This window comes from Pseudomonas sp. USTB-Z, assembly GCF_019691255.1.
Classification (GTDB): Bacteria; Pseudomonadota; Gammaproteobacteria; order Pseudomonadales; family Pseudomonadaceae; genus Aquipseudomonas; species Aquipseudomonas alloputida.
Genome location: NZ_JAECZP010000010.1, coordinates 168725 through 220144, shown reverse-complemented (window position 1 = coordinate 220144; position 51420 = coordinate 168725). Strand labels below are relative to the sequence as shown.

The following is a 51420-nucleotide window of genomic DNA, read 5'->3' as shown; positions in this document are numbered from 1 at the left end:
GTTCAGCCTCACCTTGTCGCCTGCTCAGGCCAACGGCGAAGCACTCGACGTACGCTTGGTGGATGCTGACGGCAACGCCTCTGCGCCGCTGCAATTCGATGCGCCGGACATTACCCCGCCCGGTGCGGTGAGCAACATTGCCGTCGGCGCTGACGGCCTGGCCCTGAGCGGTCGCGGCGAACCCGGCGCCACTGTTGAGGTGCGCGATGCCAGTGGCACCGTGATCGGCACGGGTGTTGTGGGAGCCAACGGCACCTTCCTGATCGACCTCGCCCCAGCCGCGCAGCCAGGCGAGCAATTGAGCCTGGTACAGACCGACCCAAGCGGCAACGCTTCCTCGGCACTGCAATTCGAAGTCCCGGTCACCACTGCGCCTGCCAGCCCCAGCGACCTGGTATTCGCCGAAGACGGCAGCAGCATCAGCGGTACCGCACCTGCCGGCACCCGTGTGGAAGTGCATGACGCCAATGGCACGTTGATTGGCACTGTGGTGGCGGGCCCCGACGGTAGCTTCACCGTCACCCTCGACCCGGCCCAGACCAACGGCGAACTGCTGGACGTGGTCGCCATCGATGACGGCGGCGTTTCCTCGCTGCCCGCCCAGATCACCGCACCCGACATCACCGCCCCTGCCGCCCCAACCGAACTGGCGGTGAGCGCGGACGGCAGCGTTATCACCGGCCGTGCCGAACCGGGCAGCACCGTGCGCATCGTGGCTGCCGACGGCACCGAATTGGGCACTGCCGTGGCCGGCCCGACCGGCGTGTTCAGCCTCAACCTCAATCCGCCACAAGTTGACGGCGAAGTGCTGCAGGCCACGGCGACCGATGCCGCTGGCAACACTTCCGTTGCCAGCTCGGTCACCGCGCCGGACATTGATGGCGGCGATACCACCCCGCCTGAAGCACCGACCAATCTGGTGATCGGCCTTGCCGGCAGCCAGCTCAGTGGTCGAGGCGAAGCCGGCACTACCGTGCAGGTGCGTGACGCGGCCGGCAACATCCTCGCGACCGATACCGTCGCCGCGGATGGCACCTTCACCGCCACCCTGAATCCTGCCGTGAACGACGGCAGCACCTTGCAAGTCACCCTCACCGATGCCGCCGGCAACGTATCCCAACCGGGCTCGGTCACCTCGGCCGACTTGCTGCCGCCTGCACAACCGACTGACCTGGCCTTGGCCGATGGCGTCACCTTCACCGGTCGCGGCGAGCCCGGCGCTACCGTGCAAGTGCGCGATGCTGCCGGCAACCTAATTGGCACCGGCGTCGTCGGTGCCGACGGCCTGTTCAGCCTCACCCTGTCGCCTGCCCAGGCCAATGGTGAAGCACTCGACGTGCGTCTGGTGGATGCCGCCGGCAACAGTTCGATACCGCTGGAGTTCACAGCCCCGGATATCACACCGCCCGAGGCGGTCACCGACATCCTGGTCGGCCCAGGTGGCACGGCCCTGAGTGGTCGCGGCGAACCGGGTGCCACTGTCGAAGTGCGTGATGCCAGTGGCACCGTGATCGGCACGGGTGTCGTGGGTGCCAACGGCACCTTCCTGATCGACCTCGCCCCAGCCGCACAGCCAGGCGAGCAGTTGAGCCTGGTGCAGACCGACCCAAGCGGTAATGCTTCGGTGGCTACCGAGTACGATGTACCACTGACCACCGCGCCCGACAGCCCGAGCAATCTGGCCATCAATGCTGATGGCACCACCCTCACCGGTACCGCACCGGCCGGCACCCGTGTGGAAGTGCATGACGCCAACGGCACGCTGATTGGCACTGTGGTGGCGGGCCCCGACGGCAGCTTCACCGTCACCCTCGACCCGGCCCAGGCCAATGGCGAACTGCTGGACGTGGTGGCCATTGATGACGGCGGTGTTTCCTCGCTGCCCGCCCAAATCACCGCGCCGGATATCACCGCCCCTGCCTCACCGACCGAACTGGTGATCAATGCCGACGGCAGCGTGGTCACCGGCCGTGCCGAACCGGGCAGCACCGTACGCGTGCTGGCCGCCGACGGCACCACTGTGCTGGGTAGCGTGGTAGTTGGCGCTACCGGCAGCTTCAGCATCACCCTCGACCCGCCACAGATAGACGGTGAAGTGCTGCAGGTGACGGCCACCGACGCGGCAGGCAACGCCTCCACCGCCAGTAACCTTACCGCGCCGGACATTGACGGCGGCGATACCACCCCGCCTGAAGCACCGACCAATCTGGTGATCGGCGTTGCCGGCAGCCAACTCAGTGGTCGAGGCGAAGTCGGCTCTACCGTGCAGGTACGTGACGCGGCCGGCAATATCCTCGCGACTGGCAACGTCGCTGCAGATGGCACCTTTGTCATCGCCCTGGACCCCGCCGTGAACGATGGCAGCACCTTACAAGTCACCCTCACCGACGCTGCCGGCAACGTATCCCAACCAGGCTCGGTCACCTCGGCCGACTTGCTGACGCCCGCACAACCGACTGACCTGGCCCTAGCCGATGGTGTCACCTTCACCGGTCGCGGCGAACCCGGCGCTACCGTGCAGGTACGCGATGCCGGCGGTGCTCTCATCGGTACTGGTGTCGTCGGTGCCGACGGCCTGTTCAGCCTCACCCTGTCGCCGGCCCAGACCAATGGTGAAGCACTCGACGTGCGTCTGGTGGATGCCGCCGGCAACAGCTCTGCCCCATTGCAATTCGATGCGCCGGACATCACACCGCCCGATGCGGTCACCGATATTACAGTTGGTGCTGACGGCCTGGCCCTGAGCGGTCGCGGCGAGCCAGGTGCCACTGTCGAAGTGCGTGATGCCAATGGCACCGTGATCGGCACGGGTGTCGTCGGTGCCAACGGCACCTTCCTGATCGACCTCGCCCCAGCCGCACAGCCGGGCGAGCAGTTGAGCCTGGTGCAGACCGACCCAAGAGGCAATGCTTCGGTGACTACCGAGTACGACGTACCATTGACCACCGCGCCCGACAGCCCGAGCAATCTGGCCATCGATGCTGATGGCACCACCGTTACCGGTACCGCGCCGGCTGGCACCCGTGTGGAAGTGCATGACGCCAACGGCACCCTGATTGGCAGTGCCATTGCCAACGCCGATGGCAGCTTCAGCATCGAACTGAATCCCGCACAAGCCAACGGCGAACTGCTGGACGTGGTTGCCATCGATGACGGCGGCGTTTCCTCGCTGCCCGCCCAGATCACCGCGCCCGACATCACCGCCCCTGCCGCCCCAACCGAACTGGCGGTGAGCGCGGACGGCAGCGTTATCACCGGCCGTGCCGAACCGGGCAGTACCGTGCGCATCGTGGCTGCCGACGGCACCGAATTGGGCACTGCCGTGGTCGGCCCGACCGGCGTGTTCAGCCTCAACCTCAACCCGCCACAAGTTGACGGCGAAGTGCTGCAGGCCACGGCGACCGATGCCGCTGGCAACACTTCCGTTACCAGCTCGGTCACCGCGCCGGACATCGATGGCGGCGATACCACCCCGCCTGAAGCACCGACCAATCTGGTGATCGGCCTTGCCGGCAGCCAGCTCAGTGGTCGTGGCGAAGTGGGCACTGCCGTGCAGGTGCGTGACGCGGCCGGCAACATCCTCGCGACCGGCACCGTCGCTGCAGATGGCACCTTCGTCATCGCCCTGGACCCTGCCGTGAACGACGGCAGCACCTTGCAAGTCACCCTCACCGACGCTGCCGGCAACGTATCCCAACCGGGCTCGGTCACCTCGGCCGACTTGCTGCCGCCCGCGCAACCGACTGACCTAGCCTTGGCCGATGGCGTCACCTTCACTGGTCGCGGCGAGCCCGGCGCTACCGTGCAAGTGCGCGATGCTGCCGGCAACCTGATTGGCACTGGCTTGGTCAACGAAGACGGCACCTTCAGCGTCACGCTGCTCCCCGCCCAGGTCAATGGTGAAACCCTGGACATTCGCGTGGTGGATGCCGCCGGCAACGCCTCGGCGCCACTGCAATTCGATGCGCCGGACATCACCCCACCTGAGGCAGTAACCAATATTACAGTTGGTGCTGACGGCCTGGCCCTGAGCGGTCGCGGCGAACCCGGCGCCACTGTTGAGGTGCGCGATGCCAATGGCACCGTGATCGGCACGGGTGTTGTGGGAGCCAACGGCACCTTCCTGATCGACCTCGCCCCAGCCGCGCAGCCGGGCGAGCAGTTGACCCTGGTGCAGACCGACCCAAGCGGCAACGCTTCCTCGGCACTGCAATTCGAAGTCCCGGTCACCACCGCGCCTGCCAGCCCCAGCGACCTGGTATTCGCCGAAGACGGCAGCAGCATCAGCGGTACCGCACCTGCCGGCACCCGTGTGGAAGTGCATGACGCCAACGGCACGCTGATTGGCACTGTGGTGGCGGGCCCCGACGGCAGCTTCACCGTTACCCTCGACCCGGCCCAGGCCAACGGCGAACTACTGGACGTGGTGGCCATTGATGACGGCGGTGTTTCCTCGCTGCCCGCCCAAATCATCGCACCAGATATCACCGCCCCTGCCGCACCGACCGAACTGGTGATCAATGCCGACGGCAGCGTGGTCACCGGCCGTGCCGAACCGGGCAGCACCGTACGCGTGCTGGCCGCCGACGGCACCACTGTGCTGGGTAGCGTGGTAGTTGGCGCTACCGGCAGCTTCAGCATCACCCTCGACCCGCCACAGGTAGACGGTGAAGTGCTGCAGGTGACGGCCACCGATGCGGCAGGCAACGCCTCCACCGCCATTAACGTTACCGCGCCGGACATCGATGGCGGCGATACAACGCCACCGCAGACCCCGACCAACCTGGTGATCAGTGCTGCCGGCAGCCAACTCAGCGGTCGTGGCGAAGCCGGTACCAGCGTTCAGGTACGCGATGACGCAGGCACCGTAGTTGCCACGGGCACAGTCAATCCCGATGGTACCTTCGCCATCACCTTGAACCCGGCCATCACCGATGGCAGTACCCTGCAAGTGACCCTGACCGACACTGCCGGCAATGTCTCGCAACCCGGTTCGGTCGCCGCGCCAGACCTGCTGGCCCCAGCGCAGCCAACCGAGCTGGCCTTGGTTGATGGCGTGACCTTTACCGGCCGCGGCGAGCCCGGTGCCACCGTACAGGTGCGCAATGCCACCGGCAGCCTGATCGGCACTGGCTTGGTCAACGAAGACGGCACCTTCAGCGTCACGCTGTTCCCCGCCCAGGCCAATGGTGAGGCCCTGGACATTCGCGTGGTAGACGCCGCCGGCAACAGTTCAACGCCGCTGGCGTTCACTGCACCGGACGTCACGCCGCCAGCTGCCGTCAGCAACGTCGTGGTGGGCGCCGATGGCCTGGTGCTCAGTGGCCGTGGCGAGGCCGGCGCTACCGTACAGGTACGTGATGCCAACGGCTCTGTCATAGGCACCGCCACAGTCGGCGCCAACGGAACCTTCTTTGTCGACCTCACCCCAGCCGCGCAACCGGGCGAGCAATTGAGCCTGGTGCAGACCGATGCGAGCGGCAACGCCTCTGAAGCCCTGCAATATGAAGTCCCGGCAACCACGACCCCAGCCAGCCCAAGCGACCTGGTGGCGGCTGCGAACGGCGCCAGCATCACTGGTACAGCCCCGACGGGCAGCCGTGTGGAAGTACACGATGCCAACGGCACACTGGTCGGCAGTGTGGTGGTAGGTGCCGGTGGCACCTTCACCGTCATCCTCAACCCGGCCCAGGCCAACGGCGAACTGCTGGACGTGGTGGCCATCGATGGCACCGGCGCTTCGTCCCTGCCGGTGCAAATCGCTGCGCCAGACATCACCCCGCCGGTCACCCCGAGCGAGCTAGCGATCAGTGCCAACGGCAGCGAGGTCACCGGCCGCGCCGAAGTGGGCAGCACCGTGCGTGTGCTGGCCGCCGATGGCACCACCGTGCTGGGTAGTGTGGTGGTCGACGCCACTGGCAGTTTCAGCATCACCCTCGACCCGCCGCAGGTGAGTGGTGAGGAACTCCAAGTCACCGCCACCGACGCCGCCGGCAACACCTCCACGGCGGGCGACATCACCGCGCCGGACATCGACGGTGGCGACACCACACCACCGGATGCCGCAACCAACCTGGTAGTCGGCCTGGCCGGTGCCCAGCTCAGTGGCCGCGGCGAAGCCGGGGCCAGCGTGCAGGTGCGCGATGCCCAGGGCAATGTACTGGCCAACGGCTCGGTCAACCCGGACGGCACCTTCCAGATCACCCTCGACCCACCGGTGAAAGATGGCAGCAACCTGCAAGTGGTGCTGACCGATGCCAGCGGCAATGCTTCTGCCCCGGCGTCGGTGGTTACCCCGGACTTGCAGGCCCCGGCTCAACCGACCGGTGTAGCCTTGGCCGACGGCGTGACCCTGAGCGGCAACGGCGAGCCAGGCGCGACCGTGCAGGTACGCGATACCTTGGGCAACTTGCTCGGCACTGGCCTGGTCACTGAAACCGGCAGTTTCAGCATCAGCCTGTCGCCGGCCCAGGCCAATGGCGAAATCCTCGACATCCGTCTGATCGATGCCGCCGGCAATGTCTCTTCACCCCTGCAGTTCGAGGCCCCGGACATCACCGTGCCTGCCGTAGTCAGCAACATTGTCGTCGGCGCCGACGGCCTGACCTTGGGCGGTCGCGGCGAAGCCGGTGCTACCGTCGAGGTGCGCGATGCCAATGGCACGCTGATCGGTACCGGCACAGTGACCGCGAACGGTACTTTCCTGATCGACCTCGATCCAGCTGCACTGCCGGGTGAACGCCTGAGCCTGGTACAGACCGACCCGAGCGGCAACGCCTCTGAAGCGCTGACCTACGACGTGCCACTGGTGGTCACCCCGACCAGCCCGAGCGAACTGGTCGTCGCCGCCGATGGCAGCAGCATCAGCGGTTCTGCTCCTGCTGGTAGCCGCGTGGAAGTGCATGATGCCAACGGCACGCTGGTCGGTAGCATCGTGGTGGGTGCCGAGGGCACCTTCACCGTGGTGCTCACACCGGCCCAGGCCAATGGCGAATTACTGGACGTGGTGGCGATCGACAACAACGGCACCTCGTCGTTGCCGGTGCAGGTCGCCGCACCAGACATCACCGCGCCTGTGGCGCCAAGCGATCTGGCAATCAGTGGCGACGGTACCGTTGTCAGCGGCCGCGCCGAAGCAGGCAGCACCGTCCGTGTGCTGGCCGCCGATGGCATCACTGTACTGGGCAGTGTCGTGGTGGGGGCCAGCGGTGCCTTCAGCATCGGCCTCACCCCGCCACAAGTGGCAGGCGAGCAGTTGCAGGTGACGGCCACCGATGTCGCAGGCAACGCCTCCACGGCCGGCAGCGTCACCGCACCGATCGTGGACAACGGCGGCGACACCACACCGCCGGAGCCCGCTACCGAGCTGGCCATCAGTAACGATGGCCGCACAGTCTCCGGGCGCGGCGAAGCGGGTGCCACCGTGGAGGTGCGCAACGACCAGGGACAAGTGCTGGTGAGCGGCACCGTTCAGCCCGATGGCACCTTCAATGTGCAACTGCCAACCCCGGTGGTGGATGGTTCGTCCCTGCAAGTGACCCTGACCGATGCCGCCGGCAACGTCTCTACACCTAGCCCGCTGACGGCGCCCGACCAGGTAGCACCGCTGCAACCAACCGACCTGGTGCTGAGTAATGGTGACAGCCTGGTCGGTACTGCAGAAGGGGGCGCACGGATTGAGGTCAAAGATGCCTCGGGCAACCTGATCGGTAGCGCCATTGCCGAGCCGGATGGCAGCTTCAGCCTGACCCTCGACCCGCCCCAGGCCAATGGCGAAACTTTGTCCATCACCGTGACCGATGCGGCAGGCAATACCTCGGTGCCGCTGAGTTACGTGGCCCCGGACATTACCGCACCGGCGATCGTCACTGACGTGCTGGCAGGCGATGGCAGCCTGGCCGTGTCTGGCCGTGGTGAGCCAGGGGCCACAGTCGAAGTGCGTAATGCCCAAGGCGCAGTCATCGGTACTGGCACCGTGGCGCCAAATGGCACCTTCGTGATTGACCTGGAGGCACCGTTGGCCGCAGGTGAGAACCTCGTGCTGGTGCAGACCGATGCCGCTGGCAATACCTCGGCAGGGGTCAGCGTGACCGTGGCCGATACACCGCTGCCCGAAAGCCCGAGCGGCGTGGTGGTGGCCGGTGACGGCTCCAGTGTTTCCGGTACCGCACCGGCAGATACGCAAGTGCAAGTGCGCGACGCGCAGGGCAATGTCCTGGGCAGCACCCAGGCCGGCCCGGATGGCAGCTTCACCATCGGCCTGACCCCCGCACAGGCCAACGGGGAAGCACTGGATGTCGTCGCGGTTGACGAAGCTGGCAACAGTTCGTTGCCGACCCAGATCACCGCGCCCGATATCACCCCGCCCAATGAAGCCAGTGAACTGCAACTGAGTGCCGATGGCGGCCTGCTCACCGGTCGCGGCGAACCAGGCACCACCGTGCAGGTCATCAACGCCGACGGCACTGTGCTGGGCAACGCCCAGGTCGGTGCCGACGGTGTGATCAGCGTGGTCCTGGACCCAGCGCAGACCGACGGCCAGGAACTGGACGTGGTCCTGCGCGACCCCGCTGGCAACACCTCGACCGCCACCATCGTCGCGCCCGATATCGACGGCCCGCTGCAACCCTCCGGGCTGGCCATCGATACCGCTGGCATCCACCTTACCGGCCAGGGTCAAAGCGGCTCTATCGTCACCGTGCGTGACGCCGACGGCAATGTGCTGGGCACTGCCACCGTGGGCGGCGACGGCCGTTTCGACGTCACCCTGAACGCGCCACAGCGCAATGGCGAAAGCCTGACCGTCGAAGCGACCGACAACCTGGGCAATAGCGCAGGGCCGGTGGACTTCACTGCACCCGACTCCACCCCACCGCAAGTGGTCACCAACCCGGCCATCGACGGCACCGGTACCACGATCACCGGCAACGGCGAACCGGGCGCCACCGTGACCGTGCGCGGGCCGGATGGCAGCGTGCTGGGCAGCACGGTGGTCGGCGCTGGCGGCGCTTTCGAAATCACCCTCGACACGCCGCAAACCAACGGCCAGGCACTGACCGTGGAGCAACGCGACGCGGCCGGCAACCTGTCGGCGGCAGTCGACGTGTCGGCACCGGATACCCAGGCACCCGATAGCCCCACCGGTCTGGTCCTGGCTGGCGACGGCAGCAGCCTGAGCGGCAGCGGCGAGCCGGGTGCGCAGGTGACCGTGACCGGCACTGGCGGCACAGTACTGGGCACCGCAACGGTCCAGCCCGATGGCTCCTTCCAGGTGGCCATCGACCCGCCACAGCTCAATGGCCAGACGCTGTCTGTCACTCAGGCGGACAACAGCGGCAACGGCTCGCCCGCTGGCACCGTGACCGCACCTGACTTCGAGGCACCGCTGCCGGCGCAAGGGCTGGGCCTTGATCCTACCGGCACACTGCTCAGCGGGCAGGGCGAGGCAGGCAGCACCGTAGAGGTACGTGATGCCGCAGGCAACCTGCTAGGCACCATCCCGGTGAATGCAGACGGTACGTTCGAAGTGGCACTCTCCCCGGCCCAGACCAACGGTGAAGTGCTGTCGGTGGTGCTGATCGATGGCGGCGGCAATGCCTCGCCGTCGGCCACTTTCACCGCTGACGACAGTACCGCGCCAGCTGCGCCTGCCGGCCTCACGATCACCCCGGGCGGCAGTGCCATCCAGGGTACCGGTGAAGCTGGCGCCACGGTGGAAGTGAAGCTTGCCGACGGCACGTTGGTAGGCACCGTCGTCGTGCCCGCAGGCGGCAGCTTCACGGTCCCACTATCGCCCGCCCAGTTGGACGGCCAGGCCCTGGATGTGACGCTGACCGATGCGGCCGGCAACATTTCGCAGCCCAGCCAGATCCTTGCGCCTGACATCACGCCACCGGCACTGCCCACCGACGTTGCAGTCAGCAGCGATGGCACGGCTGTGACCGGTAACGCACCTGGCGCCAGTTCGGTGACCGTGAGCGATGGGGCCGGCAATGTGATCACTGTTGCGGTCAACCCGGATGGCAGTTTCAGCGTGCCGCTGGATACACCGCAGAACAACGGCCAGACCGTAACCGTGGTAGTGACCGACGCAGCCGGCAACGACTCGGCGCCGGTCTCTGTCACCGCGCCGGACACGACCAACCCAGAACCGGCGACCGGGCTTACCGTAAGCCCGGATGGCAGCACGGTCGGCGGCACAGCCGAGCCTGGCAGCACAGTGGAAGTCCGCAACCCGGATGACACCGTGCGCGGCACTGTAACTGCAGGGCCGGACGGCACCTTCGTGATCCCGGTCGCCCCACCGCTGGCATCAGGCGAAACCGTCGATGTGGTGGTGATCGACCCTGCCGGTAACGAATCGCCTGAAATACCGCTGGCTGGCCCGACCGGTACCGAAGTGGCCACGCCTTCGGCCCTTGCCATCAGCGCCGACGGTTTCCTGCTGACCGGCCAGGGTACGGTCGGCTCGCTGATTACCGTGACCTCCGGGGGCACCACGCTGGGCAGCGCCACGGTCGGCAGCGACGGCACCTTCCGTGTGTTCTTCCAGAACGCCCAGCTCAACGCCCAGATCTTGCAGGTCAGTGCCAAGGCTACCGTCGATGGCCAGCCTTCGGTGCCGGCCATTATCGTGGCCAATGACACCACGGCACCGGACGTGCCGACGCAGGTAAACCTCAACGCCACCGGCAGTACGCTGACCGGCCAAGGCGAGGTGGGTGCAACTGTGCGCGTGACAGACCTACAAGGCACCTTGCTGGGGACTGCAACCGTCGACAGCAAAGGCCTGTTCAGCGTCAGCTTCTCGCCGGCCGTGGCCAATGGGCAGAACCTGATCGTCACCCAGGCTGATGCTGCAGGTAACGTTTCGCTCGCGGCCACCCTGCAAGCGCCTGACCTGCAGGCACCGCTGGCGGCCAGTAACCTCAGCCTCAATAGCGCAGCCACCGTGCTCAGCGGCCAGGGCGAAGCCGGTGCCAGCGTCACCGTGCGCGACGCCAGCGGCGCCATCCTGGCCACCGGCACCGTCAACCAGAGCGGCCAGTTCCAGATCACCCTGCCCAGCGCGCAGGTGACCGGTAGCCCGCTACAGGTCACCCTCAGTGATGCCGCGGGCAATGTGTCCGGCCCGGCCAGCCTGGCCACGCCAGACCACACGCCGCCAGCGGCCATCAGTAACCCGGTGCTGAGCCAGGACGGCCGGCAGCTTTCCGGCAGCGGTGAAGCGGGCGCCACGGTACAGGTACGCAACGCCGCCGGTGCCTTGCTCGGCTCCGCCACGGTGGGCGCTGACGGTCGCTTCACGGTGACATTCGACACGCCGCAAACCAACGGCCAGGTCATCGGCGTGACGCAAGTGGATGCCGCCAGCAACACCTCGCCGGCAATCAATGTGACAACCCCGGACCTGACCCCACCCGCGCCGCTGACCAACGTGGTGCTGAACAACAACGGCCTGACCCTGACCGGCCTGGGCGAAGCCGGTGCCAGGGTCACCGTTCACGGCCAGGACGGGACCATCATCGGCACCGGCCTGGTGGCGGCCAATGGCAGCTTTACCCTCACCCTGAACAGCGCCCAGCTCAACGCCCAGCACCTGAGCGTTACGCAGACCGACGCGGGCAACAACACCTCCACCGCCGTGGCGGTCACCGCGCCGGACTTCACCCCGCCTACGGCACCGACAGCACTCGCGCTGTCCGGTACCGGGCTGCAACTGACCGGTAACGCCGAAGCCGGCAGCACCGTGACCGTGCGCGATGCCAGCGGCAACGTGCTGGGCACAGCGGTAGCCGGCAGCAACGGCACCTTCCAGGTCACCCTGAACAGTGCCCAGACCAATGGCCAGATGCTGCAGGTGACCGCCACCGACGCAGCCGGCAACGTGTCGCCGGCCGCACCTTATACTGCAGCCGACACCACGCCGCCGGCCGCCGTGACCAACCTGGCTGTCTCCGCCAATGGCGCCACCCTGACAGGCGATGGCGAAGCAGGCGCAACCGTGACCGTACGGGCGCCGGACGGTACCGTGCTGGGCAACGCTACAGTGGCCGCCGACGGTCACTTCAGCGTATCCCTGTCGCCGGCAGCAATCACGGGTGAAAGCCTGAGCGTGGTCCAGGCCGATGCCGCACAGAACGTCTCCCCTGCACAGAGCGTGACGGCGCCAGGCGCGCTGGCACCGGCCACGCCGGACAACCTGATACTGGCCGCCGACGGCCTGTCGGTGACCGGCACCGCCGAGGCGGGTAGCACAATCAAAGTGTACGGCACCAACGGCGTATTGCTGGGCAGCAGCCCGGTCGCCAACGACGGCACGTTCACTGTCAATCTCGGCAGTGCGCAGGCCAATGGCGAAGTGCTGCAGGTCAGCGCAACGGGCCCCGATGGCAGCGTATCGCTACCCGCTACCCTGCAGGCACCCGACACCACGGCACCGCAACCACTGACCAACCTGGCGTTGTCCAGCGACGGCCTGGTACTCAGTGGCCGCGGTGAAGCAGGTGCCACCGTTACCGTGATTGGCGAAGGCGGTATCGACCTGGGCACTGCCGTGGTCGATGCCAATGGCAACTTCAATGTCAACCTGAACAGCGCGCAGATTAACGGCGAACAGCTCAGCGCCAGCCAGTCCGATGTGGCCGGCAACGAGTCCAACAGCGTCAGCCTGACAGCCCCTGACCGCGTCGCGCCGGATGCTGCCGGCAACCTGGCCTTCGCCGGGGGTGGCAGCTTGTTGAACGGTACCGGCGAAGCGGGTGCCGCCGTGCGTGTGCTCGCCGCCGATGGTTCGGTGCTGGGCAGCGCCACGGTGCGCGCCGACGGGACTTTCCAGGTCAACCTCGCATCGCCCCAGGCCAACGGCCAACAGGTGCAGGTGGTACTGACCGATGCGGCCGGCAACCAGTCTGCCGCCAGCGCCATCACCGCACCCGATACCACACCGCCAGCGGCACCCGGCGAACTGGCCGTTTCCGGTGATGGTGTCACCCTCACCGGCCGCGGCGAAGTGGGCGCGCGGGTGACCGTGACCAACCCGGCAGGCGAGGAAATCGGCAGCGCCACCGTCGATGCCAGTGGCCACTTCACCATCACGCTGAGCCCGGCACTGGGCAACGCCGAGCTGCTCAGCTTCACCCAGGCCGATGCGGCCGGTAACGTGTCGGCAGTGGCAACCCTGCAAACCCCCGACTTCACCCCGCCCGACCCACTCACCCAAGTGGTGATCAACGCCGACGGCAGTGTGGTCAGCGGCCTGGGCGAGGCCGGCGCCACGGTAATCGTCAGTAACGCGGCCGGTACCGTACTGGGCACGGGTATCGTACTGGCTGATGGCAGCTTCAGCGTCGAACTGTCACCCGCACAAATCAACAACCAGACACTGTCGGTACTGCAGGCCGATCCACCCGGCAACGTCAGCCTGCCGGTCAACGTGCAAGCGCCGGACCTCACGCCGCCAGCGGCAGCAACCGAGCTGCGGCTCAATGCGGCAGGTGACGAGTTGGGCGGTGTCGGCGAAGTGGGCGCCACCGTGCGCGTGTACGTCGGTATCACGCAGGTGGGTACCGGCACAGTGGGCGTCGACGGGACCTTCATCGTCGAGCTGGATGCAGCGCAGCTCGATGGCCAGGTGCTGCAGGTCACCCTGACCGATGCAGCCGGCAACATCTCGCCAATCAGTTCGGTCACGGCCGTGGACACCACACCACCGGCCACCGTGGTCGCCACCATCAACGACAGCGGTACCCAGGTGATCGGTACTGCCGAAGCCGGCACCCGCGTCACGGTGGTCAACAACAACGGCGACCTGCTGGGCCAGGTAACGGTGGAGCCGGACGGCACCTTCGTCCTTGACCTGAACCGCCCGCAAATCAACGGCGAAACGCTGACCATCATCGCCCAGGACGCCACTGGCAACCCGTCGGTACCGCTGGCAGTGACTGCGCCAGACCTGACGCCACCGGTGCAGCCGACCGACCTGCTGCTCAACGCAGCCGGTACGTCGATGACGGGTACGGCCGAAGCCGGCAGCACGATCACGGTGCGCGGCCCGAACAACAACATCGTGGGCACGGTGGAAGTGGGTGAGAACGGCCAGTTCACTGTGCCGATCAGCCCGGCACAGAACAACGGCCAGTTGCTGACGGTGGTGTCCACCGATGATGCCGGCAACGCTTCGGTGGCTGTCCCTTACCAGACCAACGACACCTCGCCACCCGACCTGGTGACCAACCTGGCGATCAACAACACCTTCAACGTGCTGACCGGCAAGGGCGAAGCCAATGCCACGGTCACCGTCAGCCTCGACGGAGACGTGATCGGTACCGGCGTGGTGGATGCCGCTGGCAACTTCCAGATAACGCTGGTGCCGGCGGCGGGCTCGCTCGCAACCCTGGAAGTGACACAGTCCGACGGCATCAATACGTCTGCGGTCGCGACCTACCTCACACCCTTGATCGCACCACCCGTGCCGCCCACCGACGTGACCTTGGGCAGCGACGGCCTGACCCTGACAGGCAGTGCACCCAGCGGTGTGGGCATTCGCGTGTACGACGCTGCAGGCAACCTGATCGGTACAGGGGTCGCAAGCCTGAACGGCTCCTTCACCCTGACGCTGGACGCAGCCCAGCTCAATGGCGAACACATTTCGGTGACAGCGGTGGCGCTGATAGGCGGCGAATCGCAGCCGACCTTCCTGCAAGCGGCCGACATCACGCCACCGACCAACCCGGTGGTCACCAGCCTGTCTGTCAATGGCCTGGTGCTGACCGGCACGGGTGAAGCCGGTGCCACGGTGACAGTGCGTGATGCCGGCAACAACGTGCTCGGCACGGCGGTGGTGAATGGCGGTGGCGTGTTCACCGTCAACCTGAACGCCGCGCAGCTCAACGGCCAGGTACTGGGCGTGAGCCAGGCTGACACTGCAGGCAATGTGTCCGGCAGCACAAGCTACACCGCCGCAGACCTGCAGCCACCTGCTGCCCCCACCAACGTCGCCATCAACGGCACCGGTACCGTGCTTACCGGTAGCGGTGAGGCGGGCGCTACCATTACCGTCCAAGGCCCGAACGGCCAGGTGGGTACCGGTGTGGTACAAGCCAACGGCACCTTCAGCATTACCTTGACCTCGCCACAGAACGACGGGCAACTGCTGGTGGTACGCCAGGCCGATTCTGCCGGCAACCTGTCCGCCAGCACCAGCCTGACTGCGCCGGACATCACCCCGCCAGCCGCCCCGCTGGCCACCATCAACGCCAACGGCACCTCGGTCAGTGGTGCTGGCCAGGTCGGCAGCACGGTCACCGTGCGCAACAGCGCCGGTACCGTACTGGGTACCGCAACGGTGGGCAGCAACGGCCTGTTCGTGGTCAGCCTGACTGCGGCGCAGATCGACAACCAGGCGCTCAGCGTCACCCTCACCGACAGCGCCGGTAACGTGTCCACAGGCACTGCACTGACCGCACCGGACCTGACCCCGCCTGCGGCTGCCGGCAACCTGCTGTTCAGTGCCGACGGCAGTACCCTCACCGGTACTGGCGAAGTGGGTGCCACCGTCACCGTACGCAGCGCCGGCGGGACCGTGCTGCAGACCGCGACGGTGCAGGCGGACGGCACCTTCACCGTGACCCTGAGCCCGCCTCAGGACAACGGCCAGATCCTTTCGGTGACCCTCAGCGACCCGCGCGGCAACGTGTCGGGCAACGTCAACGTCACTGCACCGGATGTGGATGCCAACGCGCCGGTCATCGCCAGCGACAACCTGGCCACGGCCACGGTCAACCTGGCAGCGGTCAGCGCCACGAAGACCTACACCGACAGCTTCACCACGCTGTTGTCGGGGTTCTCCAAGACCTACACCTGGACGGTGGCAACAGGCACCACGGCTGACCCTACCCTCACACTGACCACCAACAGCGTGCTGGCATTGCTCAATAACACCAGCTTCACCCTGCAGGTGAAAGACGCCAGCGGCACCTGGGTGACCATCGCCACCGGTAACACTCAGGGCCTGCTCGACCTGATCGTGTTGCCAATCGGCTTGCAGGTGGACATCGGCGTGCTGCAAGCCGGTGATTACCGACTGACCGTGGGCAGTGGCGGCATCGGTCTGATCACCGAAGTGAGCACCACGCTGGACATCGTCTCCACCAGCCTGACCCAATTCACCGGCACCGGCATTGCCACCTCTGGCAACGTCATTACCGACGTGGGTACCGATGGCGCAGTGGATGCTCGTGGCCCGGACAGCGCCGCCGTGCTGCAAGTGCTCAAAGACGGCAGCTACGTCTCGGCCGGGACTGCCACGACGGTTCAGGGTCAGTACGGCACCCTGGTGATCCGTGCGGACGGCAGCTACACCTACACGCCGAACGGCAGCCCGAACAGTGTCGGCAAGGTGGACGTGTTCAGCTACCAACTGGTGCACCCTAACGGCCTGTCCGATGCCGCCAACCTGTACGTGCGCATCGACAGCCCGCAAGCCACGGAGGTCTGGAGCGACACCAACTACGGTGCACCGGCCACGGTGGTCGACGCAGTCAACGACGTTGGTACCAGCCAGGTCACCCTGGACAACCGCGTGGACACCAGCAGCAGTACGCTGGGCTCGCTGAACCTGCCAGTGATCGGTACCCGCCAGGCCACCTACACCACCACGGTTGCCGCCAATACCACGGCCGACCTGCAGGTGGTGGTCAACTCCACCAACCTGTTGAGCCTGCTCAACGGCACCACCATCGAGCTGCTCAAGCTCAACCCGGCCACCGGCCAGTACGTGCTGGTGCAGTCGGTGCCAGGTGGTTCGCTGGTCAGCATCCTGGGCGGCGGCGCCGGGTATACCTTCGAGAACCAGGGCGCCGGTACCTACCACGTACGTGTCACCGCCGGCGGCATTGGCTTGCTCAGCTCCATCACCACCAGCCTGAACACCACCACAACGTACCTGACCGAGTTCGTGGTCAGTGGCGCGACAGCCGCCACCGGCAACCTGCTGGCTGACGACAACGTCGGTTCGGCCTTGACCGTGCTGAGCGTGCTGACAGCGGCCAACACCTACACCATCCCGGGCTACAACGGGGTAAGCGTGGCCGGCACCTACGGCACGTTGCTGGTGCATGCCGACGGCAGCTACACCTACACCCTCAACGCAGGGCTCACCTCGGCGGTGGTAGGCCAGCACGACACCTTCACCTACGAGCTAAGCCACCCGAACGGCACGACCGACACCGCAACCCTCACCATCAACGTGGACAGCGCCGCCGGCCTCACCGCCACCACATCGCTGCTGGCCGATACTGGCGACGAGTCCGCGGCACTCGCCAGCCTGGCAGCGGCCACCGATGTGATCGCCGGCACTGACGGCAACGACCACCTCGATGGCAGCCAGGGTGGCCACATCACCCTGCAGGGTGGTGCGGGTGACGACACACTGGTGGTGGTCGACCAGAACTTCGCCAGCGTCGACGGTGGCTCGGGAACCGACACCCTGCTGTGGGGCGGCGGTGATGCCAGCATTGACCTGGGCAACCTGGCCGGGCGCGTACACGACATCGAAATCCTCGACCTCAACGACACCAGTTCGGTGGCGCTCACCCTCAACCTGGCGGATGTGGTGGCCATCACCGAAACCGGTACCGACACACTGATCATCAAGGGGGACGACAAAGACTCGGTTCACATGACGGACAACTGGACGCTGGTCGGGAACCAAACTGCCGACGGCATCGACTATAACCAGTACACGGCCCAGGAGGATCCAAGCCATCACCTGTGGGTACAGAACGGTATCCATGTGGTTTGAGGCCGCTGTAAACCCGTCGGGTGAATACCCGGCGGCATGGACGACCAGCAGTAAGGGAATTATGTGAAGCGAAGCAGTCCGCTGTCACCGCTGTTGCTGGGAGCCTTCGGGCTCCTGGCCCTGAACTTCCACCCGGTTGCCCAGGCAGCCGATGATATAGACCCCCACCTGCGCCAGATCGGGCCGTCGCCGCTACGCGATGCGCCCGAAGCGGTGCCCGCCCGGCCCCCCATCGGCATGGCCCCGGTCGCCAGTGGCGAACGGCTGAGCCTTACCGACGCGGTGCTGCAGGCAGCGCAATGGCACCCGAGCATCGCTGAGGCCATCGGCAACCTTTACAAGCAGGGCGAAGGCATCAACGTCGCCCGTGCGGGGTATTACCCACAGATTTCCGGCGGTATCCGCACCGGTTATGACACCGGCTATGGCGGCGACCGCAATAGCCAGGCCCTGAACCTGTCGCTCAAGCAAATGCTCTATGACTTCGGCAAGGTCGACAGCGCCGTCAACGCGGCCCAGGCTGCCGCCGCCCGGGCCCAGGCCAATATCCTGCTGGTGGTCGACGACCTGGCCCGCGACACAGCCTATGCCTGGATCGAAACCCGCCGCTACGAGCAACTGATGACGATTGCCCGCGACCAGATTCGCGGCGTGGGCGACATTGCCGGCATGGCGCGCCAGCGCAGCGACATGGGCGCCAGCACCCGGTCCGACGTGGTGCAGGCCGAGTCCCGGGTGGAAAGCGCCCGTGCCACCCTGGAAGAGTACCAGTCGCAGTACGAGCGCTGGCGCTCGACCCTGGCGGCGCTGATGGGCCGCGTTACCCCACCGGCACTGGCCGAAGGCTCACCCGCCGAGCTGAACCAGGCCTGCAAGCGCCCTGCACAGGGTGATGACCGCCTGCCTGCCGTGCTGATGGCCCTGGCCCAGCGCGCACAGGGCCAGGCCGAGCTGGCCCAGGCCAAGGCGGAGGCCTACCCTACCCTGTCGTTGCAACCGCAGGTCAATCATTACCTGGACGACGACTACAACCGCGATAACGCACGGCTGGACCGCACCCAGGCGGGCATCTACCTGAACGTCGAAGTTCCCATCTACCAAGGGGGCTCCATCAGCGCTCGCACCCGCGCTGCCGGCCACGCGCTGACCGCCGCCGATTCCGCCGAAGACGCCGCACGCCTGCAGGCGCGTCGGGGCCTGGCCGAGGCCAAGGCGCAAACCTCCGGGCTGGGCCGCAGGCTGACCTCACTGGAGGCCCGCCAGGTCAGCATTCAGGAGGCACGCATGCTCTACGGGCGTCAGTACCTGGACCTAGGCACACGGCCACTGCTCGATCTGCTCAACGCCGAGCAGGAGATCTACCAGTCACGCTTCGAACTTGCCGGCACCCGCTCCGATCTGCTGCGCCTGGATGTCGACTGCCTGTACAACACCGGCGCCCTGCGCACGGCCTTTGGCCTTGAGGGGCGCAACCTGCAAGGTGTGGAGATCCAGCCATGAGTGATTCGATCGATGTGACCCTGCCCAACCAGGCGCCTGCGCCGGAGCAGGCCGCCGCCCACCGGCCAGACCTGGGCCCCTGGCTTGAGGTGATGTTGCAGGTGGCACACCACTACCGCCTGGACGTATCACCCCAGCGTATTCGCCTGGCCGCTGCGGAGGATGCCCGCCCGTTGAATGAAATCCTCCGCCACATGGCACGTCAGGCGGGGCTGGCATTGCGCTTCGTGCACTTCGATGCCAAGGGCCTGCGGCAATGGCGCACGCCGCTGGTGCTGGAGCTGGACGATGGGCAGCTGGCGGTGGTCGAGTCGGTGACCGAAGAGGACGACCTGGCAGTGGTGTTCGCCGGTGACCAGGGCCTGACTTCGCGTCTGCCCCGCGACACCCTGAAAGGCCGTATCAACCGCGTGGCCCTGCTGCGCCCGGCCCGGCCACTGCGCGATGTGCGCACCGACGACTACACCGCGCCTTACGACCGCCACTGGTTCGCCCGCATCGTACTGCGCGACCTGCGTCCCTATGGGCAGGTGATGGTCGCTTCACTGGTGGCCAACGTGCTGGCGCTGGCCGGCGTGCTGTTCTCGATGCAGGTGTACGACCGAGTGATACCGGCTGAATCCCTGCCCACCCTCTACGTCCTGTTTGGCGGTGTGGTGTTGGCACTGGTGTTCGACTTCAGCATGCGCCTGCTGCGGCTAAAGGTGACCGATCTGCTTGGCAAGCGCGCCGACCTGCGGGTGAGCGACCTGGTCTACGGCCATGCCCTGCGCCTGCGCAACTCGGTGCGGCCGAAGTCCACCGGCTCGTTCATCTCGCAGTTGCGCGAGCTGGAGTCGATCCGCGACCTGATCACGTCCAGCACCGCCACGGTGCTGGCCGACCTGCCGTTCTTCCTGCTGTTCCTGTTCGTGTTCTGGCTGATCGGCGGCGTACTGGTGTTCATCCCGCTGGTCGCGCTGCTGGCCATGGTGTTGCCCGGGTTGCTTGCACAACGGCGCCTGGCACGGTTGGCCAATGCCTCGATGCGTGAGTCGGCGCTGCGCAACGCCATGCTGGTGGAAAGTATCCAAGGCCTGGACGAGATCAAGGCACTGCAGGCGGAGGCACGCTTCGAACGGCAGTGGAACCAGTACAACGCGGCCTGCGCGCACACCAACCTGCGCCTGCGCACCCTCACCAACGGCCTGGTGACCTGGACGCAGAACGTGCAGGGTGCCGTGTTTGCCGTGGTCATCGTGATCGGCGCACCCATGGTCATCGCCGGCGACCTCACCACGGGTAGCCTGGTGGCGGCATCCATGCTTTCGTCGCGGATGATGGCACCGCTCGCCCAGCTGACCCATGTGCTGACCCGCTGGCAGCAGGCCAAGGTAGCGCTGCAAGGCCTGGACAAGCTGATGCAGTCGCCAGTCGACCACCCCGAAGGCGAAGCCCGCGTGCACCTGCCAGCCATTCACGGCGAGTACCGCCTGCGCCAGGCCAACTTCCGCTACAGCGAAGACTACCCGCCAGTGCTGAACATTGGCCGGCTGGACATCCAGCCGGGCGAGCGCATTGCCGTGCTGGGCCGCAACGGCGCCGGCAAATCAACCTTGCTGCAGGCGCTGGGTGGGGCCATGGACCTGGTACAGGGCGAGATCAGCCTGGACGGTATCGCCATGGCCCACCTCGACCCTGCTGACCTGCGCCGTGACGTCGGCCTGCTGCCGCAGTACGCGAGGCTGTTCCACGGCACCCTGCGGGAAAACCTCACCCTCGGCGCCGGCCAGGCCAGCGACCAGGAACTGGTGGCCGCGCTGGCCGCCACTGGCGCACTGGACTTCGTCCGCCGCCTGCCCAAGGGCATGGACCACTTGATCCTCGAAGGAGGCCTGGGCTTGTCTGGCGGCCAGCGCCAAGCCCTGGTGCTGTCGCGCCTGCTGGTACGCCAGCCGCAGGTGCTGCTGCTGGACGAGCCGACCGCGTCGCTGGACGACATGACCGAGCGCAAGCTGCTGGATAACCTGGAGCGCTTCTGTCAGGGCCGTACACTTGTGATCGCAACCCATCGACTGAGTGTTCTGCAGCGGGTCGACCGCATCCTGGTGCTGGACGCCGGGCGCATCGTCATCGATGACGCGCGCGATGCCGCGCTGGCCAAACTGCAGGGAGCCCAGGCATGAGCAACCATGAACTCCCGGCTTCCTACCTGGACGGGCAGGACGACCAGGCGGTGTTCCGCGCCGGCCGCATCATCACCCTCTGCGCACTGATGCTGGCGGCGTTCCTGGCCTGGGCGGCCTGGTTCGAGGTGACCGAGGTGTCCACCGGCACAGGCAAGGTCATCCCAAGTTCGCGAGAGCAGGTCATTCAGTCGTTCGAGGGCGGTATCGTCGCGCAGATGAGCGTGGCCGAAGGCGACCTGGTCGAGCGCGGCCAAGTGCTGGCCCAGCTCGACCCGACCAAGACGGCTTCCAGCGTGGGTGAAAGCGAGGCCAAGTACCGGGCTGCCAAAGCCAGTCAGGCTCGCCTGCAGGCAGAGGTGACCGGCAAGCCCCTGACCTTCCCGGCGAGCCTGCGCGACTCTCCTGACCTGATCGATGCCGAAACCGCGTTGTACCAGACCCGCCGCCGCGGCCTGGAACAGACCCTGGCGGGTATTCAGGACTCGTTGCAGCTGGTGCGCAGCGAGCTGAAGATCACCGAGAACCTGGCAAAGATGGGTGCCTCCAGCCGGGTTGAAGTGATCCGCCTGAACCGCCAGCGTTCCGAGCTGGAACTCAAAGCCAACGAGGCGCGCTCAGACTATCTGGTGCGCGCCCGGGAAGAACTGGCCAAGGCCAGCGCCGAAGCGGACGCCCTGTCGGAAGTGATCCGCGGACGCAGCGACTCGCTCACCCGCCTGACCCTGCGCTCGCCGGTGCGCGGCATCGTGAAGGACATCGAGGTCAACACCCTGGGTGGCGTGGTGCAGCCCGGTGGCCAGGTGATGAAGATCGTGCCGATGGACGAACGCCTGCTGATCGAAACCCGCATCGCGCCACGGGACATCGCCTTCATTCACCCCGACCAGGCGGCCAAGGTCAAGATCAGTGCCTATGACTATTCGGTCTATGGTGGGCTGGACGGCAAGGTGGTGGGCATCTCGCCGGATACCCTGCAGGACGAGGTCAAACCGGAAATCTACTACTACCGCGTGTTCATCCGCACCGAACAGGACAGCTTGCAAAACAAGGCCGGCAAGCGTTTTGCGATCGTGCCAGGGATGATTGCCACGGTGGATATCCGAACGGGCGAGAAAACCATCCTCGATTACCTGATCAAGCCGCTGAACCGGGCCAAGGAGGCCCTGCGCGAACGCTGATCCAGTTATTTACCCACATCCCTGTGCGCGCGGGCATGCCTGCGAACACCGGCGAAGCCGGTGCCATGCACCGCGACGCACGTTTCGCGGGCATACCCGCTTCCACAAGGGGCCCAAGCACTCATGAGTTCTGTGCAAATTGCCTAAAGCCCGACCAAAACAGGCCGATAACCGGATATCCCCTGCTCCCCACCGAAGGTCACCATGGCCACGCAAAATGCCCGCGCGGATTCGCTATCCCTGCTGCTGTTCACCCTGCGCAGCGGCAAGCTGATGGCAATCAACCTGCTCAAGGTCAGCGAGATCATCCCCTGCCCGCCGCTGACCAAGCTGCCCGAGTCGCACCCCCACGTAAAGGGTGTGGCAACGTTGCGCGGCCACTCGCTGTCGGTCATCGACTTGTCCCGCGCCATTGGCGAACAACCACTGGTCGACCCGCAGGGTGGCTGCCTGATCGTTACCGAGATCAGCCGCTCGCGCCAAGGCCTGCATGTACAGGCAGTCAGCCGCATCGTGCATTGCCTGAGCACCGACATCAAACCGCCGCCCTACGCCTCGGGCACCCGCTCGTTCATCACCGGTGTGACGCGCGTGGACAACACCCTGGTGCAGGTGCTGGATATCGAAAAAGTCATACACGCCATCGCCCCGCCCGTCGCCGAGCCAGCGCACGGCACCTTGAACGAAGAAGACGCCAGCCTGCTGGCCGCCGCCAACATCCTGGTGGTGGACGACAGCCAGGTGGCCCTGCAGCAGTCGGTGCACACCCTGCGCAACCTCGGTATCGAATGCCACACCGCGCGCAGCGCCAAAGACGCCATCAACGTGCTGCTGGAGCTGCAAGGCACCGCGCAGGAGATCAACATCATCGTCTCCGACATCGAAATGAGCGAAATGGACGGCTACGCCTTCACCCGCACGCTGCGTGAAACCCCCGACTTCCAGCACCTGTACGTGCTGCTGCACACCTCGCTGGACAGTGCCATGAGCAGTGAAAAGGCGACCCAGGCCGGGGCCAATGCCATCCTTACCAAGTTCTCCTCGCCAGAGCTGACCGATTGTCTGGTGGTGGCTGCGCGTACCGTGGTGTTCGCCGAGCACTGATATATTCAGCGACAAACTCCCCGGCTTGCCGCCGGGGGTGACTCGGGCATAATTCGCGCCCCTCGCAAGAAAATTGCCGGAATCGCGTATGAAGCTTCTCAGCTCTATCTTGATCAGTTGCGCCCTCTTCAGCGGTATTGCCCAGGCCTCCAGTAGCCAGGCCTGGAACGAGCAACGTCAGCAGATGCTCAAGGCTTGCCTGACCGCCAGCCAGTTCAAGGACGCCCATGCCCGCGGCAAGCCCGCCGAGTTTGATGACCAGGTCGGCATGAGTGCCCTGCTGATCGAAGGCGTCTACCCACAGAAGCACATGCAGCAGCGCACCGGCACCGAATTGTGCCTTTACGACCGCCAGCACCAGCGTGCTTTCGTCAGTGAATGGAGCCCGGAAGCCAAGTGACCGACCGCTTACGTTTCGGCTGTACCGGCTGCGGCAAATGCTGCACCGGCCACCATGTGCCACTGACGCTGGCCGAAGCGCGTCGCTGGGCGGACGATGCCGGCCAGGTGGTGGTACTGATCGAGGCCTTCGTCGTGGACGGCCCCGGCATGCCGCTGGAGCAGCGTGACCATGTGCTGCGACGCTCCCATCCAGTGCATTGTGGCGAGGGCGAGGCACGCGTCTCGGTGACCTTTGCTGCATTCAACCCCGGACGTTGCCGTAACCTCGACGCCAACGACCTCTGCACCATCTATGAGCAGCGCCCGCTGGTGTGTCGCATCTATCCGGTAGAAATCAACCCGCATATCCCGCTGCGGCCAGACAGCAAAGACTGCCCGCCTGAGGCTTGGCAACAGGGGCCGGAGCTGATTCATGGCGCGCAACTGGTCGATGTGGAACTGCAGGCACTGGTACAGGCTTCGCGCCAGGCCGACCGCGATGACATTGCCGCCAAGGTGGCGGTGTGCCAGGCATTGGGCATGACGACCAGTGCGCTCAAGGGGAATGGGTTTACCGCCTACTTGCCGGATATGGGGGCCTTTGCTGCGGCACTGGCGCAGGTACAGGGAAATGAAGCGGCACAGTGGACCTTGCATGTGCAGGATGAAGCGCTGACGGCAAGCTTGCAGGCACTGGGTTTGCGCACAACCCATCAAACCCCGGTTTATTACGCCTTTATCGGTTTCTAGCCTGACCATTTTGCACAAGGCGGCACCCTGTGCAGCTGCTCTAGCACGGGACTTTCGCCGAAAGTCCTATTGATTTTCGCAAGGATCGTTACCTTTTGCGCAACAGTGCTTATCGCACTTCGCTCTGTTTCGAGTGCACTGAAAGGACTAACTTTACCCCTGTCCTCATTAGCACTTGCACCGCAAGAAGGTAGTTTCAAATGTCCAACAGTATGGGTATTGCCAGCGTCTTCGTCCTGTCTTCCCTGTTGTTGTCGCCCCTGGCCATGGCCGAAGAATCCCCGGCTTTCGTTACCCGTAATGCAGCGTTCGCGGCGGTCCATCAAGAGGCCCGTGAGGCTGTTGCCGCAAACAAGGCAGATACCGCAAAAGACGCGAAACAGACAGCTTCCAAAGTGACCGTCGATGCCAATGCCGACAGCTGATCAAACGCTGTCGCTGTTCCTTCTTTCCCTTGGCTACGCCATGGGCACCTCCGGTGCCGATATGTTAGCCTTTTAAAGCCGCTGCCGATCAGCGGCTTTTTTTATGTGCTTTAACGCTCAGCCCGGCTGTAACGTGTACCTATAAAAAAGACGCACATTCAAATATAAAAACTGCCCCACCGTCAGACCAAAGGAGCTAGTACCGGTGCCTTCCGCGTTTCGTTTTACCCCGCTTTTCATTGCGTTGACTGCAACGATCCCTTTCGCCGCCCAGGCAGATGAAGACAAGGCTGATGGCTTCATCGAAGGTTCGTCCTTCAACCTGCATTTTCGTAATGCCTACTTCAACCGCGACAACCACAATGCCGGCGTGCGCGACACCCGCGAGTGGGGCCAGGGCGCGGTAGCGCGTTTCGAGTCGGGCTACACCCCAGGTGTGGTCGGCTTTGGCCTGGATGCTCATGCCATGCTGGGCTTGAAGCTCGACGGCGGTGGCGGCCATGCCGGCACCAGCATCCTGCCCGAACACATCAAGGACGACGGCGAACTGGGCGCTGCCCCGCATTCGTTCTCCACTGCCGGTGCTGCGGTCAAGCTCAAGGCCTTCGACACCGAACTGAAAGCCGGTGACCTGTTCCTCACCAACCCGGTGATCGCCGGCGGTGAAACGCGCATGCTGCCGCAAACTTTCCGCGGTGTAAGCCTGACCAACACCAGCATTGATGGCCTGTTGCTCGAAGGCGGCCAGGTCAGCTTCACCCACCCGTACAACCAGAGCGGCCACCGCCGCATCGACACCTACTACGGGTCACTGGACGAGCACGACAAGAGCAAGCACCTGAACTGGGCGGGCGCGTCGTGGAGCGGTACCGAAAACATCACCGCCAACCTGTACGCCGCCGAGCTGAAGGACATCTGGAACCAGTACTACGCTGACTTCGACTACACCTATGTGGTCAATGACCTGGTCAGCCTGAACCCAGGCGTGCACTTCTATCACACCCAGGACACCGGCCAGGCCCTGCTAGGCAAGATCGACAACAACACCTACAGCGTGCACTTCACCGTCAACGCAGGCTTCCACAGCGTCACTGCCGCCTACCAGCGAGTGAACGGCAACACGCCGTTCGACTACATCAACCTGGGCGACAGCGTGTACCTGGACAACTCGCGCATGTACTCGGACTTCAACGCGCCGAACGAGCGTTCGTGGAAACTGCAGTACGGCTATGACTTCGCCGGTGTCGGCGTGCCTGGTTTGTCTACCTCGCTGTCCTACTCGCGCGGCGAGGCTGACCTGACCAAGGCCACTCAGGACACCACTCACTACGACTACTACCGTGAAGATGGCAAGAACGCCATGCACTGGGAGCGTGACCTGGACGTGAAATACGTGTTCCAGGAAGGTGACCTCAAGGACCTGTCGGTGCTGGTGCGTTATGCCACCCACCGCGGCAGCCAGGGTTATGCGTCGATCGACAGCAACAGCGACAACGATGAAGTGCGGGTCATCGTCGACTACCCACTGAACGTGTTCTGATCTTTTGCTGCCAGTGTAGGAGCGGGTTCACCCGCGAAGAAGGCTTCGCCGATGTTCGCGGGTAAATCCGCTCCTACAGGGGCACACGGCAACTCGAAAAGAACAGTACACCGTGCTTCCGTCGGACAAATCTTGTCCGACAATCCCTGCTTCCCTAGAATACCGCCGCCGCGAATGGCCCTGCCCACGCAGTAGCGAGCATGCCCACCCAATCCCCGCGTTTCGCAATCTACAGGTCGCACCCCGAGCTGATCCTCAATCTGGGCAGTTGCCTTGCCGTGCTCGCCATCGTGGCCATCGTCAGCTACCTGCTTGCCCGCGAGCGCGAGAGTGTCGAGCAGTCGGCGGTGCGCTCGTCGAACAACATCGTCCAGCTGATCGAAAGCGACATTCTGCGCAACGTCGAACTCTACGACCAATCACTGCAAGGCCTGATCTGGGCCGTCGGGCGCAAGGAACTGCCGGAAGTCCCCGGCCCGATACGCCAGCGCCTGCTGTTCAATGAAGCCTTTGTCGACCGCAAGCGCGGTGACGTGCTGTGGCTGGACAAGCAAGGCAATGTCGTCGGCGACTCCACCAGCAACGTGCCACGCAAGGCCAACTTCGGCGACACCGGGGTGTTCAAGGCCCACCAGCACAATGCCAATCTCGGCTTGCTGGTGGGCCCCCCGTTCAAGGCCAAGCTTGGCGACCTGGACTGGTGTATCAGTTTCAGCCGACGTATCTCCGGCCCCAATGGCGAGTTCGCCGGGTTGGCAGCGGGTGCGCTGCGCCTGTCGTACTTCAATGAGTTGTTCCAGCGCCTGGACATTGGCCACGAAAGCAGCATCAACCTGTTCAATACCGATGGGCAGTTGCTCGTCCGCCAGCCCTACCGCGGGCAGGACCCACTGATTGGCACCTACTACACCGAACGGCCCAATTTCAAACGCATCCTCAGTGAACAGAGCGGTAGCTTCACCGCCCGCTCCCACAGCAGCGGCAAACTGCGCATGTTCACCTTCGCCCGGGTCGCGCAGTTGCCACTGATCGTGCTGGTGGCGCACTCGGCCGACGAGGTTTTCGAGTCCTGGCGCCGCACCGCCATTCTGGTCAGCGTCGCCACCGGCGGTCTGTGCGTGGGCATTCTGTGGCTGACGTTGCTGCTTGGCCGCGAACTGCGCCGCCGCCACGAAGCCGAAGAAAACCTGGCGATGCTCGCTTCCACCGATAGCCTGACTGGCCTGGCTAACCGCCGCAGGCTGGACCATGTGCTTCGCCAGGAATGGGCCCGCGCCCAACGCAGCCGTAAGCCGCTGGCGATACTGATGGTGGACGTGGACCACTTCAAGGCATTCAACCAGCGCCATGGCCATGCCGGTGGCGACCATGCCTTGCGCGAAGTGGCGAAGGCCATCGAGGCCTGCATTCGTCGCCCCGCAGACCTGGCTGCGCGCTATGGTGGGGAGGAGTTTCAGGTAGTGCTGCCAGAAACCGATCTGGCCGGGGCCCAGCTACTGGCTGAACGCATCCGCGCCAGCGTCGAGGCGCTGGCGCCGTTTGCGGATGATGCCCACGCAGTGACCGTGAGCATCGGTATCGGTCTGTCCGGCACCCAGCATGACCTTGGCAGGGTGCTGGGTGCTGCGGACGAAGCGCTCTACCGCGCCAAGGCCAATGGCCGAAATCGGGTAGAGGGCCCGCTCGATTAGGAGCGGGCGCGAGCAGCGTTGCGCAGGGCCTTGACCTGGTCATGGTTGCGCTGCACGCCTTGCAGCTGCTTTTCCACCAGGCTGTAGGTCATGTCGCTGGCAGTGCGGCCCAGTTTCACCAGCTTTTCGCGGGCTTCCTTGTAGGCCTTGAGGGCGTGGTCCTCGCCACGCTCCACCTCGTTCAGCACGGCTTCTTCGTCCTTGCCGGTGACCATCGACTTGAGGTTGACCCAGCCGCGGTGCAGGTCGCCACTGATGCTGGTAGAGGTTTCCGGGTCGCCGCCCAGGCGGCGTACTTCGCCCTGCAATTCACTGGCAGCGTTGGCGCACTCACCCGCACGCTGGACGAAGAACGCTTTCAGTTCGGGGTTCTTAACATCATCGGCCGAGGCCTTGAAACCTTTCTCGCCATCCTTGCTGTACTCGATCAGGTCGTTGAGTACGTCGATCACGTCTTTGTTGGGGTTGCTCATGGTCGAACTCCTTGGCAGGTGATAGTCCTCTAGAGAGTTGCAGTGTTCGTGCCACGCTTTTAAAAAACACAAACCCCTTACGATTCAATAAGTTATAGATTTATTGGCGACTGCTGATTACGGCGTTCTGCATGATTGCCGCTTGGGGCTTCGTGCAGATTGCAGTATGGTCGGCGCCTTTCCACAGCCAGGTGCGCGAAGATGAAGCCGGAAACCCTCGAACTACTGGTGACCCGCAGCATGCCGTTCGGCAAGTACCAGGGAAGGATCATTGCCGACCTGCCCGGTGACTACCTGGCGTGGTTTGCGCGCAAGGGCTTCCCGGCAGGAGAACTGGGCGGGTTGCTGGCATTGATGCATGAGATCGATCACAACGGGCTGGGTGATCTACTGGTGCCGTTGCGGCAGAAGCATCGCCGTTGAAAGGCCAACGCCGGCTCTGTGGGACCAACTGTCTTGCTCAATTTCTGAAAGCTGGCGCGATCCGTGTGGGAGCGGCCTTGCGTCGCGAAAGGGCTGCACAGCAGCCCCGGGATTTCAGCGTCGATGCAAATAATGCCGGGGCCGCTTTGCGGCCCTTTCGCGACACAAGGCCGCTCCCACAGAACGAGGTCTGCTCAGACACTTTTAGCAGGCGCCACGGCCAACTCCACACGCTCGCTCTTCTTGATAACCGCATACACCACCGCTGTCACCAGGCTACCCGCCACAATCGCCAGCAAATACAGCAACGCATGGTTGATCGCGTTGGGGATCAACAACACGAACAAGCCGCCATGCGGCGCCATCAGCTTGCAGCCAAAATACATCGACAACGCCCCGGTCAGCGCACCACCGGCGATACTGGCCGGGATCACCCGCAACGGGTCCTTGGCGGCAAACGGAATCGCCCCCTCGGAGATGAAGCACAGCCCCAGCGCCAGCGCCGCCTTGCCCGCCTCGCGCTCGCTCTGAGCAAACTTGCGCCGGGCTAGGAAGGTGGCGATACCCAAGCCAATCGGCGGCACCATGCCGGCGGCCATGGTCGCCGCCATTGGCGCGTAGCTCGATGAGGCCAACAGCCCCACCGAGAACGCATAGGCGGCCTTGTTGATCGGCCCGCCAAGGTCGACGCACATCATGCCGCCCAGCAACAGCCCCAGCAGGATGGCATTGGTGGTGCCCATGCTGTCGAGGAAGTGCGTCAGGCCTTCGAGCATCGCCGCTACCGGCTGGCCGACCACGTAAATCATCACCAGGCCGGTGAACAGACTGGCCAGCAATGGAATGATAAGGATCGGCTTGAGCGCCTCCAGGCTGCTGGGCAAGCGCGCCCATCGGGCAATGGCCTTGGCGCTGTAACCGGCGAGGAAACCGGCGACGATGCCACCGATAAAGCCGGCCCCCAAGGTGCTGGCCAACAGGCCGCCGATCATGCCCGGGGCCAGCCCGGGGCGGTCGGCGATGGACCAGGCGATATAGCCTGCCAGTAGCGGAACCATCAGTTTGAAGGCGGCTTCACCGCCAATCTGCATCAACGCCGCCGGCAAGGTGCCCGCCTCTTTGTAGGCCTCGATACCGAACACGAACGACAGGGCAATCAGCAGACCGCCGGCCACCACCATCGGCAGCATGAACGACACACCGGTCAGCAAGTGCTTGTACACGCCGGTTTTCTCGCCCTTGGCCGGCGTGGTCGCCGCTGCAGCGTCGGCACCGTTTTCCACCGAGGCCTGCGCCAGGGCTTTGTCCAGGGTAGCGCGGGCCTGCTTGAGGGCAATGCCAGTACCACAACGGTAAATACGTTTGCCGGCGAAACGTGCAGTGGGTACTTCAATGTCGGCGGCCAGCAGCACCACGTCCGCCGCTGCGATGGCTTCAGCAGACAAGGGATTGCGCGCACCGACCGAGCCCTGGGTCTCGACGGTCAACTGGTAGCCCAGTTGCTGTGCGGCTTGCTGCAAGGCTTCTGCGGCCATGAAGGTATGGGCTACGCCGGTCGGGCATGCAGTGACGGCAACGATGCGAGCGCCAGCACTGCCAACTGCGGCGGGGGTGCCTGTCACAGCGGCCAGCAGTTCGGCGTTGGCTGCCGCTTCGTCGAGAAAGCCTTCGCGATCAGCCAGCGCCTGGGACGGCGTGCTTTGGTACAGGCGCTTGCCGACGAAGCGGGCCAGGTCCACCGGCCCGGTGCTGACCACAAGCACCCAGTCAGCATCGGCGATCTGTGCGGCGCTCAGTTGCCGCTCGGGGTGTTCAGTATTCTGCACTTCGACGCTGGTGCTCCAGCCGCGACGCTGGGCGGCGGCGGACAGCAAGCGTGCACTCAGTACACTCGATACCTGGCCATTGGGGCAGGCGGTGACTATGGCAATGTTCATCGGCAACCCTCTTGTTGTTCTGTCAGTTGCACGGCCGCTTCCAACTGCGCCAGGTGCTCGCGGTCATGGATGCCGAAGCCAACCTGGGTAACGGCCTGGGCGGCGATGGCAGTGGCCCGGGTCAACGTCTGCGCAGGCGCCTCGGCCAGCAGCAGGCCGTGGACCATGCCGGCCACCAGCGAATCCCCCGCCCCCACCGTGCTGGCCACCCGCACCTTGGGTGGGCGGGCCTGCAGGGCCAGATCGCGACTGAACCAAGTGACGCCCTGCTCGCCCGCAGACACCACCACGTGTTCAACGCCACTGTCCAGCAGGCGCTTGGCGGCGGCGCGCTGTTGCGCCAGGTTATCCACAGCCAGGCCCAGCACTTCGCCCAGTTCTTCGGTATTGGGCTTGACCAACCAGGGCGCGCTTTGCAAGCCGACACGCAGGGCTTCACCACTGCTGTCCAGGACTACCTTGAGGCCTTGGGCCTTCAACCGTTCGAGCAACTGGCGGAACCAGTCGGCACTGATTCCACGCGGCAGGCTACCGGCCACCACCACGGCATCGTGACCGGGGGCAATCTGTTCCAGCCTGTCCAGCAAGGCACTGCGTGCCGCCTCGTCGACCTCCGGGCCCTGCCCGTTGATGTCGGTCACGCGGCCATCGGCCTCGACCAGCTTGATATTGCTGCGGGTTTCGCCCGGCACACGGACAAAGCAGTCGATAAAACCGCGGCCGTCGATCAGCGCCTCGAAGGGCTGCAGATTGTCGGCCCCCAGGAAACCGCCCACGGTTACGCTGTGCCCCAGGTCGGCCAGTACCTGGGCAACGTTCAACCCCTTGCCCGCGGCGTGACTGTGCTGCGCCTGGCTACGGTTGACCTGCCCTGGGCGCAGAGTGTCCAGGCCGATGGTGATATCCAGCGCAGGGTTCAGGGTGAGAGTGAGGATCTTGGCCATTCAGTAACGCTCCACCAGCGCGCGAACTGCTGCGGCGCTGTCCTGTTGCAGGGCCTCGCGCGCCAGGGCGCGGGCTGTCTGATGATCGGCCTGGCGAACCAGTGCCTTGACTTCGGCGATGCTGCGCGCGGAGACGCTGAGTTCGTCCACGTCCAGCCCCAGCAGCACGGCCACCGCCTGCGGGTCGGCCGCCAGCTCGCCACACACGCCCACCCACTTGCCGTGGGCATGGGCGGCGCGCACGGTCATGTCGATCAGGCTCAATACCGCCGGGTGCAGGCCATCGGCCTGTGCCGACAGGCTGGGATGGCCACGGTCGATGGCCAAGGTGTATTGAGTCAGGTCGTTGGTGCCGATGCTGAAGAAGTCCACCTCACGCGCCAACTGCGCTGCCAGCAGGGCCGCTGAAGGTACCTCGACCATAATGCCCAGTTGCAGGTCGGCTACCGGGATTTCTGCACGCAGGCGCTCTACCATGGCCCGAGCCTCACGCCACTCGTGCACCTGGCCAACCATCGGGAACATGATACGCAACGGGCGCTGGTCGGCGGCCCGCAGCAACGCGCGCAACTGGTCTTCCATCACTTGCGGGCGCTGCAGGGTCAAACGCACGCCGCGCACGCCGAGGAAGGGATTTTCCTCGGCAGCGATCGGCCAGTAAGGCAACGGTTTGTCGCCGCCAACATCCAGAGTGCGCACCACCAGCGGGCGCCCATCGAGGCCATCGAGCACGCGGCGGTACTCGGCTTCCTGAGTAGCCACATCCGGCGCTTGAGGGTGGGCCATGAAAATCAGTTCGGTGCGCAGCAGGCCGACACCTTCGGCGCCCTGCTCCACCACCTTGGCGATGCCGTTACTATCGCCGATGTTGGCAAACACCTCGACGGCATGCCCATCACGGGTGATAGCCGGCTCGAAGCGGTTGGCCCAGGCGGCCTGCAGGCGTTGCTCGCGCAGGTCACGCTCGGCCAGCGCCCGCTGCAGCTCATCCGCTGGCGGTGCGACGCTGACCACACCGCGCTGGCCATCGAGCAGCAGCGGCGTACCACTCTCCAACAGCAGTATCGATGCACCCGCGCCGACCACTGCTGGTATGCCCAACGCCCGGGCGACGATGGCACTGTGGGCCGTGGCGCCGCCCTGGGCGGTGACAATGCCGGCAACCCGGTTGGGGTCCAGGCGGGCGACATCGGATGGACCGACTTCGGTCATCACCAGCACATAGGGTTGCTCGGGTTCAGTCTGCGCCTGCACACCACACAACTGCGCCAGCACGCGGCGGCCAATATCGCGCAGGTCGGCGGCGCGCTCGGCGAGCAGCGCATCGTGCAACGCCTCTTGCTGACGGGCCGCAGCTTCGATCACGGCCATCCACGCGGCCGCAGCGCTTTCGCCCTGGGCCAGGCGCTGTTCGACATCGTCGCTCAGGGCCGGGTCGGCAAGCATTTCCTGGTGGGTGACGAAAATTTCGCCAATGGCCTTGTCGCTGCGCAGGACCAAAGCCTGCAGTTCGCCATTGACGGTAGCCAAGGCTTCGCGCAGTTTCTGCCGCTCCAGGGCGCACGATTCCCCCCGCAAGGGATAGTCAAACTCACGCTCGACACAGACATGCGCCGGGCCGCTGGCAATGCCGGGGGCGGCGCCCACACCCTGGATACGGCTGCCGGCCGCTGGTGCTTGCAGTACTTCGGGTACGTCATCGGCAATGGGCGCGACGCTCTGCGGTAGCGGTTCTACCTCTTCACCCAAGCCTTGTTCGATAGCCGCCAGCAGCACCGGCAAGGCATCGGCAGCGATGCTCGGTTCGGCGACCAGTTCCAGTGCCTGACCACGGCGTGCGCCGAGGCTGAGCAGCTTGCTCAGGCTCTTCACCGATATGGCTGGCTGCGCGCTATCGACCAGGCGCACACGGATTTCCCCATCAAAGCCTTTGGCCAGTTGTGCAAGCACCTTGGCCGGGCGCGCATGCAAGCCATGTGGATTGGCCAGCACGACACGTGCGCTAGGCCAGTCCGCCGGCGCTTCACCGCCCAGCACTTCCAGTACCGCACGGCTGCTGGTGGCCTGGTAGAGCATCTGCCCGCGGCCTTCGATCAACACTTCGCACAGACGCTCGAGCAGGGCCTCGTGAGCGGCCCCAAGGCTGGCCAGGCAGAACAGACCGTTGAGCGGCTGGTCGCGGTAACGCAGCGGTTGCTGCGGGGTGATGAAGGCGAGGCCCGGTTGACGAACCTGGCGCTCGCTGTGCAGCCACCACAGGCCCTCTCCCAGCGGCAGCGGCTCGGCCTGCTGCAGCACGGCGGCAAAGCCACTGTCGACACAGTCGGCACGTTGCAGCAGGCGGGCACCGCGCCAGGCCAGTTCGTCGAAGTCTTCTGCCGGCGCGTTCAGGCCGACCAGCTGCGCATCCAGCGCCAGCGCCTGGGGCGCGCCCTGCAGCAGCTTGAGCAGCGCTTCGGCAGAGCTGGCCCGGCGCAAGGCTTCGGCCAGGTCGGTCTCGCCCAGCGCCCGGGTCAACAGCTGCAGCAGGCGCAGGTGTTCGTCGGAGCGGGCGGCAATACCAATGGCCAGGTAGACCATTTGCCCGTCACCCCAGTCTACTCCCTCGGGGAACTGCAGCAGGCGCACGCCAGTGGCATACACCAGGTCACGTGTTTGCGGCGTACCATGGGGAATAGCGATGCCCTGGCCAAGGAACGTGGAGCCTTGTGCTTCCCGGGCCTGCAGCCCTTGCAGGTAACCCTCGGCGACCAGACCGTCCGCAACCAGCCGATCCGCCAAAAGGCGCAATGCCTCGGCCTTGTCGGCGGCCTTCTGGCCCATGGCTATCTGCTCATTGGCGAGCTCGAGCATGACCTTCTCCTTTTGCAGTTCCCGTTCGGGTACTGGAGTATTGTTGTGAAATTCACATAAAGGGCCAGTTCAGCAGCCTTGCGCAGGTGGCAGCCGAGGCAGAAAATTCGGCAGCTGAAACGTTTAATCTGACCAGACGGCCACGTTACTCGATAATCTGCCCAGTAAAAAGCCCCATCCTGTCGGACAATTGCGACAATGGTCGTCTGCGCGTGATGCCTGTACCGGGTCAAACTACCCGGTCTGGCCTTATAGGCAGCCCCGGAAATAACAAGGAAAATTCGGTGAAACTCAGCGATATCGCCCGTCTGGCCGGTGTGTCCGTGACCACTGCCAGCTACGTCATCAATGGCAAGGCTGAACAGCAGCGCATCAGTAACAGTACTGTCGAGCGGGTACGCGCGGTGGTCGAAGCCCACGGCTTCACCCCCAACCCGCAGGCTGCTGGGCTGCGCAGCCGGCATACCCGCACCCTGGGCTTCATTCTCCCGGATCTGGAGAACCCCAGCTACGCCCGCATTGCCAAGCAACTGGAGCAAGGCGCCCGCGCCCGCGGCTACCAGCTGCTGATCGCCAGCAGCGACGACCAGCCAGACAGCGAGCGCCAACTGCAGCAACTGTTCCGTGCGCGCCGATGCGATGCGCTGTTCGTTGCCAGTTGCCTGCCCCCAGAAGATGACAGCTACCGCGAGCTGCAGGACAAAGGCCTGCCAGTGATTGCCATCGACCGCCGCCTGGACCCCGCACATTTCTGCTCGGTGATCAGCGACGACCGCGATGCCAGCCGCCAGCTGGCCGCCAGCCTGCTCAGCTCGGCCCCACGCAGCATCGCCCTGATAGGCGCGCGCCCCGAGCTGTCGGTTAGCCAGGCGCGTGCCGGCGGATTCGACGAAGCCCTGCAAGGCTATACCGGCGAAGTGCGCCGCTATCAGGGCGAAGCGTTCAGCCGTGAGTGCGGCCAACGCCTGATGCAGCAACTGATCGACGACCTGGGGGGCCTGCCGGATGCTCTGGTGACCACTTCGTACGTGCTGTTGCAGGGCGTGTTCGACACCCTCCAGGCGCGCCCGGTCGACTCGCGCCAACTGCAGCTGGGTACCTTTGGCGACAACCAGTTGCTCGACTTCCTGCCGCTGCCGGTCAATGCCATGGCCCAGCAGCATGGCCAGATTGCCGCCACTGCGCTTGAACTGGCACTGGCCGCCATCGAGGAAAACCGCTATGAACCCGGCGTGCACGCCGTTGGCCGCACCTTCAAGCAACGCATCTCAGCGGCCTGAACATGCGCCTGATCGACACCCACACCCACCTGGACTTCCCCGACTTCGACGCCGACCGTCCGCGCCTGCTGGCCAACGCGGCGGCCCGTGGGCTGGAGCGGATGGTGGTGCTGGGGGTGTGCCAGGCGAATTTCCAGCGCGTGTGGGAGCTGGCCTGCGCCGAGCCGCGCCTGTTCGCCGCGCTTGGCCTGCACCCGGTCTACCTCGACCAGCATCGCCCTGAGCACCTGGTGCAGCTGCGCGAGTGGCTGGAGCGCCTGCGCGACAACCCGCGGCTATGTGCCGTAGGTGAGTTTGGTCTGGACTATTACCTCGCAGACCTTGACAAGACCCGCCAGCAGGCGCTGTTCGAAGCGCAACTGCAGATGGCTTGCGACTTCGAACTACCGGCCCTGCTGCACGTGCGCCGCAGCCATGCCCAGGTGATTGCCACACTCAAGCGCTACAAGCCAGCGCGGGCGGGGGTGATTCATGCGTTTGCCGGCAGCTACGAAGAGGCCCGCGAGTACATCAAGCTGGGCTTCCTGCTGGGGTTGGGCGGTGCGGGTACCTGGCCGCAGGCGCTGCGGCTGCGCAAGACTCTGGCGCGGCTGCCACTGGACAGTGTGGTGCTGGAGACTGACGCACCGGACATGGCACCGGCGATGTACCCGGGGGTACGCAACAGCCCGGAGCATCTGCCGGAAATTGCCACGGCGCTGGCGCACGTGATGGGGCTGGATGTCGAGGTGCTGGCACAGGCCAGCACCCGCAATGCTTGCACGTTGTTCGGCTGGTGAAACTCGGGTGACCGGGATTCGCGTGGGATGCGATTGGCCCCGAATCAGACCAGCACGGTCCACAGCGCGAACCCGGCATACCACAGCACTGCACAGCGCAACAGCAATTCCCACAGGCTGTCCAGCCGCCCCAACCCGCGCTGGCTGTCCTCCTCCTCGGGAATGTCATCGGCAATCCGCCCCACCCGAGCCACCAGGTGCCCGGCGCTGATGTGCCAGTTGAGCACCTCGTGCAGCATCACCCGTGTCACCGCGAGGAAGTTGCCCACCAGGGCAAAGCTCAACGCCAGCGCCCGCACCGGCAACCAGTCCATGATGTGCCGCAACTGCTCGGCACGCGCCTTCAAAGCCGGCTGCTTGCTGTGCTCACTACACAGCGCCAACAATCGATAAGCCAGCGCTGCGCCAGGGCCCAGTACGAAATACCAGAAGATCACCGCAAAAAAGCCCTGGTACACCTGCCACAGCAAGTTACCCTGCACCCGCACCAGCAAGCTGTGCGGTTCATCGGCCACCAGGCCCAGGTCGCGCTCGGCTACGTGCAGCGCCGCCTGATCGTCCCCCCGCCGCCAGGCATCACGAAACGCCCCCAACGATGCCTTGGCATCGCCGCGGCCCAGGCTGTAGATCAGCACCAGCAGGTGCACCGGCAACGCCAGCAAACCATACGCCACCGGCTCCAGCACATGCAGCAGCAACACCAGCAGCGCTACCGGCGCCAACACCAGGATGGCCAACGTCCACCACGGGTGCACCTTGCCACTGCGCTCCAGGCGCACCAGTTCACCAAGAAAGAACCCGTCACGCTGCACCTTATGGCGCAGCGCCGAAAACTTCTCGACCCACAGCGCCAGCACCAACACCAGAAAACTCATGCCTTGTCCTCGTTGTGCTGCAGCGCCTGGCGGTAGCGCGGCCAGTCGAAGGCCGGGCCGGGGTCGGTCTTGCGCTGCGGGGCAATGTCGCTGTGGCCCTGAATGCGGTTCAGGTCGATGGCCGGCCAGGCACTGCGGATGTGCCGGGTGAGTTGCTCCAGCACCGCATACTGGGCATCGGTATAGGGCAGGTCGTCGGTGCCTTCCAGTTCGATGCCGATGGAAAAGTCGTTACAGCCTTCGCGCCCGTCAAAGCTCGACACACCCGCATGCCAGGCACGGTCATGCAACGACACGAACTGCGTCACCGCGCCGTCACGCTCGACGAACAGGTGCGCCGACACGGTCAGGTGGGTGATGCTGGCAAAATACGGGTGTTCATCAGGGGCCAGGCGGTTCTGGAAGAATTGCTGCACCTTGCCCGTGCCGAAACAGGCCGGGGGCAGGCTGATGTTGTGGATCACCAGCAGGGAAATCGATTCGCCTTCGGGGCGCGCATTGAAGTTCGGCGAGGGGCAGTGGGTGATTCCGATTCCGTGGAACCAGCCTGTGGCACGGTCCAATTGCATGGGCAGATCCTGAAAAACGCCGTGAACATGCCCACAGTATGCCCTGCGGCCCACGCCGTGTGCATGTGAATGATTGTAATGCGTCGACCTATTGCGCCTGCCCTTGCCGCAAGCTCTCAAGTACCGCCTCCAGCGCCCGTTCGAATAACAGGCGGTCATCCAGCACGCGCACTTCGTGCCGCTGCAGTGCCTGGGCCAGGCTGGCGCTGCTCCACTCGCGCACTTTCATGCCGGTGCGGTTGGCAAACACCAGCCTGTCACTGCTGTCGATGCGCGCGACTAGCTTGCAGCGCAGTGGTTCATCCTCGTCGAGCACCTCGACCCAGGTGCCGATGCGCAGGCGTTGCGCCTGGCGCAGCGCTGCAGCCTGCCCGTCGGCAGCGTGCAGGGGCACGCAGGCGGGCTCTTCGGCAATCGTCAGCACAATCTCTTCAGCCACCCGCACATCGCCCAAGGATTGGCCCCCCGGCAGCGCCTCATTACCTGCGCAGGCCCGCAGGTGCAACTGTTCCAGTTGCAGGAAGAACTCGCGAGTCGCCACCGCGTCCAGGGCTACGCTGGCCAGGCCATCGCGCAGCGCCTTGAGCAGGCCTGGCACCTGCTGCAGCAAGGCTTGTGGCTCATGTGGCGGCGTGATGCTGGCCAGCAGCATGTCCATCGTCTGCACTGCGTCGTGCCAGGCCTGTGAGGCCTCGCCCTGTTTCAGCCAAGCCAGCAGCAGTACCTGGCTCCAGGCCTGCACCAGCATTTGCACCACCACCTGCGGCAGTACCCGGCCACGCAGGCGCTGGTTGAGCACGTGCTGCACCTGCTGCCTGGCCTGCATTGCCCGGGCACGGCCTTCTTCGGCGTCGCGAGTGCGTTGCTCCAGCAACTCGTTACGTCGCCGTTCGTCCTGATTGAATGCCAGGAAGTCGTCGAGCAACTCGGCGAACAGGCTGGCATCGTCGGCAAAATCATTGAGCAGGCGCTGGACGATCCGCTCTACCCGCATGTGCAAGCTGTCACGCTGGCACTCGCTGCCGCACTCCCAGCCAATCGCGGCGCCGGCGATTTCGTTGAGCAAACGGCGCGCCGGGTGGCTACTCCGGCTGAACAGCCCCTTGTCCAGTAGTGCCACCTTGAGCAGGGGAATATGAAGGCGCGTAATCAGCGCCCGCAGGCTGGCCGGCAGGTTGTCGTCGTTGTGGATGAACGCGAACAGCAGGCCAACCAGGTTGATCATGTCTTCGTCAGCCACGTGAAGGCGCCGACGCGTGCCGCTGCGCACACTCACCCGCAACAGCAGTTGCTCAAGCTGCTGGCCGAGCTCGAAGTCATCGGCCTCGTACGTGGCGGGCACATAGCGCTGCAAATGCGACAGTAGCCGGAGCAGGTCAGCGGTACTGATCGGCTGGGCGGCAGCCACCGCGTGCAAGCGCGGAGCGAACTGCCCGCGCACCGGCGCCAGCAGTGCCTGCAACGAGGCAAACAACGCCTGCCCTGCGGCGTCCGCCCCCTCCTCCTGGCCAAGGTTCGCCGGCCCGGGTCGCGCACGCATGCGCCGGTCTTCGGCACGCCGGCGCGGCGCCGGTTGCAGCTCGGGCAGCACGCCGGCAGCGGCCAGCAACTGGTTGGCTTCGCCATAGATCACATCGACATCGCGCAGTACATAACGCTCGAACAGCTTCAGCAACACCAGCTTGACCCGCAGGCCAACGCCCAGATTACGCCCGGCATCGAGAAAGTAACGACACAGCGCGGCTGGCCCCAATGGGTTGTGCTGCTCGTACAGGGGGCGGTCGAGCAATGCCTGCAGGCGCAGACCCAGTTGCTGCAGGGCGATGCCATCGCGTGACAGCACCCGCACCACCATGCCCTCGATGGCGGCGGCCCGCTCCATTTGAGCCTTGCTGCGCGGGTTGCCCGGCTCGACCAGGTTTGCCAGCAAGTCGACCTGGCCGGCTCGGAGGAAAGCATCGTGGAACGTATCCAGAAAACCACGCTCGATGCTCTTGCGCTTCAGGCGCAGGTCACGCATGGCCTCGAAGTACAGGTTCTGGTCACTGCGGTCAAAGGCCTTGTCGGCCATTTCGAAGAGCATGTCATCGGCATTGTCGAACAAGTCCTGCAGGCCCTGACGCAACTGCAACGCGGCCTTGTCGCGCACCTGCAGCAACACGACCGGAAGGCAAGGATGAGGCGTGCGCCCCCCTCGGTCGATGGCTGCCGCCAAGGGCACCACCTTGCCTTCTTTTTGCATCCTGGACTCCTTGCAGGGTGTCTTGCCCGAAAGGGCTGGAAAATCGTCAAAGCCATGGCGCCAAATACCAGTCACCATTATCGGTAAAAAATCGCATAGCTACCAGCGCCGTTTCGCTGGCTGGCTAATGACCCTGATCGGCTCCGATTACTCACGACGTCCGACCAAAGGTCAGCGCCAAGGCGGCTGTACACACCGGCCCCCTGCCCTATAATCGCGGGCACCTAGCTTGTGGAGCCGACCATGCCGAACCTACGCCTTGCCGACCTGACCGCTGAAATTGAAGCCAACGTGCGCCGCGCGCTGTTGGAGGACATCGGCAGTGGCGATATCACCGCGCAACTGATCCCGGCCGAGCGCCTGGCCAAGGCGACCATCATCACCCGTGAAAACTGCGTGGTCGCCGGTACCGCCTGGGTCGATGCCGTATTCCGCCAGCTCGACCCGCGCGTTGCAGTGCACTGGCAGGTGGCCGACGGTGAGCAGGCCACTGCCAATCAGCCGTTGTTCCACCTGGAAGGCCCGGCCCGTTCGCTGCTCAGTGGGGAGCGCAGCGCACTGAACTTCCTGCAGCTGCTGTCGGGGGTCGCCACCCGTGCGCGCTTCCTCGCCGACCTGGTAGCCGGCACTCAGGTGCGCCTGCTGGATACCCGCAAAACCCTGCCGGGGCTTCGCCTGGCGCAAAAATACGCAGTGACCTGCGGTGGGTGCGACAATCACCGCATAGGCCTGTACGACGCCTTCCTGATCAAGGAAAACCACATCGCCGCCAGCGGCGGCGTAGCCGAGGCGGTGGCCGCAGCACACCGCATTGCGCCGGGCAAGCCGGTGGAAATCGAGGTCGAAAGCCTGGACGAACTGCGCCAGGCGCTGGCCGCTGGCGCGGACATCATCATGCTCGACGAGCTGAACCTGGAAGAAATGCGCGAAGCCGTGCGCATTACCGCTGGCAAAGCCAAACTTGAAGCCAGCGGCGGGGTCAACGAAACGACCCTGCGGGTGATTGCCGAGACAGGGGTGGACTACATCTCGATTGGCGCCATGACCAAGGATGTGAAAGCGGTGGACCTGTCGATGCGACTGAGCCTGTGAGCTGATAGCAGACAATAAAAAACCGGCGCTTGGCCGGTTTTTTATTGGGGGCGCTTTGCCCCCCTTTTTCTCAGATCAGAACGAGGCGTTGGCCAAACCGTCCAGGTAGCGCTCGACATCCAGCGCCGCCATGCAGCCCGCACCGGCCGACGTGATGGCCTGGCGGTAAACGTGGTCAGCCACGTCGCCAGCGGCAAACACACCCTCGACGTTGGTAGCGGTGGCGTTGCCTTCGCGACCGCCATTGACTACCAGGTAGCCGTCTTTCAGGGTCAGCTGGCCTTCGAATAGCGAAGTGTTCGGGGTGTGGCCAATGGCGATGAACACGCCGTCGACCTTGATTTCGTCGCTGCTGCCGTCGTTGTTTTTCAGGCGCGCACCGGTTACACCCATGTTGTCACCCAGCACTTCGTCCAGGGTGGCGTTGAGCTTGAGCTCGATCTTGCCTTCGGCCACACGGGCGTTCAGCTTGTCGACCAGGATCTTCTCGGCGCGGAAGGTTTCGCGGCGGTGTACCAGGGTCACTTTGCTGGCGATGTTGGCCAGGTAGAGTGCCTCTTCCACGGCAGTGTTACCACCACCGACCACGGCGACCGGCTTGTTGCGGTAGAAGAAACCGTCACAGGTGGCACAGGCCGAAACCCCCTTGCCCATGAAGGTTTCTTCCGACGGCAGGCCCAGGTAGCGAGCGCTGGCGCCAGTGGCGATGATCAGCGCATCACAGGTGTACTTGCCGCTGTCACCCTGCAGGGTGAACGGCTTGTTGGCCAGGTCGACAGCGTTGATGTGGTCGAAGACGATTTCGGTTTCAAAACGCTCGGCGTGCTCTTGCATACGCTGCATCAGAGCCGGGCCGGTCAGTCCGTGGGGGTCGCCCGGCCAGTTGTCGACTTCGGTGGTGGTGGTCAGCTGTCCACCCGCCTGCATGCCGGTGATCAGCAGCGGCTTGAGGTTGGCACGGGCGGCATACACCGCAGCGCTGTAACCGGCAGGGCCGGAACCGAGAATGATGACGCGCGAATGACGTACTTCAGACATGTCGAACTCCTGTCGAGCGGGCCGCAGGGCCGGCATCGGTGTACCGGCTGCGCCAGCCAAGAAATTAAAAAGGACCCACGCAGCACTTGGGGAAGGCTAAAACGCGCAGGCCCGCAAAGCGAAAAGTTGAGCGCACTGTAGCGAGGTCGCAAAGATTAAGGAAATATCCTTAGACAATCCACCTCATAGGCATCGCCTATGCTGCGATTTCATCGATAAACAAGCCCCGGGCGCTTTTGTTACATCCCGTTTCCCGCCCACGGCGTGCCTTTCGTCGGCGCGGCAAACTCGGTAAGGTCAGCGCGTTTTCCTTCTCTGCGGAGTCTCTAGATGCAAGCCCCTGTCCTCTCTGGCCCCCAATACCTGCGCGAAGGCCTGAAACTGGTGCTGAGCCCCAACCTGCGGTTGTTCGTGCTGCTGCCACTGGCAGTCAACCTGTTGCTGTTCGGTGGCCTGATCTACTTCGCCGGCCACCAGTTCGGCCTGTGGCTCGATGCCCTGATGCCCACGCTGCCTGACTGGCTGAGCTTCCTCAGCTACATCCTCTGGCCGCTGTTCGTTGCCTTGCTGGTGCTGATGGTGTTCTTCACCTTCACCTTGGTGGCCAACATCATTGCCGCGCCGTTCAACGGTTTTCTGGCGGAAAAGGTCGAGGTGGTAGTGCGTGGCGAAGACACCTTCCCAGCCTTCAGCTGGGGCGAGCTGGCAGCCATGGTACCGCGCACCTTCAGCCGCGAAATGCGCAAGCTGGGCTACTTCCTGCCACGCGCCATCGGCCTGTTCATCCTGTCGCTGATCCCGGTGGTCAACGTGGTGGCTGCGCCGCTATGGCTGATCTTCGGCGTGTGGATGATGGCCATCCAGTACATCGACTACCCGGCGGACAACAACAAGATGAGCTGGCAGGACATGCTCGCTTGGCTGCGGCAGAAGCGCTGGCAGAGCCTGGGCTTTGGCGGCATCACCTACCTGGCGCTGATGATTCCAGGCGTGAACGTGCTGATGATGCCGGCGGCGGTGGCCGGGGCTACGTTGTTCTGGGTGCGGGAGCGGAGCTGATTCCTGGGCCGTGTGCGATTGACATGAATGGCGCGGGCCCCTAGGGGAGCGGCCTTGTGTCGCGATAGGGCCGCAGAGCGGCCCCAGATTTCAGCGCCACTGCACAGATTGCTGGGGCCGCTTTGCGGCCCTATCGCGACACAAGGCCGCTCCCACAAAAAAGCAGAGCGTGACTGGCCTGGTTCACTGCCCCACTGGCTGCAAAACTGCCCCACTACATCCACCACCGGCTGCGCCCCGTCCTGAATCCCTATAATCACGCTGCCAGTCTCGTCGGCCAGCGCCAGCCTTTGCTCAGCCTGGCGGTTGACTGCGGCATTAATCTGGCTGCTCGGAAAAGGAGTAAGGTTGAAGATCTGTCAATTGCGCCAGAAAGATCAAGTGTTCAACAGCGCTGACTTTTTTGAGATGTTGCAGGGAGTCAGCCCCGCCCAGCATGAGCGCGGGGAAAAAGCCGTACATCTCGTCATGTTTAAGTCTACCCAGTTTTTCCTTGGCAGGATTGAAGAGACCGTTGAAATCCATTGACTCCACTTCTCTTGACAAAATAAAGCCTTGAAGCTCAGTATTTAGTTGTTCCTTTGTGAATTCAGTTCGATAAAATATATACTGAGACCCAACGCTTGTTATTTCCAATGAAAATCCAGTTTTTTCTCCCCAAAGGTACAAGTCTCCGAAGGCACTTCTTGCAACCAAATGATAGCTGTCGTGCGAAGCAAGTGCCGTGCCTGCAATCCAGCAGGAAACTACGGCGTCGTATTCTTGCGGATTGACTAGCCAGAATATGCCCTCACCGTAGCCCCCCCACCCATGCTCGGACCAATATTCCAAAAGCTTGGGAGGAAGCTTGTCTCTGTATCTTTCGATTGAGGAGCCAGGTACTTCCCGGCGGTCAATCGGCGGACCGAAATTCTCAATCAAACTGGCAAATACTTTATCCATTTCAAACTTCTCACCTTAGCACTTATGTAATTTGACATTCATGCGGATTGAGCCTCTGGACTCCAGGGATACCCTTTCGGCCGCTTTCTTTAAGTTGGGTATCCTGGTTTTCCATTGGGCGCCTATCACTGAGTTTACCTGGCGGTCCCCAAAGTCCGATATGACGTCTCTACCTCCGGCGACGAGATCCGGATTGTGCAGTGCTGCTGTAATTGACATCCGGTTTCTGGCTTTTTCTATTGCAACCCGTTGCGCTTCAAATGGGCCCATGGTTTTCCTGAGCTCTTTTTCAATTTTTTCCTTGATAAATTCTTGCTCCTTTTTTCTCGCTCTCTGGGCGAGCCCTTTATTGCGCTGATTTGGGTTTTCAACTTTTTCCAAAAATTCTTCAACGGTCATCCAGTTGAGCCCGTCTTCCTGGCCATTCAACTGTCGTTTGAATTCGCCTATTTTGTATTCCGGTACTTTATCAGCTTTGAAACATTCAACGTTATGCAATGCCATCGCGCCCGGATGGGTCTTTGTTGGTGCTTTCCTGGGCTGATTCGGGCTAACGGGCTGCGGATCATCCATCGCCCCCTTGCGCCGCTCCGGCACCTGCAGATCCGGCCGTTTCTTCAACCCCTCTTCATGCTGGAGCATCCATTGCCCCAGCCGCGCGCCTTTGCGGCTGGCCGCCATTTCCTGGGCCAGCACCCGGGCATCGCCGCGCCCGCGGGTGAGGTACGACACAATTGCCCCCAACAACAGCACCACGACTTCCACATGGCCTTGGGCAATCTGATGCGTGGCCCGGGATATCGCATAGGGGTCGTCCCGGCAGAACGGGCCGGTGCCTTCATTGCCGCAGGTGCCTTCCCAGGCGAAGCGGATGCCATCGACGTAGTACTCGCCGATACGCGGCAAGCCCTCGATGAAGAACTCGGCAATGGAAGCCAGCCCCAGCGCGCCAAGGATCCAACCACTGACCTTAAGGCCCATGGCCGCGCCTGCGCCGGCGAACGGAATGGTTCCGGCGCCGCCGGCGAATGCGCCGACCCCTGCGCCAAGCAGGCCACCGGTAACGGTGCTGCCGACGACGATCATCGCCATCTGCTGCACGACCCTCAGCAGTTCGTCGACGATGCTGTTGATGTCGAGGTCGGCGAAGCGCTGGCGTAGCAGGTGCGCCGCCTGCCATTCGGCGTGGTAGAAGGCTGTGCGGACAGCTTCGATCCGGCGCAGGTTGAGGCCCAGTGAGGCGACCTCTTCATTGAGGCTGGTGCGGAACTGGCCACCGCTTGGGTAGCCCACCATGGCGATGACACGTGACTCGATCTCGTGCCAGGAGGGCACGAGGTAATCCAGGTACATGAGGTGTCTCCCTGACAACGTGTGCAGGGGGAAATCCCATCATGGATTCGGATCGGAGGTTTCTGAGTCAGTTGTAGGAAAATGCGACTTCGTTTCCGGCATGCTCGGCGAAGTTCAGCTGTTCAGTTGTTGCTGTGGGTAAGGCTGGAAATTTTTATCGTTCTTGAGATCGAGCGCCGCGCAGGCGAAGCTCGATCCCATGGCCATTACAAACCCCAAGCCATATCAAAGACTCAGCCGGCTGGAAAACTGCCCCACTACGTCCACTACCCGCTTCGCCCCGTCCTGGATCTCGACAATCACGCTGCCCGTCTCATCCGCCAGCGCCAGCCCCTGTTCGGCCTGGCGCTTGCTGGTGTCGATGATCGACACTGCCGCCTGCGCCAGTTGTTCGTTCTGCTGTACCACCCGGGCGATTTCTTCGGTGGCGGTGCTGGTGCGAGAGGCCAGTTGGCGCACTTCGTCGGCAACGACGGCAAAGCCCCGCCCTTGCTCACCGGCACGGGCGGCTTCGATGGCCGCGTTAAGGGCCAACAGGTTGGTCTGCCCGGCAATGTCGCTGATGGTCTTGATGATCGAACCGATCACCCGCGACTGGGTATCCAGCGCCTGGATGCCGTCGGCCGCCTCTTGCATCGAAGCCTCCAGTCCACGCATCACGGTGACAGTCTGGGTGACCACTTCGGTGGCCTTGCGAGCACTGACATCGGTACCCAGCGAGGTGTTGTAGGCGACATCTGCCGCCTCGGCCACTGCCAGCTCCTGATTGACCTGATCGGTGATCACGGTGGCGAACTTGACCACCTTGTACAGCACATCGTGGGCATCGAAGATCGGGTTGTACGAGGCCTCCAGCCAGATCACCCGGCCATGGGCATCAATGCGCTTGAAGCGCTCGGCAACATATTCGCCACGGCGCAGCCGGTCCCAGAACGCTTGGTAGCCAGCCGAGTTGACCTCCTGCGGTTCGCAGAACATGCGGTGGTGCTTACCGCGAATCTGTTCCAGGCGATAGCCGACGGTGGCCAGGAAACGTTCGTTGGCAGTGAGGATGTTGCCGTCGAGGTCGAACTCGATCACCGCAGTAGAGCGCATCAACGCCTTGATCAGGCTTTCGTGCTCGCGTGAGGTCTCGATGGTTCGGGTGAGGTCGCTGGAATGCAGGGTGAAGTACTTGATGCGCCCCTCGCTGTTCTTCACCGGCTGCAGGATCGAGCGCAGCCAGGCTTCCTGACCATTGCCCCGCAGAAGACGGAACGCACCGTTCAGGTGTTCGCCACGGCTGATCGCGCTTTTCATGCGCTGGTAGAAGTCCAGCGACTTTACGTGGGCAGGGACGATGTCCTCGATATTGCGTCCAAGCAATTGTTCGGCACGGTAGAGCATCTCGCTCTCGAAGTTGCCGTTGACCATCTCGATCCGTCCCTGAGGGTCGAGCTGCAGCACCAGCATCTCGCTGTCGAGACTACTCTTGACCTGTTCAATGGACATCAGGTCTTCGCGCAGTTGCCGGATTTCTTGCTTGAGCTTGTTGTTGAACATCACCGCTCTCCTGGAGCGCATCACGTAGTCGAATGCATCTTCATCGGCTGCCGGGGACACCTTCTTGAGTGCTGTGCGAGGAAATATTCATGAAGGCAAACGTGCCAGTGGTCAGGCGTCATCTTTACGTCACAAGGCGGTCACATTAGCGCAACCCGGCAGGTGGAAACTTTTTGTCATGAATACACCCGCCCTACGCATTACCCTGGTCAGCGAAACCTTCCCACCCGAGATCAATGGCGTGGCCAACACCCTTGGCCGCCTCAGTGAAGGGTTGCGCCAACGCGGCCATGAGGTCGAGGTGGTACGCCCGCGCCAGGCCGGCGAAGGGCACGCGCACAACGACCCGCAGCTGATGCTGTGCCGTGGCTGGGCGCTGCCGGGCTACCCGGGTTTGCAGTGGGGCGAGGTGTCGATGCACAAGCTGTTGCGCCGCTGGCGCAGGCAGCGCCCGGATGTACTGTACATCGCCACCGAGGGGCCGCTGGGGCTCAGCGCCCTACGCGCGGCCCGACGCCTGGGGGTGGCGGTGGTCAGTGGCTTCCACACCAACTTCCCGCAGTATTCCGGCCAGTACGGCCTTGGCCTGCTGGCGCGCCTGCTCACTCACTACTTGCGCTGGTTCCATCGGCGCACGGCAATCACCTTGGTGCCGAGTGCCAGCCAGCGCCTGGAGCTGGAGCGTCGCGGTTTCGAACGCCTGGAGTTGCTGGCCCGAGGGGTCGATGCCTGCCTGTTCAATCCGGCCCGGCGCAGCCAGGCCCTGCGCGAAAGCTGGGGGCTAGGCCCGGAGGACATCGCCGTACTGCATGTGGGGCGGCTGGCGGCGGAAAAGAACCTGGGCTTGCTACGGCCTTGCTTCGAGGCATTACGCAAGACGTATCCACAGAAGCGCCTGCGCCTGATCATGGTCGGCGACGGGCCTAAGCGGGCCAGGCTTGAACAAGAGATACCGGACGCCGTGTTTTGCGGCGCCCAGCGCGGTGAACGACTGGCCGAGCACTATGCCAGCGGCGACCTGTTCCTGTTCCCGAGCCTGACCGAAACCTTCGGCAATGTGGTGCTCGAAGCCATGGCCTCAGGGTTGGCGGTGGTTGCTTATGACGAGGCGGCCGCAGCGCAGCATATTCGTCATGGCCACAGTGGCGCGCTGGCCATGCCGGGGGACCAGGCGGCGTTTGTCGACGCTGCTTGCTGGTTACTGGAAGAAGTGGAGACGTTGCGCAGGGTGCGCCTGAATGCGCGACAGCATGCCAGCCGCCAAGGCTGGCCGGCGATTGTCGAGCAGTTCGAGGGGTATCTGGATAGCGCTTGTCGCAATGTCAGTGCTGCGGCTGGGCGTTCGACGCAGTATGTGCAGCGCCTGTGAAAGCGAGCGCCGCGCAGGCGGTGCTCGGCTTCGCAGGTGCCACAATGATCGCGCCCGGCACTATTCAGACCAGTGCTTTTTCAATGGCCTGCACCACTGCCGGGTCATCCGGCGCCGTGCGGGGTGAGAAACGCGCCAGCACCCGGCCATCCTTGCCCACCAGAAACTTCTCGAAATTCCAGGTAATGTCACCGGGGAACTCGGCCCCCTCGCCTGCCAGCAGGCGGTACAACGAATGGCGCTGCGGCCCGTTGACATCCAGCTTGCGCCCCAGCGGGAAGCTGACCCCGTAGTTGAGGCTGCAGAAGTCCTGGATTTCCTTTTCGCTACCCGGTTCCTGCCCGGCAAACTGGTTGCACGGCAGGCCAAGCACATTGAAGCCCTTGTCCTTGTAGATCTGGTAGAGGTTTTCCAGGGCCTTGTATTGCGGCGTCAGGCCACATTTGGAGGCGACGTTGACCACCAGCACCACTTGGCCCTTGAAGGGTGCGAGGGGCAGCTCTCCGCCGTTCAGCGCTTCCAGTTTCAGGTCGTGAAATGCACTCATGATGAAATCCCCTCTCAGGTTCCCGGTTGCCGTGCAGGCGAATTTCGCCCACTAAAAAGGCGCTCGTCCAAACCGTTCACCTCCCGTAGGAAGGCAAATCGGCTTGCCCGAGCGCCTGGCGACTTTCTGAGCTTAGCGCAGAAAATCAGTGGTGATGGCCACCTTCACCGTGGATGTGACGGTGAGCGATTTCTTCGTCGCTGGCGTCACGCACGTTCACAACCTTGACCTGGAAGGTCAGGCGCTGACCGGCCAGTGGGTGGTTGCCATCAACGGTGACGTCGTCGCCGTCGATGTCGCGGATGGTGACGATCTGCATCTGGCCGTCCGGCGCCGAAGCGTGGAACTGCATGCCCACTTCCAGCTCGTCGACACCTTCGAACAGGCTACGGTTCAGGGTGCTGACCAGTTCGGCCAGGTACTCGCCGTAGGCCTCTTCAGGTTCAATGGAAACGTTCAGCTCGTCACCAGCCTGCTTGCCTTCCAGGGCTTTTTCCAGGCCCGGGATGATGTTGCCGGCACCGTGCAGGTAAACCAGCGGCGCGCCACCGGCGGAGCTGTCGATGGTCTCCCCGGCGTCGTTGGTCAGGGTATAGTCGATGGAGACAGCCTTGTTGGCGGCGATCAGCATGGGGCAAGACCTTTTGCAAAAGAATGTAGAGCGGACAAGTGTAACCTTGCCATCGTCCGATTGCGAACGTGGTGCAGACGAGCAACGGCCCATCAGTCGGATCAACGGCTTTCATCAGGACGAAGAAGGCCACTGGGTGGTGGAACTTTCGTGCGGCCATACCCAGCACCTGCGCCACCAGCCGCCGTGGCAGGCACGCCCTTGGGTGCTCGACCCGGCACAACGTGCGCAACACATCGGCCAACCTTTCGCTTGCGGCTGGTGCGCACAAGGGGCCGATAGCGCTACCCTTGACCGTTAATTTCTTGCACCGCTTATTTCGAGAAGCACGCATGCAGACATTTTTCATTGCGCCGACCGACTTTGGTGTCGGCCTGACTTCGATCAGCCTGGGCCTGGTGCGCACCTTGGAGCGTGCCGGCCTGAAGGTCGGCTTTTTCAAGCCTATCGCCCAGCCCCACCCGGGTGACACCGGCCCCGAGCGCTCAACCGAACTGGTCGCCCGCACTCACGGCATCAAGCCACCGGTCCCACTGAGCCTGGCCCACGTCGAGCGCATGCTCGGCGATGGCCAACTGGACGAGCTGCTTGAAGAAATCATCCGCCTCTACCAGCAAGCCTGCGTCGGCAATGACGTGGTTGTGGTCGAGGGAATGGTGCCCACGCGCCACGCCAGCTACGCAGCGCGGGTCAACCTGCACCTGGCCAAGAGCCTGGATGCCGAGGTAATCCTGGTATCGGCCCCGGAAAACGAAGTGCTCAGCGAGCTGTCTGGCCGGGTCGAACTGCAGGCCCAACTGTTTGGCGGCCCACGCGACCCGAAAGTGCTCGGGGTGATCCTCAACAAGGTGCGTACCGACGAGAGCATGGCGGACTTCGCCACCCGCCTGCGCGAGCACTCGCCATTGCTGCGTGGCAATGACTTCCGCCTG

Annotated in this window: 30 protein-coding genes and 2 pseudogenes (1 of these 32 running past the window's edge); 18 read left to right on the top strand and 14 right to left on the bottom strand. The window is 64.1% G+C overall.

What is annotated here, in order from left to right; translation table 11 throughout:
- The 10 genes from I8746_RS14355 to I8746_RS14310 form a co-directional block, all read left to right on the top strand.
- Positions 1–17803, top strand: a 17803-nt coding sequence (locus tag I8746_RS14355; protein ID WP_221100768.1) for a BapA/Bap/LapF family large adhesin, incomplete at its 5' end; no start/stop codon positions are given.
- 63 nt (positions 17804–17866) lie between these two features.
- The gene (locus I8746_RS14350; RefSeq protein ID WP_012051220.1) at positions 17867–19303 is read left to right on the top strand and encodes a TolC family outer membrane protein; all 1437 of its coding nucleotides are present in this window, start codon (positions 17867–17869) and stop codon (positions 19301–19303) included.
- Entirely contained in the window at positions 19300–21468 is a 2169-nt protein-coding gene (locus tag I8746_RS14345; protein ID WP_003247299.1) for a type I secretion system permease/ATPase, read from the top strand. The genes I8746_RS14350 and I8746_RS14345 overlap by 4 nt, the downstream gene beginning before the upstream one ends.
- A complete protein-coding gene (locus I8746_RS14340; protein WP_003247300.1) occupies positions 21465–22649 on the top strand; it encodes an HlyD family type I secretion periplasmic adaptor subunit in 1185 nt (394 codons plus the stop codon). Before I8746_RS14345 ends, I8746_RS14340 begins: the two co-directional genes overlap by 4 nt.
- A gap of 204 nt (positions 22650–22853) precedes the next feature.
- Entirely contained in the window at positions 22854–23753 is a 900-nt protein-coding gene (locus I8746_RS14335) for a chemotaxis protein (protein WP_003247301.1), read from the top strand.
- A gap of 88 nt (positions 23754–23841) precedes the next feature.
- Positions 23842–24153 (top strand): hypothetical protein, encoded by a 312-nt coding sequence (locus I8746_RS14330; RefSeq protein WP_003247302.1) that lies wholly within the window; start codon positions 23842–23844, stop codon positions 24151–24153.
- Positions 24150–24884 (top strand): YkgJ family cysteine cluster protein, encoded by a 735-nt coding sequence (locus I8746_RS14325; protein ID WP_003247303.1) that lies wholly within the window; start codon positions 24150–24152, stop codon positions 24882–24884. The genes I8746_RS14330 and I8746_RS14325 overlap by 4 nt, the downstream gene beginning before the upstream one ends.
- A 200-nt stretch (positions 24885–25084) precedes the next feature.
- Complete coding sequence (locus I8746_RS14320; protein ID WP_012051219.1) at positions 25085–25309, top strand: hypothetical protein; 225 nt, start codon at positions 25085–25087, stop codon at positions 25307–25309.
- 205 nt (positions 25310–25514) lie between these two features.
- Positions 25515–26849, top strand: coding sequence for an OprD family porin (locus I8746_RS14315; protein WP_012051218.1), 1335 nt, complete (start codon positions 25515–25517; stop codon positions 26847–26849).
- A gap of 200 nt (positions 26850–27049) precedes the next feature.
- Positions 27050–28540 carry a sensor domain-containing diguanylate cyclase gene (locus I8746_RS14310; RefSeq protein ID WP_012051217.1) on the top strand — a complete coding sequence of 497 codons (1491 nt, stop codon included), beginning with the start codon at positions 27050–27052 and terminating at the stop codon, positions 28538–28540.
- On the opposite strand, the gene I8746_RS14305 is transcribed toward I8746_RS14310, so the two are convergent.
- Positions 28537–29013: a PA2169 family four-helix-bundle protein gene (locus I8746_RS14305; protein ID WP_003247307.1), complete on the bottom strand. Its 477-nt coding sequence runs from the start codon at positions 29011–29013 to the stop codon at positions 28537–28539. The genes I8746_RS14310 and I8746_RS14305 overlap by 4 nt on opposite strands.
- 201 nt (positions 29014–29214) lie before the next feature.
- Here I8746_RS14305 and I8746_RS14300 point away from each other — a divergent pair, with 201 nt between their 5' ends.
- The gene (locus tag I8746_RS14300) at positions 29215–29436 is read left to right on the top strand and encodes a DUF3820 family protein (RefSeq protein ID WP_003247308.1); all 222 of its coding nucleotides are present in this window, start codon (positions 29215–29217) and stop codon (positions 29434–29436) included.
- A gap of 194 nt (positions 29437–29630) precedes the next feature.
- On the opposite strand, the gene I8746_RS14295 is transcribed toward I8746_RS14300, so the two are convergent.
- Genes I8746_RS14295 through ptsP form a run of 3 tightly spaced genes read right to left on the bottom strand, consistent with a single transcriptional unit; the run spans position 29631 to position 35170 of the window.
- Positions 29631–31373, bottom strand: coding sequence for a PTS fructose-like transporter subunit IIB (locus I8746_RS14295; RefSeq protein WP_221100767.1), 1743 nt, complete (start codon positions 31371–31373; stop codon positions 29631–29633).
- A complete protein-coding gene (pfkB, locus tag I8746_RS14290) occupies positions 31370–32317 on the bottom strand; it encodes a 1-phosphofructokinase (RefSeq protein WP_012051215.1) in 948 nt (315 codons plus the stop codon). The genes I8746_RS14295 and pfkB overlap by 4 nt, the downstream gene beginning before the upstream one ends.
- Positions 32318–35170, bottom strand: coding sequence for a phosphoenolpyruvate--protein phosphotransferase (ptsP, locus tag I8746_RS14285; RefSeq protein ID WP_012051214.1), 2853 nt, complete (start codon positions 35168–35170; stop codon positions 32318–32320).
- Positions 35171–35454: 284 nt separating this feature from the next.
- Between ptsP and cra the strand changes: the two genes are divergently transcribed.
- Together cra and I8746_RS14275 are read left to right on the top strand one after the other, a co-directional pair.
- Positions 35455–36450, top strand: a complete 996-nt coding sequence (gene cra, locus I8746_RS14280) for a catabolite repressor/activator (RefSeq protein WP_017148101.1) — start codon at positions 35455–35457, stop codon at positions 36448–36450.
- 2 nt (positions 36451–36452) lie between these two features.
- On the top strand, positions 36453–37229 hold the full coding sequence (locus tag I8746_RS14275) for a TatD family hydrolase (protein ID WP_012051212.1): 777 nt from the start codon (positions 36453–36455) through the stop codon (positions 37227–37229).
- 44 nt (positions 37230–37273) lie between these two features.
- On the opposite strand, the gene ampE is transcribed toward I8746_RS14275, so the two are convergent.
- From ampE to I8746_RS14260, 3 genes are all read right to left on the bottom strand, one after another.
- The gene (ampE, locus tag I8746_RS14270) at positions 37274–38104 is read right to left on the bottom strand and encodes a regulatory signaling modulator protein AmpE (protein ID WP_003247314.1); all 831 of its coding nucleotides are present in this window, start codon (positions 38102–38104) and stop codon (positions 37274–37276) included.
- Entirely contained in the window at positions 38101–38673 is a 573-nt protein-coding gene (ampD, locus tag I8746_RS14265; protein WP_012051211.1) for a 1,6-anhydro-N-acetylmuramyl-L-alanine amidase AmpD, read from the bottom strand. Before ampD ends, ampE begins: the two co-directional genes overlap by 4 nt.
- An 88-nt stretch (positions 38674–38761) precedes the next feature.
- A complete protein-coding gene (locus tag I8746_RS14260; RefSeq protein ID WP_012051210.1) occupies positions 38762–40915 on the bottom strand; it encodes a DUF1631 domain-containing protein in 2154 nt (717 codons plus the stop codon).
- Between the two features lie 243 nt (positions 40916–41158).
- Here I8746_RS14260 and nadC point away from each other — a divergent pair, with 243 nt between their 5' ends.
- A complete protein-coding gene (gene nadC, locus I8746_RS14255; RefSeq protein WP_012051209.1) occupies positions 41159–42007 on the top strand; it encodes a carboxylating nicotinate-nucleotide diphosphorylase in 849 nt (282 codons plus the stop codon).
- A 75-nt stretch (positions 42008–42082) separates the two neighbouring features.
- Here the strand turns inward: nadC and trxB are convergent, their stop codons facing one another.
- A complete protein-coding gene (trxB, locus tag I8746_RS14250; RefSeq protein ID WP_003247318.1) occupies positions 42083–43045 on the bottom strand; it encodes a thioredoxin-disulfide reductase in 963 nt (320 codons plus the stop codon).
- 330 nt (positions 43046–43375) lie between these two features.
- On the opposite strand from trxB, the gene cysZ reads away from it, so the two are divergent.
- Complete coding sequence (cysZ, locus tag I8746_RS14245; RefSeq protein WP_004575866.1) at positions 43376–44104, top strand: sulfate transporter CysZ; 729 nt, start codon at positions 43376–43378, stop codon at positions 44102–44104.
- 318 nt (positions 44105–44422) lie between these two features.
- Here the strand turns inward: cysZ and I8746_RS14240 are convergent, their stop codons facing one another.
- The 4 genes and pseudogenes from I8746_RS14240 to I8746_RS27600 form a co-directional block, all read right to left on the bottom strand.
- Complete coding sequence (locus I8746_RS14240; RefSeq protein WP_012051208.1) at positions 44423–45046, bottom strand: GAD-like domain-containing protein; 624 nt, start codon at positions 45044–45046, stop codon at positions 44423–44425.
- A gap of 15 nt (positions 45047–45061) precedes the next feature.
- Positions 45062–46399, bottom strand: a complete 1338-nt coding sequence (locus tag I8746_RS14235; protein WP_012051207.1) for a DUF6861 domain-containing protein — start codon at positions 46397–46399, stop codon at positions 45062–45064.
- A gap of 225 nt (positions 46400–46624) precedes the next feature.
- Positions 46625–47038: pseudogene (locus I8746_RS27605) on the bottom strand (methyl-accepting chemotaxis protein); the annotation flags it as partial.
- Positions 47039–47218: 180 nt separating this feature from the next.
- Positions 47219–47812: pseudogene (locus I8746_RS27600) on the bottom strand (PAS domain-containing protein); the annotation flags it as partial.
- Positions 47813–48119: 307 nt separating this feature from the next.
- Here I8746_RS27600 and I8746_RS14225 point away from each other — a divergent pair.
- Positions 48120–49310, top strand: a complete 1191-nt coding sequence (locus I8746_RS14225) for a glycosyltransferase family 1 protein (RefSeq protein WP_012051205.1) — start codon at positions 48120–48122, stop codon at positions 49308–49310.
- 64 nt (positions 49311–49374) lie between these two features.
- Here I8746_RS14225 and I8746_RS14220 read toward each other — a convergent pair whose 3' ends face one another.
- Positions 49375–49857: a glutathione peroxidase gene (locus I8746_RS14220; RefSeq protein ID WP_012051204.1), complete on the bottom strand. Its 483-nt coding sequence runs from the start codon at positions 49855–49857 to the stop codon at positions 49375–49377.
- 145 nt (positions 49858–50002) lie between these two features.
- Positions 50003–50488, bottom strand: coding sequence for a peptidylprolyl isomerase (locus tag I8746_RS14215; RefSeq protein ID WP_003247325.1), 486 nt, complete (start codon positions 50486–50488; stop codon positions 50003–50005).
- Here I8746_RS14215 and I8746_RS14210 point away from each other — a divergent pair.
- A complete protein-coding gene (locus I8746_RS14210) occupies positions 50487–50789 on the top strand; it encodes a DUF3565 domain-containing protein (protein ID WP_014755346.1) in 303 nt (100 codons plus the stop codon). The genes I8746_RS14215 and I8746_RS14210 overlap by 2 nt on opposite strands.
- Before the next feature lie 31 nt (positions 50790–50820).
- Positions 50821–51420, top strand: partial view of a phosphate acetyltransferase gene (gene pta, locus I8746_RS14205; RefSeq protein ID WP_014755345.1) — the beginning only. 1488 nt of this gene lie beyond the right edge of the window; 600 of the gene's 2088 nt are visible here — the first part of the coding sequence; it begins with the start codon at positions 50821–50823; its stop codon lies beyond the right edge, outside the window.

Coding starts and splice junctions, on each gene's coding strand:
- I8746_RS14345 (WP_003247299.1), top strand. CDS start 19,300: ATGAGTGATTCGATCGATGTGACCCTGCCCAACCAGGCGCCTGCGCCG.
- I8746_RS14340 (WP_003247300.1), top strand. CDS start 21,465: ATGAGCAACCATGAACTCCCGGCTTCCTACCTGGACGGGCAGGACGAC.
- I8746_RS14335 (WP_003247301.1), top strand. CDS start 22,854: ATGGCCACGCAAAATGCCCGCGCGGATTCGCTATCCCTGCTGCTGTTC.
- I8746_RS14330 (WP_003247302.1), top strand. CDS start 23,842: ATGAAGCTTCTCAGCTCTATCTTGATCAGTTGCGCCCTCTTCAGCGGT.
- I8746_RS14320 (WP_012051219.1), top strand. CDS start 25,085: ATGTCCAACAGTATGGGTATTGCCAGCGTCTTCGTCCTGTCTTCCCTG.
- I8746_RS14310 (WP_012051217.1), top strand. CDS start 27,050: ATGCCCACCCAATCCCCGCGTTTCGCAATCTACAGGTCGCACCCCGAG.
- I8746_RS14305 (WP_003247307.1), bottom strand. CDS start 29,013: ATGAGCAACCCCAACAAAGACGTGATCGACGTACTCAACGACCTGATC.
- I8746_RS14300 (WP_003247308.1), top strand. CDS start 29,215: ATGAAGCCGGAAACCCTCGAACTACTGGTGACCCGCAGCATGCCGTTC.
- I8746_RS14295 (WP_221100767.1), bottom strand. CDS start 31,373: ATGAACATTGCCATAGTCACCGCCTGCCCCAATGGCCAGGTATCGAGT.
- pfkB (WP_012051215.1), bottom strand. CDS start 32,317: ATGGCCAAGATCCTCACTCTCACCCTGAACCCTGCGCTGGATATCACC.
- ptsP (WP_012051214.1), bottom strand. CDS start 35,170: ATGCTCGAGCTCGCCAATGAGCAGATAGCCATGGGCCAGAAGGCCGCC.
- I8746_RS14275 (WP_012051212.1), top strand. CDS start 36,453: ATGCGCCTGATCGACACCCACACCCACCTGGACTTCCCCGACTTCGAC.
- ampE (WP_003247314.1), bottom strand. CDS start 38,104: ATGAGTTTTCTGGTGTTGGTGCTGGCGCTGTGGGTCGAGAAGTTTTCG.
- ampD (WP_012051211.1), bottom strand. CDS start 38,673: ATGCAATTGGACCGTGCCACAGGCTGGTTCCACGGAATCGGAATCACC.
- I8746_RS14260 (WP_012051210.1), bottom strand. CDS start 40,915: ATGCAAAAAGAAGGCAAGGTGGTGCCCTTGGCGGCAGCCATCGACCGA.
- nadC (WP_012051209.1), top strand. CDS start 41,159: ATGCCGAACCTACGCCTTGCCGACCTGACCGCTGAAATTGAAGCCAAC.
- trxB (WP_003247318.1), bottom strand. CDS start 43,045: ATGTCTGAAGTACGTCATTCGCGCGTCATCATTCTCGGTTCCGGCCCT.
- cysZ (WP_004575866.1), top strand. CDS start 43,376: ATGCAAGCCCCTGTCCTCTCTGGCCCCCAATACCTGCGCGAAGGCCTG.
- I8746_RS14240 (WP_012051208.1), bottom strand. CDS start 45,046: ATGGATAAAGTATTTGCCAGTTTGATTGAGAATTTCGGTCCGCCGATT.
- I8746_RS14235 (WP_012051207.1), bottom strand. CDS start 46,399: ATGTACCTGGATTACCTCGTGCCCTCCTGGCACGAGATCGAGTCACGT.
- I8746_RS14225 (WP_012051205.1), top strand. CDS start 48,120: ATGAATACACCCGCCCTACGCATTACCCTGGTCAGCGAAACCTTCCCA.
- I8746_RS14220 (WP_012051204.1), bottom strand. CDS start 49,857: ATGAGTGCATTTCACGACCTGAAACTGGAAGCGCTGAACGGCGGAGAG.
- I8746_RS14210 (WP_014755346.1), top strand. CDS start 50,487: ATGGGGCAAGACCTTTTGCAAAAGAATGTAGAGCGGACAAGTGTAACC.
- I8746_RS14215 (WP_003247325.1), bottom strand. CDS start 50,488: ATGCTGATCGCCGCCAACAAGGCTGTCTCCATCGACTATACCCTGACC.